This is a genomic window from Telluria sp. RB2R28, from assembly GCF_059685835.1.
This window is the reverse complement of the sequence record NZ_JCASIK010000002.1, coordinates 974,598-1,031,647: the sequence shown is the minus strand read 5'-3', so window position 1 is coordinate 1,031,647 and position 57,050 is coordinate 974,598. Positions and strand designations below refer to the sequence as shown.

At 63.2% G+C, this 57,050-nt stretch carries 54 protein-coding genes (2 of these 54 cut by a window edge); 29 read left to right on the top strand and 25 right to left on the bottom strand.

The window, feature by feature from the left end:
* Positions 1-511 carry the final stretch of a flagellar biosynthesis protein FlhA gene (flhA, locus tag AC56LV_RS12185; RefSeq protein WP_499557953.1) on the top strand. Its footprint begins 1,601 nt before the window's first position, so 511 of the gene's 2,112 nt are visible here — the last part of the coding sequence; its start codon lies beyond the left edge, outside the window; it ends in the stop codon at positions 509-511.
* 36 nt (positions 512-547) lie between these two features.
* Here flhA and AC56LV_RS12180 read toward each other — a convergent pair whose 3' ends face one another.
* The 4 genes from AC56LV_RS12180 to AC56LV_RS12165 form a co-directional block, all read right to left on the bottom strand.
* Positions 548-823: a hypothetical protein gene (locus AC56LV_RS12180; RefSeq protein ID WP_499557950.1), complete on the bottom strand. Its 276-nt coding sequence runs from the start codon at positions 821-823 to the stop codon at positions 548-550.
* Positions 824-918: 95 nt separating this feature from the next.
* Complete coding sequence (locus AC56LV_RS12175) at positions 919-1,200, bottom strand: hypothetical protein (RefSeq protein WP_499557948.1); 282 nt, start codon at positions 1,198-1,200, stop codon at positions 919-921.
* Positions 1,197-1,655, bottom strand: a complete 459-nt coding sequence (locus AC56LV_RS12170; RefSeq protein ID WP_499557947.1) for a DUF2778 domain-containing protein — start codon at positions 1,653-1,655, stop codon at positions 1,197-1,199. Before AC56LV_RS12170 ends, AC56LV_RS12175 begins: the two co-directional genes overlap by 4 nt.
* 103 nt (positions 1,656-1,758) lie before the next feature.
* On the bottom strand, positions 1,759-2,082 hold the full coding sequence (locus tag AC56LV_RS12165) for a hypothetical protein (RefSeq protein ID WP_499557945.1): 324 nt from the start codon (positions 2,080-2,082) through the stop codon (positions 1,759-1,761).
* A gap of 301 nt (positions 2,083-2,383) precedes the next feature.
* Here AC56LV_RS12165 and flhF point away from each other — a divergent pair, with 301 nt between their 5' ends.
* The 6 genes from flhF (at position 2,384) to AC56LV_RS12135 (ending at position 7,450) form a co-directional block, all read left to right on the top strand.
* On the top strand, positions 2,384-3,781 hold the full coding sequence (gene flhF, locus AC56LV_RS12160) for a flagellar biosynthesis GTPase FlhF (RefSeq protein ID WP_499557943.1): 1,398 nt from the start codon (positions 2,384-2,386) through the stop codon (positions 3,779-3,781).
* On the top strand, positions 3,774-4,592 hold the full coding sequence (locus AC56LV_RS12155) for a MinD/ParA family ATP-binding protein (RefSeq protein WP_499557941.1): 819 nt from the start codon (positions 3,774-3,776) through the stop codon (positions 4,590-4,592). The genes flhF and AC56LV_RS12155 overlap by 8 nt, the downstream gene beginning before the upstream one ends.
* A 45-nt stretch (positions 4,593-4,637) precedes the next feature.
* Complete coding sequence (locus tag AC56LV_RS12150) at positions 4,638-5,366, top strand: RNA polymerase sigma factor FliA (RefSeq protein ID WP_499557939.1); 729 nt, start codon at positions 4,638-4,640, stop codon at positions 5,364-5,366.
* A complete protein-coding gene (locus AC56LV_RS12145; protein ID WP_499455272.1) occupies positions 5,348-6,091 on the top strand; it encodes a flagellar motor protein in 744 nt (247 codons plus the stop codon). The genes AC56LV_RS12150 and AC56LV_RS12145 overlap by 19 nt, the downstream gene beginning before the upstream one ends.
* A 9-nt stretch (positions 6,092-6,100) precedes the next feature.
* Positions 6,101-6,856 carry a flagellar motor protein MotD gene (gene motD / locus AC56LV_RS12140; protein WP_499557937.1) on the top strand — a complete coding sequence of 252 codons (756 nt, stop codon included), beginning with the start codon at positions 6,101-6,103 and terminating at the stop codon, positions 6,854-6,856.
* Between the two features lie 78 nt (positions 6,857-6,934).
* Positions 6,935-7,450 (top strand): hypothetical protein, encoded by a 516-nt coding sequence (locus tag AC56LV_RS12135; protein ID WP_499557935.1) that lies wholly within the window; start codon positions 6,935-6,937, stop codon positions 7,448-7,450.
* A gap of 1 nt (position 7,451) precedes the next feature.
* Here AC56LV_RS12135 and AC56LV_RS12130 read toward each other — a convergent pair whose 3' ends face one another.
* Genes AC56LV_RS12130 through AC56LV_RS12110 form a run of 5 tightly spaced genes read right to left on the bottom strand, consistent with a single transcriptional unit; the run spans position 7,452 to position 15,714 of the window.
* The gene (locus AC56LV_RS12130) at positions 7,452-7,718 is read right to left on the bottom strand and encodes a PAAR domain-containing protein (RefSeq protein ID WP_499557933.1); all 267 of its coding nucleotides are present in this window, start codon (positions 7,716-7,718) and stop codon (positions 7,452-7,454) included.
* 26 nt (positions 7,719-7,744) lie between these two features.
* Positions 7,745-9,565 carry a type VI lipase adapter Tla3 domain-containing protein gene (locus AC56LV_RS12125; RefSeq protein WP_499557931.1) on the bottom strand — a complete coding sequence of 607 codons (1,821 nt, stop codon included), beginning with the start codon at positions 9,563-9,565 and terminating at the stop codon, positions 7,745-7,747.
* Positions 9,562-11,814, bottom strand: a complete 2,253-nt coding sequence (locus AC56LV_RS12120; protein ID WP_499557929.1) for a T6SS effector phospholipase Tle3 domain-containing protein — start codon at positions 11,812-11,814, stop codon at positions 9,562-9,564. Before AC56LV_RS12120 ends, AC56LV_RS12125 begins: the two co-directional genes overlap by 4 nt.
* Positions 11,815-11,823: 9 nt before the next feature.
* Positions 11,824-14,637, bottom strand: coding sequence for a type VI secretion system Vgr family protein (locus tag AC56LV_RS12115; RefSeq protein WP_499557927.1), 2,814 nt, complete (start codon positions 14,635-14,637; stop codon positions 11,824-11,826).
* A 6-nt stretch (positions 14,638-14,643) separates the two neighbouring features.
* Positions 14,644-15,714: a M35 family metallo-endopeptidase gene (locus tag AC56LV_RS12110; protein WP_499557925.1), complete on the bottom strand. Its 1,071-nt coding sequence runs from the start codon at positions 15,712-15,714 to the stop codon at positions 14,644-14,646.
* 245 nt (positions 15,715-15,959) lie between these two features.
* On the opposite strand from AC56LV_RS12110, the gene AC56LV_RS12105 reads away from it, so the two are divergent.
* On the top strand, positions 15,960-18,164 hold the full coding sequence (locus AC56LV_RS12105) for a putative bifunctional diguanylate cyclase/phosphodiesterase (protein ID WP_499557923.1): 2,205 nt from the start codon (positions 15,960-15,962) through the stop codon (positions 18,162-18,164).
* A gap of 362 nt (positions 18,165-18,526) precedes the next feature.
* On the opposite strand, the gene AC56LV_RS12100 is transcribed toward AC56LV_RS12105, so the two are convergent.
* On the bottom strand, positions 18,527-20,509 hold the full coding sequence (locus AC56LV_RS12100; RefSeq protein ID WP_499557921.1) for an acyltransferase family protein: 1,983 nt from the start codon (positions 20,507-20,509) through the stop codon (positions 18,527-18,529).
* Between the two features lie 505 nt (positions 20,510-21,014).
* On the opposite strand from AC56LV_RS12100, the gene AC56LV_RS12095 reads away from it, so the two are divergent.
* Positions 21,015-21,791, top strand: coding sequence for a class I SAM-dependent methyltransferase (locus AC56LV_RS12095; protein WP_499557919.1), 777 nt, complete (start codon positions 21,015-21,017; stop codon positions 21,789-21,791).
* Between the two features lie 812 nt (positions 21,792-22,603).
* On the opposite strand, the gene AC56LV_RS12090 is transcribed toward AC56LV_RS12095, so the two are convergent.
* The gene (locus tag AC56LV_RS12090) at positions 22,604-23,317 is read right to left on the bottom strand and encodes an HPP family protein (protein WP_499557917.1); all 714 of its coding nucleotides are present in this window, start codon (positions 23,315-23,317) and stop codon (positions 22,604-22,606) included.
* Positions 23,318-23,434: 117 nt separating this feature from the next.
* On the opposite strand from AC56LV_RS12090, the gene cynR reads away from it, so the two are divergent.
* Positions 23,435-24,334 carry a transcriptional regulator CynR gene (cynR, locus tag AC56LV_RS12085; protein ID WP_499557915.1) on the top strand — a complete coding sequence of 300 codons (900 nt, stop codon included), beginning with the start codon at positions 23,435-23,437 and terminating at the stop codon, positions 24,332-24,334.
* A 43-nt stretch (positions 24,335-24,377) separates the two neighbouring features.
* On the opposite strand, the gene uraH is transcribed toward cynR, so the two are convergent.
* Together uraH and AC56LV_RS12075 are read right to left on the bottom strand one after the other, a co-directional pair.
* Complete coding sequence (gene uraH, locus AC56LV_RS12080; protein ID WP_499557913.1) at positions 24,378-24,815, bottom strand: hydroxyisourate hydrolase; 438 nt, start codon at positions 24,813-24,815, stop codon at positions 24,378-24,380.
* Between the two features lie 55 nt (positions 24,816-24,870).
* Complete coding sequence (locus AC56LV_RS12075; protein ID WP_499557911.1) at positions 24,871-25,371, bottom strand: GlcG/HbpS family heme-binding protein; 501 nt, start codon at positions 25,369-25,371, stop codon at positions 24,871-24,873.
* Positions 25,372-25,502: 131 nt separating this feature from the next.
* Between AC56LV_RS12075 and AC56LV_RS12070 the strand changes: the two genes are divergently transcribed.
* The 6 genes from AC56LV_RS12070 (at position 25,503) to rfbC (ending at position 31,302) form a co-directional block, all read left to right on the top strand.
* Entirely contained in the window at positions 25,503-26,174 is a 672-nt protein-coding gene (locus AC56LV_RS12070; protein WP_499557909.1) for a heavy metal response regulator transcription factor, read from the top strand.
* Complete coding sequence (locus tag AC56LV_RS12065) at positions 26,171-27,583, top strand: heavy metal sensor histidine kinase (RefSeq protein WP_499557907.1); 1,413 nt, start codon at positions 26,171-26,173, stop codon at positions 27,581-27,583. The genes AC56LV_RS12070 and AC56LV_RS12065 overlap by 4 nt, the downstream gene beginning before the upstream one ends.
* Before the next feature lie 305 nt (positions 27,584-27,888).
* On the top strand, positions 27,889-28,965 hold the full coding sequence (rfbB, locus tag AC56LV_RS12060; protein WP_499557905.1) for a dTDP-glucose 4,6-dehydratase: 1,077 nt from the start codon (positions 27,889-27,891) through the stop codon (positions 28,963-28,965).
* Complete coding sequence (gene rfbD / locus AC56LV_RS12055) at positions 28,962-29,867, top strand: dTDP-4-dehydrorhamnose reductase (protein WP_499557903.1); 906 nt, start codon at positions 28,962-28,964, stop codon at positions 29,865-29,867. The genes rfbB and rfbD overlap by 4 nt, the downstream gene beginning before the upstream one ends.
* Positions 29,868-29,875: 8 nt before the next feature.
* Positions 29,876-30,757: a glucose-1-phosphate thymidylyltransferase RfbA gene (gene rfbA / locus AC56LV_RS12050; protein ID WP_499557901.1), complete on the top strand. Its 882-nt coding sequence runs from the start codon at positions 29,876-29,878 to the stop codon at positions 30,755-30,757.
* Positions 30,757-31,302: a dTDP-4-dehydrorhamnose 3,5-epimerase gene (gene rfbC, locus AC56LV_RS12045; protein ID WP_183555750.1), complete on the top strand. Its 546-nt coding sequence runs from the start codon at positions 30,757-30,759 to the stop codon at positions 31,300-31,302. The genes rfbA and rfbC overlap by 1 nt, the downstream gene beginning before the upstream one ends.
* Before the next feature lie 33 nt (positions 31,303-31,335).
* Here rfbC and AC56LV_RS12040 read toward each other — a convergent pair whose 3' ends face one another.
* The 4 genes from AC56LV_RS12040 to AC56LV_RS12025 form a co-directional block, all read right to left on the bottom strand.
* Positions 31,336-32,040, bottom strand: a complete 705-nt coding sequence (locus AC56LV_RS12040) for a potassium channel family protein (RefSeq protein ID WP_499557899.1) — start codon at positions 32,038-32,040, stop codon at positions 31,336-31,338.
* Positions 32,033-33,361 carry a TrkH family potassium uptake protein gene (locus AC56LV_RS12035; protein WP_499557897.1) on the bottom strand — a complete coding sequence of 443 codons (1,329 nt, stop codon included), beginning with the start codon at positions 33,359-33,361 and terminating at the stop codon, positions 32,033-32,035. The genes AC56LV_RS12040 and AC56LV_RS12035 overlap by 8 nt, the downstream gene beginning before the upstream one ends.
* On the bottom strand, positions 33,358-34,590 hold the full coding sequence (gene nhaA, locus AC56LV_RS12030; RefSeq protein ID WP_499557895.1) for a Na+/H+ antiporter NhaA: 1,233 nt from the start codon (positions 34,588-34,590) through the stop codon (positions 33,358-33,360). Before nhaA ends, AC56LV_RS12035 begins: the two co-directional genes overlap by 4 nt.
* A gap of 330 nt (positions 34,591-34,920) precedes the next feature.
* Positions 34,921-36,282, bottom strand: a complete 1,362-nt coding sequence (locus AC56LV_RS12025) for a chloride channel protein (RefSeq protein WP_499557893.1) — start codon at positions 36,280-36,282, stop codon at positions 34,921-34,923.
* A 185-nt stretch (positions 36,283-36,467) separates the two neighbouring features.
* Between AC56LV_RS12025 and AC56LV_RS12020 the strand changes: the two genes are divergently transcribed.
* Together AC56LV_RS12020 and AC56LV_RS12015 are read left to right on the top strand one after the other, a co-directional pair.
* Positions 36,468-37,838 (top strand): DUF1800 domain-containing protein, encoded by a 1,371-nt coding sequence (locus tag AC56LV_RS12020; RefSeq protein WP_499557891.1) that lies wholly within the window; start codon positions 36,468-36,470, stop codon positions 37,836-37,838.
* A gap of 3 nt (positions 37,839-37,841) precedes the next feature.
* Positions 37,842-38,987: a DUF1501 domain-containing protein gene (locus AC56LV_RS12015; RefSeq protein WP_499557889.1), complete on the top strand. Its 1,146-nt coding sequence runs from the start codon at positions 37,842-37,844 to the stop codon at positions 38,985-38,987.
* Between the two features lie 17 nt (positions 38,988-39,004).
* Here the strand turns inward: AC56LV_RS12015 and AC56LV_RS12010 are convergent, their stop codons facing one another.
* The 5 genes from AC56LV_RS12010 to flgA all read right to left on the bottom strand — a co-directional run bounded on the left by AC56LV_RS12010 (position 39,005) and on the right by flgA (position 42,434).
* Entirely contained in the window at positions 39,005-39,325 is a 321-nt protein-coding gene (locus tag AC56LV_RS12010; protein ID WP_499557887.1) for a hypothetical protein, read from the bottom strand.
* 96 nt (positions 39,326-39,421) lie between these two features.
* Entirely contained in the window at positions 39,422-40,657 is a 1,236-nt protein-coding gene (locus AC56LV_RS12005; RefSeq protein ID WP_499557885.1) for a GGDEF domain-containing protein, read from the bottom strand.
* Between the two features lie 173 nt (positions 40,658-40,830).
* Complete coding sequence (locus AC56LV_RS12000; protein WP_332532402.1) at positions 40,831-41,301, bottom strand: flagella synthesis protein FlgN; 471 nt, start codon at positions 41,299-41,301, stop codon at positions 40,831-40,833.
* Positions 41,302-41,304: 3 nt separating this feature from the next.
* A complete protein-coding gene (gene flgM / locus AC56LV_RS11995; protein ID WP_499557883.1) occupies positions 41,305-41,619 on the bottom strand; it encodes a flagellar biosynthesis anti-sigma factor FlgM in 315 nt (104 codons plus the stop codon).
* 116 nt (positions 41,620-41,735) lie between these two features.
* Positions 41,736-42,434 (bottom strand): flagellar basal body P-ring formation chaperone FlgA, encoded by a 699-nt coding sequence (gene flgA, locus AC56LV_RS11990; RefSeq protein ID WP_499557881.1) that lies wholly within the window; start codon positions 42,432-42,434, stop codon positions 41,736-41,738.
* 179 nt (positions 42,435-42,613) lie between these two features.
* Here flgA and flgB point away from each other — a divergent pair, with 179 nt between their 5' ends.
* The 11 genes from flgB (at position 42,614) to flgL (ending at position 53,548) form a co-directional block, all read left to right on the top strand.
* A complete protein-coding gene (gene flgB, locus AC56LV_RS11985; RefSeq protein ID WP_499557879.1) occupies positions 42,614-43,030 on the top strand; it encodes a flagellar basal body rod protein FlgB in 417 nt (138 codons plus the stop codon).
* Between the two features lie 11 nt (positions 43,031-43,041).
* Positions 43,042-43,443 (top strand): flagellar basal body rod protein FlgC, encoded by a 402-nt coding sequence (gene flgC, locus AC56LV_RS11980; RefSeq protein WP_183555738.1) that lies wholly within the window; start codon positions 43,042-43,044, stop codon positions 43,441-43,443.
* Between the two features lie 19 nt (positions 43,444-43,462).
* Entirely contained in the window at positions 43,463-44,179 is a 717-nt protein-coding gene (locus tag AC56LV_RS11975) for a flagellar hook assembly protein FlgD (protein ID WP_499557877.1), read from the top strand.
* Between the two features lie 40 nt (positions 44,180-44,219).
* Complete coding sequence (locus AC56LV_RS11970) at positions 44,220-45,764, top strand: flagellar hook protein FlgE (RefSeq protein WP_499557875.1); 1,545 nt, start codon at positions 44,220-44,222, stop codon at positions 45,762-45,764.
* Positions 45,765-45,833: 69 nt separating this feature from the next.
* Positions 45,834-46,574: a flagellar basal-body rod protein FlgF gene (flgF, locus tag AC56LV_RS11965; protein WP_499455239.1), complete on the top strand. Its 741-nt coding sequence runs from the start codon at positions 45,834-45,836 to the stop codon at positions 46,572-46,574.
* A 64-nt stretch (positions 46,575-46,638) separates the two neighbouring features.
* A complete protein-coding gene (flgG, locus tag AC56LV_RS11960) occupies positions 46,639-47,421 on the top strand; it encodes a flagellar basal-body rod protein FlgG (protein ID WP_499557873.1) in 783 nt (260 codons plus the stop codon).
* A gap of 14 nt (positions 47,422-47,435) precedes the next feature.
* The gene (locus AC56LV_RS11955; protein ID WP_499557871.1) at positions 47,436-48,083 is read left to right on the top strand and encodes a flagellar basal body L-ring protein FlgH; all 648 of its coding nucleotides are present in this window, start codon (positions 47,436-47,438) and stop codon (positions 48,081-48,083) included.
* Between the two features lie 12 nt (positions 48,084-48,095).
* Positions 48,096-49,208, top strand: coding sequence for a flagellar basal body P-ring protein FlgI (locus tag AC56LV_RS11950; protein WP_499557869.1), 1,113 nt, complete (start codon positions 48,096-48,098; stop codon positions 49,206-49,208).
* A 15-nt stretch (positions 49,209-49,223) separates the two neighbouring features.
* Positions 49,224-50,180, top strand: coding sequence for a flagellar assembly peptidoglycan hydrolase FlgJ (flgJ, locus tag AC56LV_RS11945; protein WP_499557867.1), 957 nt, complete (start codon positions 49,224-49,226; stop codon positions 50,178-50,180).
* Between the two features lie 132 nt (positions 50,181-50,312).
* Positions 50,313-52,292, top strand: coding sequence for a flagellar hook-associated protein FlgK (flgK, locus tag AC56LV_RS11940; protein WP_499557865.1), 1,980 nt, complete (start codon positions 50,313-50,315; stop codon positions 52,290-52,292).
* Between the two features lie 17 nt (positions 52,293-52,309).
* Positions 52,310-53,548 carry a flagellar hook-associated protein FlgL gene (gene flgL / locus AC56LV_RS11935; RefSeq protein ID WP_499557863.1) on the top strand — a complete coding sequence of 413 codons (1,239 nt, stop codon included), beginning with the start codon at positions 52,310-52,312 and terminating at the stop codon, positions 53,546-53,548.
* On the opposite strand, the gene AC56LV_RS11930 is transcribed toward flgL, so the two are convergent.
* From AC56LV_RS11930 to fliR, 3 genes are all read right to left on the bottom strand, one after another.
* Positions 53,535-55,562, bottom strand: a complete 2,028-nt coding sequence (locus tag AC56LV_RS11930) for an AsmA family protein (RefSeq protein ID WP_499557861.1) — start codon at positions 55,560-55,562, stop codon at positions 53,535-53,537. The genes flgL and AC56LV_RS11930 overlap by 14 nt on opposite strands.
* A 139-nt stretch (positions 55,563-55,701) precedes the next feature.
* Positions 55,702-56,613: an alpha/beta hydrolase gene (locus AC56LV_RS11925; RefSeq protein WP_499557859.1), complete on the bottom strand. Its 912-nt coding sequence runs from the start codon at positions 56,611-56,613 to the stop codon at positions 55,702-55,704.
* Positions 56,614-56,668: 55 nt separating this feature from the next.
* Positions 56,669-57,050 carry the end of a flagellar biosynthetic protein FliR gene (gene fliR / locus AC56LV_RS11920; RefSeq protein ID WP_499557857.1) on the bottom strand. 461 nt of this gene lie beyond the right edge of the window, so only the last 382 of its 843 coding nucleotides appear in the window; its start codon lies off the right edge, out of view; it ends in the stop codon at positions 56,669-56,671.

Genomic DNA, 57,050 nt, shown 5'->3' with positions numbered 1-57,050 from the left:
GGTGCCGAAAGTCGTCTCGCTGTCGACGCTGCAGAAAGTGCTGCAGAACCTGCTGGTCGAAGGCGTGCACATCCGCGACATGCGCTCGATCATCGAAGCGCTGTCGGAGCATGCCGGCATGACGCAGGACCCGGCCGAACTGACCGCCGTGGTGCGCGTGTCGCTTGGTCGTGCGATCGTCCAGCAATTGTTCCCGGGCGAGAACGAGCTGTCGGTGATGACGCTGGACAACCGCCTCGAGCGCCTGTTGATGCAGGCGATGGGCGCCGGCGGCGACGGCACCGGCATCGAGCCGGGCCTGGCCGACACGATTGCCCAGCAGGCTGCGCACGCCGCTAACCAGCAAGAGCAGATGGGCCTGTCGCCCGTGCTGCTGGTGCCGGCGCCACTGCGCGTGCTGCTGTCGCGCTTTTTGCGCCGCGCCGTGCCTGCGCTCAAGGTGCTGTCGCATGCTGAAGTGCCCGAGACCAAGACGATCCGTGTGACGAGTCTGGTGGGCGTGCCGATGTAACAGGGACGGGGCAGCGCACGCGCTGCCCCGTGCTCATCATGCCGGAGCAGGGCGATGGACTTGACGCCAGACCAGCCAGCCAAGCGTCGTGACCGTCAGAATCGCGCCGAAGGCCAGCCCCAGGGCGACGAGTATTTCAAGATCCGCCAGCTCTTCGCCATCCCTTGAGCCGTACAGGTTGATCAGCCAGATTGCCCACGCTTCCGGGAACGGTGGGAAAAGGTCGTGATGGATAATCAGAAAACGAGCGAGCACAACAGTGCCAGCAAGGATCCAGATGATCAGAGACAGTCGTATCAGTGCTCTCTTCATTGGACAGTTACTCGGCCATCAGCGCGTAATGAGGTGCCTGGAATGAGAACCTGTGCCGATGCAATCGCCAGGGGGGCGCTTGTGCGCTGCCCTGGCTAGCGATGCGTCAGAGGAAATCGGCGTTTTTTGCGCCAGACAAGGATGCCGGTCGATGTGACGATCAGTACGATCACCAGTGCACCGGCCAGAGCGACAAGCAACTCGACATCGGCCATTTCCTCACCGTTGGTTGCGCCGTACAGATCGCTGACCCAGATAAAGAAGGGAATTGGTACCTGCGGGAAAAGGTAGTGGTATGTCAGCCAGAAGCGGGCAAGTGCGGCGGTAGCGACCAGTACCCACATCGTCAGCAGGCTTCGCAGGATAATTTTCTTCACGTGACAGTCACCCGGCCGTAAGCTGTCAACGTGCTATTGGGGATGGTCATCCTGGTCGTCGCCTTGATGTGAGCGCGCAAAATGTTGAAATCGACTTCCCGCTCGATGGTGATGCAGCCTCTGCTGATACCGGCAGGTCCTTTCGGATGCAGACGGAAGTTGCCCCGCTTGACCCTGTCGCAAAAAAATTCGTCATCGACGTTGTCATCCGCGGCATAGAGCGCAAACCAGTCAGATCGGCCGGTGAATACGTCGCGGAGCGCTCCCAGCGTACCGCCAGACTGGCGATCAAGCAGGTAGTAGACACCGGGAGGAATCGGACCGGTGTTAGCGCTGCAAATGAACTCCCGGCGGTTTACCTGGTTGTCCAATCCTGAAAAGGCTGGAAGTTTCAGCGAGTTCATTTCAAACGTGCTCATCGGTTTGCCGTTGAGTTTGAACGTGCATTCGACCATATGACACCCCTTGAAGTCTGGTTGAGAAGCCTCTGATCATAGGTAGCTGATGCAGGCGGTCGCTGACGTGCCACAACCATCGGGCTGCCAGATGCCAGGTGTCCTAGTCCACCACGATCTGCTTCTCGATGGGGCCCAGGTCAGTAATCGTGACAAGAATATGCAGCGGACTGGCCCAGTCGACATGCAGATGAAACTCGACACCGCCGGGGCCACCTTCGGGATCGTGCGGCCCGATGTTGGTGACATACACATTGGCGTTGCCCAGATGAGGGCGGCCGGGCGGTGAATCGTACGGGTCGAGGACCGGTTTCCACTCTGCGGCCGTAATCAGCACGGCCGAGCTTTCTGTGAGACCGGGCCAGTTGAAATTGCGGCGTACACGGCCCTTTACGTTACGGTAGATCAGCCGGATCGAGCGTGCCATGGGGTTCTCCTGATGGGCGTTTGTGGCACGCCAGCCGTGCCAGTCACGATTCGACCTGGCCGGCATCCGCAAGATCGGCGCCCCAACGCCACTTTCATGCGCCAGCGCAAACCACGTCGGCGCCCGCATCGACCCTGCCAGATTCCAATAAACTGGTATCACTTTTTCTGGTTATGGGGAAATAGGCCCTTTTCCCCGTCCTTCTCGCTTGATCGTTTCCACACGGCATCGACAATAATGATTCCTATCGATGGGCATGTGCCCGTCATGCAGAACATAGATTGAAGTGCGGAGAACCACGATGAAAGTGAAGAAATTTACAGCGGCAACTTCCCGGGATGCCTTGCGCAAGGTGCGCGAAGCCCTGGGCCCGGATGCCGTCATCCTGTCCAACCGTCCCGTCGATGGCGCCGTCGAAATCCTGGCACTCGATAACGACGATGTCGCGTCGCTGTCCGCGCCTGTCGCCGATTCCGAGATGGCCCAGCCAAAGCCGCAGCTGCAGCACTTCGAGGAACTCGCACCCGCTGCACCGCGCGCTACGCCGGCACGCCGCTACCAGGATGCCGGCCCGGTCATGAACGCGCCGGTCGCACCGGCCTATGTCGCGCCCGTCGCGCCGCTGGCGCCGGCCGAGCCGGCCGCAACCTACGCCGAACGCCGCGCACCGGCGCCTGAACCGACCATCGACATGGCCGCCATGACCGCCATGATGAGCGCCGCCATCACCCAGGCCAAGGAATCGGCGACCTCTGAAGTCAGCAGCATGATGAGCGAAATCCGCGCCATGCGCGGCCTGATGGAAACCCAGCTGGCCGAACTGTCGTGGGGCTCGACCGCCCAGCGCGAGCCACACAAGGCGACCGTCCTGCGTGAAATGCTCGCTGCCGGTTTCTCGGCCACGCTGGCACGCTACATCATTGAAAAAATGCCGGCCATGAACGATGCAGCGCAAGCGATGCGTTGGGTGAAGACCGTGTTGGCACGCAACCTGGCGACCATCGGCAACGAAGACGCGATGCTGTCCGAAGGCGGCGTATTCGCGCTGGTCGGCCCGACCGGTGTGGGCAAGACCACCACCACGGCCAAGCTGGCCGCACGCTGCGTGATGCGCCACGGCCCGGACAAGCTGGCCCTGATCACCACCGACGCCTACCGTATCGGCGGTCACGAGCAGCTGCGCATCTACGGCAAGATCCTCGGCGTCATGGTGCACTCGGTGAAGGACGAGGCCGACCTGCGCATCGCGCTGAAAGAACTGCGCAACAAGCACACGGTGCTGATCGACACCATCGGCATGTCGCAGCGCGACCACATGGTGGCCGAGCAGGTCGCGATGCTGTCGGGCTCGGGCGCCGAAGTCAAGCGCCTGCTGTGCCTGAACTCGACGTCGACCAACGAGACGCTCAACGAAGTCGTCCGCGCCTACCAGGGCAGCGGCCTGCATGGCGCGATCATGACCAAGATGGACGAGGCTGCCTCGACCGGTGGCGTGCTCGACATCGTGATCCGCCAGAAGCTCAAACTGCATTACGTCTCGAACGGCCAGCGCGTGCCGGAAGACCTGCACGTGGCCGACAGCGCGATGCTGATCGACCGCGCGTTCCGCAACCGCGGCGTGGCGCCGCTTGATGCCGACCTGCCGATGCTGATGGCAGCTACCGCGCAGGCCAACCGCCGCGAGGTGTCGCATGGCTAGTTTTGACTTCGACCAGGCCGAAGGCCTGCGCCGCATGCTGCAAGGCCCGCGTCCGCGCGTGGTCACGTTTCTGTCGGCCACGCCGGAAGACGACAAGGGTGCAATGCTGGTGAACCTGGGCGCCTCGCTGGCCCAGGCCGGCAACGAAGTGCTGATCGTCGATGCCTGCAACGTCGAGTACGGCGTCGCCCGCCGCCTGGGCCTGAACCGCGGCGCGTCGCTGCTGCAGGTCGCACGCCAGGAAAGCGCGCTGAACCAGGTGATCCATCCGGCCCCGCAAGGCTTCTCGGTGGTGCCGATGGGCGCGCCAGAATCGACCGACGACGTGCGGCGCCTGGGCAAGACGTTCGACGTGCTGGCCACGCAAGCGGGCATCGTGATCGTCGACGGCGAACTGGGCCCGGACGGCGAATTCCCGGTGCCGTTGATGTCCAGTTCCGAGATCGTGATCCAGGTATCGACCAGCGCGGCCTCGATCACCAATGCCTACTCGCTCATCAAGCGCCTGACGCAGGAACTGGGCCGCCGGCCATTCGGCATCCTGGTAACCGGCGCGACTGAGGGGGAGGCCAAGGTGGTATACGATAATATGTCACTGGCAGCAACACGTTACCTGGCCGTCAAGCTCAGTTTCATGGGCGCCGTGCCGGCCGACGAATACCTGCACCGCGCCGCACGCCTGGGCCGGGCCGTGGTCGATGCCTTCCCGCTGGCCGGCGCATCGGTCGCGTTTCGCCAGCTGGCTGGCAAGTTTGCACTGCCTGCAATGCCGCAGTTCGGCCGCCAGGGCAGCGCGTCCATCGGTTCCTGACGCAGTCGCCATCGAATACGCACATAGAAAAAGATACATATCAGCATGTACACGGCCAAAGGGAAAGCGGACAAGAATTCTTTGCTGACGGAGCACATGCCGTTGGTAAAGCGTCTTGCCCACCACATGAAGGCGAAGCTGCCGCCTTCGGTGGAGGTCGATGACCTGATCCAGGCCGGCATGATTGGTTTGCTCGACGCAATCAACCGCTACGAAGACGACCACGGCGCGCAATTCGAGACCTACGCCGTGCTGCGCATCCGCGGCGCCATGCTCGACGAGCTGCGCTCGAGCGACTGGATGCCGCGCAGCACGCGCCAGAACATGCGCAAGGTCGAGGGCGCGATGCAATCGCTGCAGCAGCGCCTGGGCCGCCCGCCAAGCGAATCCGAAGTCGCCGCCTCGCTCAAGATCTCGCTCGACGAGTACCAGGACATGCTGGCCGATTCCGGCGGCCACCAGCTGCTGTACTACGAAGACTTCCATGCCGACGAAGGCAGCGACAATTTCCTCGACCGCTATGCAGTCGACGATGCCGATCCGCTGCGCAGCCTGATGGAAACCGATTTCCGCCAGGCCGTGATCGACGCGATCGACAAGCTGCCGCCGCGCGAAAAACTCCTGATGGGCTTGTACTACGAAGAAGAACTGAACCTGAAGGAAATCGGCGCCGTGATGGGCGTGAGTGAATCGCGGGTGTCGCAGCTGCACACCCAGGCCGTCGCACGTTTGCGCACCACCTTACGGGAGCAATTATGGACTGGGCCAGCGTAATCGGCCTGGTGCTGGCAATCGCCGGCATCTTTCTCGGTTACACCCTCGACGGCGGCAAATTCTCGTCGTTGATCCAGCCTGCCGCATTTGCCATCGTGGTGGTCGGCACCTTCGGCGCCGTGCTGCTGCAAAGCGAGACGCGCACCTTCTTGCGCGGCATCGCGATGCTGCGCTGGGTGTTCGTGCCACCGAAAAACGGCCGCCAGAAACTGTCGCGCGAAATCGCACTATGGAGCCTGACGGCGCGCCGCGATGGCTTGCTGTCGCTCGAACAATTCATGAGCAAGGCCGACCCGTTCATCGCCAAGGGCTTGCGCCTGGTGGTTGACGGCATCGCGCCCGAGAAAGTGCGCAGCCTGCTCGAACACGAAATCAACGGCTACGAATTCGCCCAGCGCCAGGCCGCGCGCATCTGGGAATCGGCCGCCGGCTATTCGCCGACGATCGGCATCCTGGGCGCCGTGCTGGGCCTGATCCACGTGATGGAAAACCTGTCCGACCCGGCCCGCCTGGGCTCGGGCATCGCGGTGGCGTTTGTGTCGACCGTGTATGGCGTGGGCATGGCCAACCTGTTCTTCTACCCGGTGGGCAACAAGCTCAAGGCCATCGTCAGCGACAAGGTCTCGCAGTACGAGATCCTGGCCGAGGTGTTCTCTGACCTGGCCAGCGGCGACCATGGCCGCGTCATCGACGAACGCGTCGCCAGCCTGCTCACGCACCACTAGGCCAGCGCCATGGCACGCAAGCGCTACGATGACGATGTCCCCACCGAAAACCACGAGCGCTGGCTGATTTCGTACGCCGACCTGATCACGCTGCTGTTCGCGTTTTTCGTCGTCATGTACGCCATCTCCATCGTCAACGAGGGCAAGTACCAGGTGCTGTCCGAAGCGCTCGGCGACGCGTTCGGCGGCCGTGGCGCATCCACGCAGGTCAACACCAATGTCGAACCGGTGCTGCCGCTGTCGCACATCATCAACCGCCGCCGCAACGAAGCAGCGCGGCGCGAGCAGGAAAAGATGGGCGTGATGGCGCGCGAACTGTCGGCGACCTTGCTGCCGCTGGTGAAGTCGGGGCAAGTGCGGGTGATCCAGAATGCGCGCGGCATCAGCGTCGAGATCAACGCCAGCGTGCTGTTCCCGCAGGGCGAAGCAGTGCTGGACGGCGAAGGCCAGGAAATCCTGGCGCAGGTGGCTGGCCTGCTCAAGAACGACACGCATCGCATCGAGGTTGAAGGCCACACCGACGACCTGCCGATCGCCAATCCGCTGTATCCATCGAACTGGGAACTGTCGACCGCGCGCGCGAGCAGCGTGGTGCGGCTGTTCGCCGCCAACGGCGTGCCCGAGGTGCGCCTGTCGGCGATCGGCTTTGCCGCGACGCGCCCGGTGGCGCCCAACACCGACGAAGGAGGCAAAGCGCGCAACCGGCGCGTGGCGGTGATGATCCTGGCGGCCCTGCCCGAGACCGGCGGTAACATACTTCCGTGAATGTATTGATGGAATCATGGCATAATCGACAGGCAGCGTCGCGCGGGTGACGCCTGCCGTGATCCTCGAGGAGTCGCAATGCATGTCAAACGAAGCTCGCCGGCGGCCAAGCTGGCAATGGTGCTGTCGCTGGTCGGCCTGGTTGGCGTGGTCAAGGCCGTGGAGGCCAAGGTGAACGTCCAGCATCGGCTTGAAGTGGAAACCGGGGCCGGCAAGGTCAAGGTGCGGGTACTGATCGAGAACCGGGGCGATGTACCGGTATGGATCCCGCGCGAAATCGCGCTGGGCGACGATCTGAGCGCCCCCCGCTTTGCGCTGCGTTCACTGACGGACACGGTCGCCTACACGGGCCGCATGGTCAAGCGCGGCCCGCTGAACGCTGCCGATTATCTCGAGGTCAAGCCGCAGACGACCTATCTGAACACGCTCGACATCACGCAGGCATATGCGTTCAAGCCGGGCCAGCACAGTTACGAGATCCGCTACGCCGGCCCGTGGGTGACCGATTTGCGCAAGCTCGACGCGGGCGGCATCAGGAGCAGCCCGGCGCTACCGGTCAAGTTCTCGCACACGGTCAGGATGGCCGCGCGCTGATTCAAGGCGCTTTGCAGTTGGTGGCGCTGGCGATCAGCGTCGCGCCACAACTCGTCTTGTCGCCATCGAAGGCAATCAATTTGCCGTCAATTTTGTGCTGCGCCGAGCCGCTGACGATCTTGCAGCCGTTGTGACCTTTGATGGGGCAACTGCAGGTGTCGCCCACGCACGCCACGGGAATACCGCCCACCTTCACATGCCGCGCGCTGACGCTGAGAACCTTGCCGCCATGCGAGGTGGCGTCGCCGAGCCTGATGATGTTGCGCATGATTGAGCCTTTCTTCTGATGGTGATTCAGTCGGCTGCGGTGTCGTGTTCGGGGATGGCGTCTGTGTCTGCGCCCAGTACCGACGCCACGGTCGGTGGCTTGTAGTTGTCCGGGTCGATCGACGGCTGGACAATGTGCTTGAAGATGTTCGCGCCTTGCGCCTCGCGCCGTTCCTTGCTCGGCGGGCTGATGAACACGATGCTGGCGCCTGTCGGATCGCGCAGATTGATCGCGGCCGAGGCGCCGCCGTCGATGTAGCTGCCCATCACCCCCACGGCCATCTGGACGAAGAAGGTCGCGGCCCCGGTATTACCCATGCGCTGGTCGGTATCGATGAACTGCGACGTCTTGCCGGTGTCGATGTCCGGGCCGCCCTGCGCGGCATACGCGTGCAGCGTGCCTGCCAGTGCGATCTTCTGTTCGGTGTCGTGGTTGAACGCGGCAATGATGCGCGCCGGGCCTGCGGCGCGCTGCGCTTCGGGCAGCGTTTGCAGCGCCTGCTGCCAGCCGGCTTCCAGCAGCTTTTGGCGCGCGTCGCGGCGCTTGACCGGCTTGCCTTCGTCATCCTCGAACTTGACGAACACGGGACGGTGGATGAAGCCCATCGAGGGCAGGGCGTCGAAGGCGGCAAGCTGGTTGCGGTTCCAGGGGACCGGGAACCAGGGGGTGGGCTTCCAGTCTTTCGGGGGCGGATTGGCCCAGCGTTTGTAGTCGTCGAGCAGCGTGCTTTCGGGGCGGTCGAAGACGGGGTGTTTGGCGAATTTGGCGGCGGCGGGGAGCCATTCGGCGACGGTGGGTTGTCTGGTGCCATGGGACCATTCGGTTCTCAGTTCCGAGCGCATGGGTACCGTTTGTTCAAGTCGAATGTACATGCGGCGCAGGGTTTCTTGCAGATAGTCGTTGTCCGGATCATTCCATGCATAAGGCCGCAACGGCTCGACCCGATCTCGCCGGGCCAGGACGAAGACAGCGCTGGCATCAGAGTATTTGGGAATGTAGTAGCCATCACGGACAAGGGGAGCGCTGCCGGGTAGCTGCATATAACCGCGGTCTGCTGCATCGTCGGCACTTAACAGGACGAGGTAAGGAAGATCAGGATGTGCATCGAAAAAGGCAAAGGCCTGCTCCAGTAACTGGTCTGGCCTTTCTGAGAGCTGCCATGGGCCAGTGACGAACAGGTGCCAGGCCATGCCGGTACCTTCGGCGCTGGATGCAAGGCCCGCTATCGGCATGACTGCGCTCGGCTGCTCTGCAGGGTTGTTGATCGGCCCGCCGGCATACATGGATGGCACACCCCAAAACATGGGAGATGGGTCCGCGCCATTTTCCAGCGCGTCGCAAGCACGGCTGCCTGTCTGTCCTATTTTGTCGATTCTGGACCATGGATATTTTTTGGGATCGGGTTCACGAATGCTGTTGTAGGGCCCGCCTCCCTGCAACGCTTGCCAAAGCTTGCCTTGGCGGTACTGTTCGACCGTAACGCCCAATCCAATTACTTCGAGCACGTATTCGCGCTGGGATTGTTCCGATTTTTTAACGAGCTTTTCCTGTTCCTTGAGTTGATGATTTTTTTGTTGCCATGCCCGTTGGCGTCCATGGGCAGCATTCAGGTCAAACAACCACTTTCCGCCGAATAAAATCATGACTACCATGAGGGGGATGCCGAACCACCGCACTTTGTCCATCGTCGTCTCCACATTGAAGTTGCCAAGATCCGGGCGTAATATGCTGAGATCAAATGTGATCCCTATCAGGAATAACACCGGAAAAGTGATTGCCGCTCCCACTACGTATTTCCACTTCTTGGGTAACGCGATCGGGAAGTCATCCGACAGGCTATTTTTCACAATTTCCCTTTCGAGGCGGACATTACACGCTTGCCTGAGATTGTTTCTGAGATGACGATGTCCCAAAGCCCACCCGCAAGCAGAGGCAGTCCGTGTGGGAGCACACCGCTGCTGTAATAATCGGCATTGCCTACTATTAGCTGCTTTCTCCAATCGGGCTCACTTGCGTAGAAGGCACTGAATGAATAAAGGAATTCGCTCCAGGTTAAAATACCTTCACGGGCTTTTTCGATATTGTTCGGTTTCTTCAACCGCCAATCCGCAACCGCGCGCAAATACGCACAGAAGGCGGGATCACTAACCGCTTTGCCACTTCCGATCGATAAGTCGTACGCAGTGACTCGCCGATGATTTTTGCTGCTTCCAAAAATCGCGCTGTGAAACGATTTCGGACTGACTTCCTTCTGCCAGCGAAGCCTTGCAGCGTTCGGACTTTCCTGTACTTGCGCGGAAATGACATGGTTGTACCGTGTGGCCCACAAGATGCGCGACATATCATCCGGGTTGGTGCTGCCAGGGGCCTGAGCTTTGTTGTATGCAACCTCCAGCCGTTGACGGTCTTGTTCCGAGACGTCGTCATCCCCCCCGCGCTCGATCGATGCGACAACGGACGCCGATAGCCCTACTGTCTTGACAAGCAGGCCTTTATCGCTCGTGACGGCGATGGCAGCATCAATCGGATCGACTTCCTCACACGGCCCGCGTTTTTCACGCTTGAGGTGCGCGAGCATGGAATGCTTTGGAATTTTTTCCGGACTGATTTGGTTGCCCCAAATATCGGCTTCGTAGGGTGTCTTGAGCGCTTCTCCATTGATAGTCCGGATGCCAAAACGATACACAGGATAGGCAAGGCTGAACTGTCCTGCCTGCGGTAACGATTGACGCAGCATACGTCCGCTGGATGCCACATGGGCATGGTCATCCTCTCCCGGCAGTCGCAACACAAAGTCGTGTGGTGGTTGGCCGATCAGTACTGGCGCAGGTTTCGCCAACCCGGCGGCAGCTCGCAGCTTTCCGGTAAAAACGCGTTGACGGAACGAGGGCTCCATTTCCTTGAGCGCCATGCGTTCGACCTTCAGCATTGACGGCGGCGGCCCGAACTTCGCTTCATCGCTGAGCACGTCTATCTTGTTCGAAGGGGGCGGGGCGACTAAGTACGTAAGGGCATCGGGTACCCCTTGCCAGCCAATCCCGCGCATATTGTCGAGAGCGACAGTCATGTCTTCCGGGCTGAAGTACAAATAGACTTTGCCCCGGTTGTCGCGATCAGCATCCGGAGTCCAGCGTCCATGCACCATGCCGCAGGACTCCGTCTCGCTGATCTTTCCGAACACGGGTGAGGTTGCCTTCGACTTTGCAACACCGGCGACAATATTGACCAGCGTCTGCAGGCGCGCATGGACGTTCTGTCTGCTGGCGATCAGGTTGTAAAACCCCTCCATGGCTTTGTCACCGTCACCTGTAACAAAGGTGGCGGTTCGCATTGCAACGCCCATCCCTTCGTCCAGGCTATACGGTGGATGCGTCAAAATCAGGGTATCCGCCGTACGCTCCCCCATCTCCATCAGAATGGCCTGAGCCAGCAAGCTAATCAAACAACCCTGGCTATGGGCGACGATGTTGACGGTGTCATTCGGCTCGTACTGGCGAATCATTGCGACCAGCGCAGCGAGGCGCCGCGCCGCAAGCACCATGTACATGCGGCCCGGTCCGGTCTTGACCGGGCGCAATGGATCGCCCGCTGGATCGGCGGGCGCATACACGCCTCGATTCCACATATCGGGCAGGGTGCTCGTGGCATTGCCGAACGGGCCGCCGCCTTTGGACAAGTCCTTGTCAAGGCGATTACCGTTGCGGTCCGTCTTCTGGCCATTGACAGTTTTGGAGGCATCTTTTATTTCGCGATAACCCCAATAAAACGGAATCACCGGGCTATCTGAATAAGCCTTCTTGTCGCGTTTGAAAAACACCAAATCCGGATCATCCAGCAGCTTCTTCTTGTCCTCCTCGCCAGGCATCCGGTAAGTCCCCGGTTTGAATTTGCGCAGCAGGCGATCCTGCAGTCCCGCGCACAGCCCTTCCTCGACTGCGCTATAGCTGGTGCCCACATCGTTCACGCCATGTACCACGATGATGTTGCAGGGTTGCTCACGCGGTACGTCGACAACCTTGTCGCTGATGCGACAGGGTTGCAGCAGCGCGTTATCGCGTTTGATGACATATTCACTTTTCGGATATTTGCCGGCCATTTCGCTCTCCTATTGGTCTTTGCCACCGCGCGACAGCACGATTTCAGCCATGTGCATCGCATCGCGCGCCATCAGTTCGGACTTGCCCTTGGCATCGCTGACACCCTCCAGGCTCGTGCCATCGCTGAGCGCGACGCGCATCTTCATGTCCTTCACCAGCGCGCCCAGCGGTTCGGCGCCGTCGTCGTCCGCCACGCCCCGTGGATAGCGCAGTTCCAGTCGCTGGTCCGCACCGCCGGCGCCAAAATCAGGAAACTGCGCTGCCATCGATTCAGGCCCGTCGAACGTGTAATCCGGCGCACGAAATTGCAGAGGAGCCTTGCTGCCCAGCACAGGCTGGCCGTCGCCCAGCTTGAGGAAGGAACCGTCCGCCGCCACCAGAAGGATGACCTTGCCTGTCACGGTCACCGTGCCCTCCGTCGCCGTGAGCTGCATGTTCTGCGCCGATTCGATGGCCGTGTCGTCGTGCTGGCTTTGCATCAGAAGCTTGCCGTTGTGGGCGATCGCATGCAACCCGCCGTGATGCGCGAACAGCGACAGCCCTTTGCCGGCATTGACCGAGAAGCGCTGGCCCGCGGTCAGTTGCATGTGCTGCTGCGCGGCTGTGTCGATGTTGGTCCCGGCGTAGCTGACCACGGCTTTCGAGCTGGCAAAGCCGATTCCTGCCGGCGACGTCACGGCGATCACCGGTTCGCCCGGCTGCACCGCCTCCGGCTTGGTATTGCTGCCGTCCTCCCACCCCGTAAAGCGCGCCAGCAGCGCCTCTTGCTCGGCCGTGTCGATGGCCAACGCATTGTGCTGCGCAGCGTAGTTGCCCAGCGACGTGCACAGTTCGCTGCAGTCGCGCAGCAGGCCCAGATAATCGTCACGGGCCAGCTGCGCACCCTTGTCGCCGCCACCCAGCAGCTTCCAGGCGCTGAGCAGGATGCCGCGCGCTGCGTGCAGTGCAATGGCTTCTTCGGTGCGTAATTCGGCCCCTTCGCCGCGCGCCCTGGCGCTGCCTTCCTGGCGCGGTTCGGTCAGGTAGCCCAGATTGAGTTCGCTTGCCCCATGGTCGCTCTCCAGCTGCGCGCTGATCTGTCCGGCCGTGTCATCGAGCCGCAACTGGTTGCCACGCTGGCCGTGGATTTCGCGGCTGCGCAAGCCCGACTGAAAGCGGTTGGCGGGCAGGCCGTCTTCGCGCCGGAAGCCCGGTGGCGGGGCTGCGCCGTTGTAGACCTGGGCGATGATGACCGGCTTGTCGGGATCGCCACCGGCGAACGCCACCAGTACCTCGGCACCCACGGGCGGCAGCAGGCGCGCGCCACACTGGTTGCCGGCGCCGTTACCCGCCCAGCCGGATGCGACGCGCACCCAGGCCGAGTCGCGATCCGAACCCGACGCGCCGGCGCCGGTGCCATCGGCGTGCTCCTGTGCGCGGGTCGCCGGGAAGCGGATCTTGACGCGCCCCAGGTGATCGCACCACACGGCCTCGTCCTTCGGACCGACGACGATCGCGCTTTGCAACTGCGGCTGCGGAATCACCGGCGGTGGCGGCACGATCCGTATGCCGCGCCGCACACAGCTGAAGCTGGACCGGTAGCGCAGCGCTTGGGCGGTGTCGTCAAGCCGCACGATGTCCCAGCCGCTGCGCGCAAACAGCCGTTCGACTTTGGCACTGACGTCCGCCGGCAGGTTGTTGGTGGTATCGATGCGCTGCGCGGTCACCACGAATTCGCGCTCTTCGGGGTGGTGCTTGTCGATCTCGGGATGGCCGGTCAGAGCGAACCACTGGCCAACGGCCAGGTCGCGTACCGCGCCTTCGCCATGGAAGCACTTGGCGACAAATTCGTGGTACGCCACCAGCGCATCGCTGAAGGACAGCAGGTCGGACCAGGTGTCGCCAAGGTGCGGCGCTGTCACCTGGTAGTGTTCCAGCTTGGCAGCCAGCGCATTCCCGGTCTTGCCCTGATCGAAGCGCAGCGGCGAACTGGTTGTCGAGCCGCCCTTGCCGGGGTTCAGGTAATCCCAGCTGTGCAACGACGTATGGCCGGGTACCAGCGTGCGCTCGGCGCTCCAGAGCGTGATCGCGTCACGCTCCTCGGTTGCGCCGTCGCGGTGAAAACGGATCGTGTCGGCCGCATTGCGCGCCAGCTCCCTGTCATCATCGAACAGCACCAGCGAGTGGCCGATGCCGGCGACATCGCCGCCGGCCTGACTCTGCCTGTCGGTTCTGCCAGGGCGGAAAAACCAGGCGATGCCGCGGCGCTGCATCAGGCGGCGCACGAAGCCTGCATCCGATTCGTTCAGCTGCATCGTAAGCGCGCGCTTTGGGAGATTGCGGTTGAGCAGAGCGCTGTGGATATCGAAGTCGAAGGTCGACGCGATCACGGAATTGTTCCTTTGCCACTCCTTGAGAACCAGTTCGATGATCTCGAGCTCACTCTTGTCGCGGAAAACGCGCGTGGTGCGCGTCGCGTCCATCACCGACAGCGCGTCGCGCACGGTCAGCCTGTAGCTCGCGATCCCGCCGTCGCTGTGGCCCGACGCAGCCGCCGTGACGATCCCGCACAGCCTGCGCAGGTGGCCCCGGTCGGTCACGATCTGCAGTTCGCACGGCAAGCCAATGAAACGCTTCAGTTCGAGCGTCGCGTTTTCGGACAGGCACAGAATCTGCAGCTCGAGGCCGCCGCACACCGCTTCGCTGGCGCTGGCATGGTGTGGCAGCAGGGCATTCGTATCGGCGGAGCCGGCCTGGCCCAGCACCATGCGCAGGGGCCGGTTACGCGTGTCGAGCCGGTAGTCGGCCAGGGCGGCGGCAAGGGTCGTTGGAAGCATTGTCATGGTCGATCACTCCCCGGCAGCCTGGGCCGCAGTCGCCTGCCGCGGCGTGTTCTCGCCGAAATACTCATACGAATCGGCGTTGTTGATCGCCCGCTGCGGCGCGCTGCGCGCCATGTCCGCCGCCGCGGCCTGGCCGTACACGTGGTCGTCGGTCGCCGCCACCACATCGAAGTGGCTCAGCTCGTGCAGCAGCGTGCCGCCGCGCGAATCGGTCCCGGTCGGCGCTGCGGCCCAGAACGCCTTGCACACCCAGACCGTGTACGGCCGCGCCGGATACACGTAGGCAAAATACGGCTCGTCGCAATCGCAGTCGATCTTGAGGGGCTTGTTCTCGAACGCATCCTTGATGGCCGTGACATTGGCCGTGACCTTCGCGCCGCGCGCAGCGTCCTGCGCCCCGAACCACATCGCATAGCGCGCGCCGTATGGCATGCCGGAGGTCAGGTAGGCCTGGCTGTCGGCCGCCATCGCGCGCCCGGCGTCGATCGCCGTCACCAGTTGTTCCTGCTGCGCATTGCTGCAATTGGCAAACCCCGGGGCAGGGGCGGCTGCATCCGGCAGGATCGTTGTCTTGCTGCCGCGCGGCAGGCGGCCGTCGATCCAGACTGTGACGGGGTTGGACGTCAGCTCGCCCACCACCGCGCCGGCGGTCGCGCCCGGCGCCGGCATGGCGGGACTGCGATAGCGGATCGTGTAATTGCCGGTGATGCTCATCTCGTAGAAACGCGAGAGCTCGACCGTCTGCGTGAGCACCTCGCCCGGGGCCAGTTGCAGGTAATCAGCCGGCCCCGGCGCGGTGCGCTTGATGCGGCGGCCCAGGTAGCGCACCGGCTGGCCGTCGCGCTGTACCTCGAACAGCGGCGCCTCCAGGCTCTGCTGCGGCGTGCGCCAGCGCAGCAGGTGCTGGACCGTGTCCGAGGTATTGATCAGCGTGACGCTCACCAGGACGTTGTCGCCGCGTCCAACCGCCGGCTGCGCCGGGCTCAGCGTGACGTTGACCTGGGCATGCGCCGCGCTGGTACCGCACACGATGGCGAGTGCGCCAGCGGCGCGCGACAGCAGAAAACCTGAATGCATGGTGGACTCCGGTTGGGTTGGACCGGATAACTCTCACCTTATTTTCTCTGCCCACATTGAGCCGCTGCAGCGCTGGGCATTGGTGAACTTGAATCATGTCAGCTGCTATACAGAAATCTCACACAAAATAACAACAGCGAATCGACAACGGTCGCCTGCACGGCGTTGGTTTGCTATCATGCAACAATCGTATCCAACAAAAAATAACACTCGATCACGTTGGATAGCCAGAGGCGTTTCCCATCATGATCCAGACGAACGAGACCCCCACACCACACACCGATGTGGCCCCCAGCCTGCACGCCACGGCCATCCAGGACCGCTCTGAGACCAGCGAAGCCCACGCGCTGCGGGATGCGCATGCGCTGCTTGGCCAGAACCGCAACTATCTCGAGCAAGTGATCGACGGCATGCCGGCGGGACTGCTGGTCATCGACGCCGAGCGCCGCGTGCGCTCGATGAACCGCATGATGGCCGAGCTGATCGACGCGCCGGAAGAATCGGCCAGCGCCGGCCATCCCCTGGCGCGCTGGCTGCCGGACGCCGGCCTGGCCGCGCGGGTCAGCGATGCACTTGCTACTGGCATGCCGCACGACCACATCCTCGTCTCGCTCGAAGGGGGCCCGGACGGCGTGCGCCATCTCGAATTCAATATCCGCCGCACCGAGCAGGCGGGCGGCTGCCTGCTGCTGCTGATCGGCCAGGACATCACCTTCCGCCGCAAGGCGCGCCTGCGCCTGCAGGAAAGCGAGGAATTCTTCCGCCTGACCTTCAGCCAGGCGGCGGTGGGCATCGTGCTGCTGGGCCCGGACGGGCGCCTGCTGCGCGTGAACGGCAAGATGGCGCAGATCCTGGGCTATACCGAAATCGAACTGCTGCAGCGCTTCTTCCAGCAACTGACGCACGTGGACGATTTGCCGGACGAGCTGACACTGGTCAAACGCCTGCGCGACGGCGAGATCAGCGACTACCAGCGCGAGCGGCGCCTGTTGCGGCGCGATGGCACGCCGATCTGGGTCAATGTCAGCGTCTCGACGATGCGCGACGCCTACGGCAACCAGCGTTTCATCTCGGTGGTCGAAGACATCTCGCGCCGCAAGGGCGCCGAAGAAGCGCTGCTGCGCGTGATCAACCACGACGCCCTGACCGGCCTGCCCAACCGCGTGCTGCTGCAAGACCGGCTCGAGCGCGCGATCGCGCACGCGCACCGCGCCAGCACGCAAGTCGCCGTCATGTTCATCGACCTGGACCGTTTCAAGCACGTCAACGACACGCTCGGGCACGACGCGGGCGACCAGCTGATCGTCGAGATCGCGCGTCGCTTGTCGAGTTCGCTGCGCGAGAGCGACACCGTGGCGCGCCAGGGCGGTGACGAATTCGTCGTCGTGCTGCCCGAGATGAACGGGGAAACCGACGCTGCACGCGTGGCCCGCAAGCTGCTCGACAACCTGTTCCAGCCGTTGCTGCTGTGCGGGCAAGAGGTCTTCCCGACCGGCTCGATCGGCATCGCGATGTACCCGCGCGACGGCACTGACAGCGCCACGCTGCTCAAATGCGCCGACAGCGCCATGTACGGCTCGAAAGGTGAGGGCGGCAACGGCTTCAGCTTCTACATGGCCGACATGGGCGCGCAGACCGCGCTGCACCTGCGCATGGAAAGCGAGCTGCAACGCGCGCTGCAGCGCCGCGAATTCGTGCTGCACTACCAGCCGGTGGTCGACATCGCCACTGGCCATCTGGGCGGTGTTGAAGCGCTGCTGCGCTGGCAGCCCCAGGGCAAGCCGATGGTGTCGCCGGCCGACTTCATTCCGCTGGCCGAAGAAACCGGCCTGATCGTACCGATCGGCGAGTGGGTGCTGGAAACCGCGATGGCCCAGCAGGTGGCCTGGCAGCAGGACCGCTTGCCGCCGGTGCGCATCAGCGTGAACCTGTCGGCGCGCCAGTTCCTGGGCCAGGACGTGGCCCAGCGCGTCGCTGCGCTGCTCGAGAAAACCGGGTGCGATCCACGCGCGCTGACACTGGAAATCACCGAGAGCGTGTTGATGCAGAACCCGGTGGCGGCCACTGCCACGATGGCGCGCCTGGCGGCGATGGGCGTGCAGCTGGCGATCGACGATTTCGGCACCGGCTACTCGAGCCTGGCCAGCCTGAAGCGCTTCCCGATCCACAGCCTCAAGATCGACCGCTCGTTCGTCAGCGACCTGATCGACGATGCCGATGACGCCGCCATTGTCGACGCCGTGATCGGTTTGGCCCACTCGATGAAGCTCAACGTGATTGCCGAAGGCGTCGAAACGGCCGACCAGCTCGCCTTCTTGCTGGCCCACGGGTGCGACCAGATGCAGGGCTTCTGCTACAGCCGGCCGGTGGCGCCGGACGCCATCGAAGCGCTGCTGCGCGCAGCGCCGGCTGCCCAGGGCCAACAAGGCGATCTCACGGCCGCTGCGTAGGCGCACGCACGTCGTACTATGGACGAATAATGAAGGCTGCCACGAGCTATCGATGGGACAGGCCTGTCATGACATCGTGTTCTTTTTTGGCACAACTCTCATGCGGGGTCGTTCCGTCAATACAATTTGCCCATCCGAGTTGCGTACGAGCTTGCGGATGGGGGGCGGTCGGCATCGTCGATGGGGCGTGGGCCGCCGATTCGTCCACTTGGCTGACCATTGGCACTATCTTGAACCGGGCCGGGACCAGCGACGGCCGGCAAGTGGCGCAAAACTGCGCTCGCAGCGGCCGGTTTCGAAATCGACGTGTATCAGATACTTGTCAGGCCGCCGTTGCAGGATGACCTGACATTTGAGGCGCCCTAGCGCGGCTTGGCCACCAAGTCGACGGCGAGGGAGATACCTGCCTCGGCGGCGAAAACGTTGCCGTGGTCGATTATCCACAACGGATTGATGTGATCGCGGTCCTTGTAGATCGGTAAATCAGCATGGGGGTCGTAGGCGGCGCATTTGCCTTGCGGGCACAGGACTGGCCGCAGCGACAGCAGCGAGAAATCAGGCCGCTTCTGTAATTGCAGGAACATCGCATCGAAGTCCCGGCTCTGCTTGACGATGCTTTGCAGCGTGACGGCGTAGACGCTGCGGCCAAACCAGAACAAATCCCTGGCCGCTTGCCGGGGCGAGCTGACCGGGAACCATGGCGTGCTGTCGACCACGCTTACCTTGACCCCTTTGTCGAGCAACTCCTCGATTGATGCGCGAACCTGATCAAGCGGCAGCGACGGGTTAGCCAGCGCGACGGGCGGAACGCAACCGTCGGGGCCGCGCCAGCAGATGTCAGTCGCCTCCTTGGTGAATCCTGCCCAATTCATCGAGATGATGACGCTGTCGAACTCTCCCGAGCCGGCTTTCGCAAAGGCCTTGGTGCTGAAGTCGGCGCAGCCAAGGACTGGGCCAACGCGTTCGAATCCGATGATAACGGGACAGCCCGATTTAACGTAGAAGACCGTATTTAACTTGCTGTGCGCGGCAAACCAAGCGTACAGGTGGCCGGCGTGCGAGTCACCGATGACCAGCACTTTTTTGCCTGGAATGGTTTCGTTGATCAGGCAAACTTTATCGTTGAGCCGATCCGTATTCTCGCAGCGTTCGGGATAGGTCGTGCTCTCCTCGGCGGCCTGGATGTTGAGGTACGCCTTTGCATGGTTCGATCTTTCTATCAAGCCATGCGTTCGCACCATAATCGTGGCGGTTCCCACCAATACCAATGCCGTGCAACCGAAGCCAACGGCGTTTTTTGGCAACGACCACTTTTTTAGATAGCCAGCTGGCTCGACGAACTTGAAAGAAACGTAGCCGAGCAACACCGACAGCAGCACGCCGCCAACTTTGGCCAGTTTCGGTTCGACGATGAGCAAGCCCGTGATCGTCAATCCGATCACCACCGGCATATGCCATAAATAAATCGAGTACGACCACAAACCAAGCTTTTGCACCACGGGGTTGGAAAGCACGATGTTGTACTCGTAGCGGCCGAACAGCAGCAGGCAAGCGCCGGCCACCGGCAGCAGAGCGAAGTAGCCCGGCCAGACCCCCTCCATGCCATAGTGGCTCACCACGTATAACGAGGCCAGCATGATGGCCAGGCCGGCATAGCTGCACAGCGCTCCGTAGCGGAACGGTGCCGAGCGCTGGGCGATCGCCAGATAGACCAAGCCGCCGGCAATCATTTGCCAGCTTCGCGCGGCGACAGAGAAGAAGGCGCTTTGGCTGTCCTGCGTCACGCACCAAGCCAACGAGGCGGCAAATATAGCAGTGAGTGTGGCGTAAAACAGAGTTAGATTGCGCCGATCAGGCGAGCGTAGGCTGTTGATGGCGAAGGCCAGCCAAATTAACGCGGGATACAGCATGTAAAACTGCCATTCGACCGATAACGACCAAGTATGCATCAGCCAATTGTCGTCAGCGCCACCGCTGAAGTAACCCTGCTTCCCAGCAAAATAGTTGTTGGAGTTAAAAATGGCCGCTTGCACTGTCTGCGTCGCCAAGCGGGTAAGGTCAGTCGGCGCCAATAGCAGCACCCCGCCAACCAGCATCAGCATGAGCAGGACATAAAGCGCTGGAAAAATCCGTTGTGCACGGCGCAAGATAAACGAGAAATACTCGAAATTGCCCTTTAGGAAGCCAGAGACGATAATTTTCGTCATCAAATAGCCTGAAATGACGAAAAATACGTCAACTCCGATAAACCCCCCGCTAAACAGTCTGAGATTAAAGTGATATAGAACCACTACAAGCACGCTGAGCCCGCGCAAGCCATTAATATCGGTCTGGAACCCAGACATGCTTTTTATATTCATAATCAATCAAAATGTGTTAACAATTAAATTTTATCATAATGCAACTAAATTTCAAATTTAACAATTATAAAGATGTCAATCGCGGGCGTTTCTCGATCCAAACCGATCAGTCACCTCAGAAGCTACCTTCCAACTGAAATGATTCGCATGCATAACATCTCGTTGGGTCATAGCTGATCTTGCGCATTTGAGAAAGACCCCTTCTAGCCCAACCCGGTCGTTGAACTGTTCGTATCAGGGCACCAAGGCCGAAGCGTTGCATACTGTCACGAACAGTTGGTTGCTCCCAGAGCGGGCCAGGTGAACAGCGAGGGCGTCACGAACCGTGCCCGACTAGCGAACTGCTGAGCTCGTGTGAACAACGCACATCCTTCGGTGCCAGTCGCCACGGGAAATTACATCGGACAGCTATCGCAGCTACACTGATCATTCCATTCACGGCAAGCCTGCCCACGCTATTGCAGGCACCGACTTCTTACGGAAACCGATCATGCACCGCAACCGCTTGAGCAATTGCCGCACCGGCCTCACCCGTCGTACACTGCCGATCCTGCTGGCCTGCCTGTCGGCGCTGACGCTGCTGTCATCGGCGAGTATCGATGCCGTGGCACAGGCAGCTACCGCCGACACGCGCTATGAACGTGTCGTACCCAGCCCGGATGGCATCGGCAAGCGCTACATGGGCCGCGAGATCTCCGGCGTGATGGGATGGGAGGGCGCGCAATGGCTCGAGCGCGAAAGTCGCGCACACGAGGAGCGGCCGGCATTGCTGTTGCAGGAACTGGCGCTGGCGCCCGGGATGACGGTGGCCGACATCGGCGCCGGCACCGGCTACTACACCTGGCAGCTGGCGAAAAAAGTCGGGCCCAATGGGCGTGTGTACGCCGTCGACGTGCAGCCGCAAATGATCGCCATGCTCGACAGCCAGATGGCAAAGCGCGGCGTGCGCAACGTGGTCTCGGTGCTGGGCAGCGAAACCACCGTCAAACTGCCGCCGGCCAGCGTCGACCTGGCAATCATGGTCGATGTCTATCACGAGCTTGCCTATCCCGCGGAAGTCCTCGACAGCATCGTCGGCGCCCTCAAGCCGGGTGGGCGTGTGGTCTTCGTCGAATATCGCGCTGAGGATCCGGCAATCGCGATCAAGCCGCTGCACAAGATGAGCGAGTCACAGATACGGCGTGAAGCCACGGCGCATGGCCTGAAGTGGGAACGCAGCATCAAGTCGCTGCCGATCCAGCATGCGATCGTGTTTCGCAAGCCTTGAGCGCGGTTCTGCCGGCTGCTGTCGATGCCTGGCGCACACTGCTCAAACACCGGACCAGGACGCGGGTCAACGTGCCGAGCGTAGAGCTAAGGCGATTATTTGCGCCCGACGGCTGCAGTAGTAATAGTCAGAATGAAACCAGTAAGCAAGATTGGACCAAGAGCGCTACCGTCGCCGCTGATGCCCTCCCAAAAAAGTGAGAATACTGCGCCTGCAGTTGTGACAGCGATTGGCCGCAACCAATGCTTGTTTCGGAAGCGGAAAATGAGGCATAAGGTCACAATAGCGATCAGGGCTAAGGGAGCGACCCAGTGCCAACGTATTTCAGTCATGTCGCGCGATTGAATCCAAGGCAGAGTTTAGTCAGTCGGCTCAGCGTAGTAGATTGCCAAGCTAAAAATCCGGCGACCACCGTGACCGGCAGGAATCGCACCTGAGCCGAAGTTCGAGCAGAGGTTTAATCGCGTAGATTATTGCTTATGCGTTTTCTTGGACCATACGACGGCGCAGGCGCCACAAACGACTCCCACGAATGCGGCACGCGCCCAGTCAAATTCATGCGCCGTACTCAGGAAGCCAGTGTAAATAAGTGTTCCAATGGCAGTTCCCGACCCAGTACTAAGAAAATCTTTCATATTTTGCAAGGTAATCCATGAGATGAGCATGATACGGCGGGCGGTGTTACTAGCGTTCCGTCATGCCCGAACGCGGCCGCCCGCGTCAGTTTAGCAGGTCGCCTGATTGAAAAATTACTGGCGGTCTCAACAGGCAGCAACCGGCTCGAAGCGGCCTGCATTCCACCATCTCCCGTTTCAGGACGATTTCGACATCGTCATACGCCGTCGCTGACTTTCCTGCGCTACTTCTTCCAGCACCGATTCCAGGTCATCGACATCGACATCCAGTATTTCGGTGCGCCTGCGTAATACCGCATCAAGATCCGCACGTGTGAACATCTCCGTCGCGTCATGGTTGGCCGCAGGCGTCTTGTGAATCACGCGGTGAGGATAGCGATGCCCGGTGAGCCTGTGATAAACCAGGGCGCCGGCAAGCAGGGCAACAGAATTGAGACCGATCGGGAACAGCACGAATGCATAGCCGAGTGCATGAATCTTGCTGCCTCCCAGCACCGCTGTGATCGCCACCGCACCGGACGGCGGATGCACGCAGCGAAACGAAAACATCAGCATGACCGTGACTGCCACGGCAACTGCTGCCGCCAGGAGTGGCATCGGGATCAAGTAAGCGCAGCTGACGCCTGTTACTGCGCCGATCAGATTTCCTCCGATGATCGCCCATGGCTGGGCCAGAGGGCTTGCCGGTACGCCGAACAACAGCACGGCAGACGCGCCCAAGGGCGCTGCCAGCAGTGGCAGATTGTCGATTGGCCCGCCAAAAAACCAGGCAATCACGCCCGTAAAAAATATCCCGATCAGCGCGCCCAGGCTGCTGCGCAATTGTTCACGAGGCGCTATTTGAATCGGGGCGGGAAGGAAGTCGCGACACCATTGCTGAAAGGACGACAAGATGACATCTTTCTAAAAAACTGAGTGGGAGGGCTGCGAATATAACAACCCAAAACCATAAGGTCCAAGACCGATATGCGATGATGTCGATAAGTAAAACGAATCATTGAAACTTCCATGCTGCTGCGCCATATCCGCTATTTTCTTGCCGTTGCCGAGCATCGCAACTTCACCCGCGCTGCCGCCGCGCTGCACGTGTCGCAACCGGCGCTGTCACAGCAGATCAAGCAGCTCGAAGCATTGCTGGGCGTCCAGCTGTTTGACCGAAGCGGGAAAACCGTGCGCCTGACCGATGCCGGCGAGGCATGGATGGGCCACGCGAAACTCGGCATGCAGCATCTTCACGCCGGCGCCCGCGCGATCCAGGATGTCGGCACCGCACACCGTGGCGTGCTGCGTTGCGCCGCGCCGCCGACGCTATCGCTGTATCTGATCGGTCCGCTGATCGCCCGGTTCCATGAACTGCATCCAGGGGTCACAGTCAGTTTTCTGGAAATTGCGCAGGAAGACATTGAAGCGATGTTGATCAACGACGAACTCGACATCGGCATCGCATTCAGTCCGCAGCAGCCGGGTGAACTCGACTACACACCGGTGTACGAAGAAGAACTCAGCTTCGTGACCGGCGCCAGTCATCGACTCGCCGTCCGGTCTGCCGCGTTGCCGCTGGCGGCGTTCACTGCCGAACCGCTGGTGTTGCTCAACAAGTCGTTCGCCACCCGCCAGCAAATCGATGCGTACTGCGCGTCGCACAGTATCGCGGCAAAGGTCGCCGTTGAAGTCAATGCCATCGGCGCGTTGGTCGAGATCGTTCGTCAGGGAACGCTGGGGACAGTCCTGCCCAACCCGATCTCTGCCGCCTATACCGATCTGCACGCGGTTGCGCTGCTGCCGCCGATGCCGTCGCGCCATGTCGTCTATGCCTGGCGCAAAGGGGCGTATCGCACGGCGGCAAGCAAAGCACTGGTCGGTGTATTGACCGGCCTGGTGCGGGATTTGACCTCAGGTGCCCGATGATCTGAGCCGGCGCGCCGCTGACTGTCTTTCCCGCTGCACGGATTCAATTGCCGCGGTACGTCGAATAGCCGTAAGGACTCAGCAGCAGCGGCACGTGGTAATGCGGCACACTGCCGTCTGCCATAAAGATGACAGGGATCTCGGGGAAGAACGTCGGGCTCTTGTGCTCGGCAAACCACTTGCCGGTCTTGAATGTGACCCGGTAAGTGCCGCGTACCATGGCCACGCCGGCGGGGAACAGGGCAGGGATGCGACCCTGGGCATTGGTGACGCCTTCGCCGAGCATGGTCCACCCGTCACCCACGCGCTGCTCAAGCGTCACAGCCACATCGGCTGATGGCAAACCGTCCTGCAGGTTGAGGACATGGACGCTGAGCGGGTTGATCGCGGTGGCAGGTGCGGCGGTGGGTACGGCCGCGGCACTGGCGCAGTGCGCAGCAGCGCCGAGGGTCACAACGAGCAGGGTCTGAATGAGTTTCATGCGTTCTCCATAGGGGTGGGTGTGAAGATAATCGGAAGGTCAAGACCGTCAGCGATCAGGGCGTCTTGCGCAACACGTTGTCGATTGCAGCCTGTGCGCAGGCTTCGTCTGTGGCCGGTCCGCCAGCGCCGGCAATGCCGATAGCGCCAATGAGCTCGCCGTCAGCCATCAGTGGCACGCCGCCACCCAGCAGGAGCAGCGTGTCGACGGTGTTCAGGTTGGCTGCTTCAGCGCTGGCGCGGGCATTGGCGGCCAGCAGGCGGGTCGCCGTTCTGGTTGACAGCGCCGTGTAAGCCTTGCGCTGGGCAGCGATGGTATTGTGCGGTCCGACGCCGTCGTCGCGGCGCAGGGCGACCAGGTTGCCGCCACGGTCGACCACGGCGGCGGCGAGCACTTTGCCGTCGGCATGGCAGGCGTTCATCGCCGCGTCGAGCAGGCGGCTGGCGCCCTCGAGTGAAACAGTGCGGTGGGGTATGGTCAGCGGGGCGGCGGCGCTGGCCTGGGGGCAGGCCAGCGACAACGCGATCAGCAAACCTGCAGGCAGTGGGTGGTACATGGAATCATCCCGGTGGTGTTCGAATGGCCGCATGGTACGCAGCGCCTGGCGACAACCAGATGACGGCCAGATGACAGTTTTGTCATCTGGCGCGCGGCGGGCAGTAAGATTGCGGTACAAGGAGCCAGGCAATGCGCATACTGATCGTGGAAGATGAACGCAAGGCGGCCGACTACCTGCAAAAGAGCTTGCGCGAGTCCGGCTACATCGTCGAAGTGGCAAGCAATGGCTTTGACGGCCGTTACATGATCGAAGAGTTCGACTTCGATCTGGTGATCCTCGACGTGATGCTGCCGGGCCTTGACGGCTGGGCGCTGCTGCAACTGGTGCGCGCCAAGTCGTCCACGCCGGTGATGTTCCTGACGGCGCGCGACGCCATCGAAGACCGCGTGCGCGGGCTCGAACTGGGCGCCGACGACTATCTGGTCAAGCCATTTTCGTTTGCCGAACTGCTGGCGCGCGTGCGCACCTTGCTGCGGCGCGGGCCGCCGCGCGACATGCAGGAATTTCGCGTCGCCGACCTGCAGGTCGATGTGCTGCGCCGCCGGGTCACGCGTCAGGGTGACCGCATTACCCTGACGGGCAAGGAATTCGCGCTGCTGCACCTGCTGGTCAGCCGGGTCGACGAGGTGCTCTCGCGTGCGGTCATCGCCTCGCACGTGTGGCAGATGAACTTCGACAGCGACACCAACGTCGTCGATGTGGCCATCCGCCGCCTGCGCGTGAAAATCGACGATCCCTACCCACTGAAACTGATTCATACGGTACGCGGCATGGGTTACATGCTGGGCGAGACGCCATGAAGCTTGCGTTGGCGCCCCGTTCGCTGAGCATGCGCCTGGCGCTGTGGTTTGCCCTGGCAAGCGCGCTGCTGCTGGGGGTCATCGGCGTGTTCCTGTACCGGTCCCTGGCAAGCGAGCTGGCGTGGCGCGACGACATCGCGCTGGCAGGCCGGATCGATCGCATGCGCGCGCTGGTTGCCGACAGCGACAGTATCGAGGCGTTGCGCCGGCGCCCGCAGCTGTACGCCAATATGCTGGGCAACCGCGACAACGCCTTGTGGATGCTCGACGCTACTGGCCAGCTGCTGATCGCCGTGAACCCGGGCGGCCTGGCGCTGCCGTCCCTGCCGCCCGCGTCATCGATCCGCCTCACCGATGTCACGACCGGCCAGGCAGCGCGGCTGGCGTGGGTCGATGTCTGGCAGGGCAATCGCCGGTTCACCGTGGTCGCCGCCAAGATGCTGGCCGAGCGCGAGCGCATGCTGGCCAGCTACCGCATGACCTTGGGGGCGGCGCTGGCCGGCGGGGCGCTGCTGTCGTTTTTACTGGGCTGGCTGATCAGCCAGCGCGCGCTGCGGCCTGTGCGGCTGATGGCGCAGCAGGCCGCCGCCGTCGACGTGCGGCGCCTGCAGCAGAACGTGGCGGTGAAGCTGACACCGGCGCCGCTGAAAGAAACGCAGGAACTGCAGCAACTGGGTGCAGCGCTCGACCAGATGCTGACGCGTCTGGCCGACGGCTTTGTCCAGCTGTCGCGCTTTTCCGAAGACCTTGCCCACGAGATGCGTACGCCTCTGCATAACCTGATGGGCCACACGGAACACGCGCTGCGCAAGCGCCGCAGTGCCGACGACTATGAACAGCTGCTGGCGTCAAATCTGGAAGAATACGAGCGCCTGGCGCGCATGATCGACAGCATGCTGTTTCTTGCGCGTTCGGAGCAGCCGGCCAGCGGCGTCACGCTTGAAACAATCGATCTGGCAGAGTTGTGCACCCAGCTGGTGGACTATTTCGAGGGCGTGGCCGAAGAACGCGGGATCAGCGTGGTGGTGCACGCGGCCGGCGAACTGGTTGCTGACCGCGCGCTGGTGCGGCGTGCCCTGGCTAACTTGCTGGCCAACGCGCTGCGCTACGGCGCTGCCGAAGGTACGCTAACGATCCACAGCTGCGCCGATGGCGAAACGGTCAGCATCGCCGTGCACAATACCGGCGCACCCATCCCGGCCGTCCATCTTCCGCACGTGTTCGAACGATTTTATCGTTGTGACCCGGCACGCAGCCAGGGCGGTGATTCGGGTGGCCTGGGACTGGCCATTGTCGCCTCGATCATGCATCTGCACGGTGGTGAAGCCCGGGTTGAAAGCGACGATACGGGCAATCGCTTCACCCTGTTGTTCCCGCAATCTGTGCAAGACCGATCACGTACGATCTGATCGATTCATGGAGCCACGATGACAGGCTGTAGTTGGTCGCCCCGCAGGGCGGCTATTCGCGCGGCACACTTTCCAGCCAAATGTTAGTATTACCTCAATGAAACGTACGAAGCTATCCGGCATTGACAAAATACCTACAGTGCCGGGAGAATGTGCCGACATGTCACGTTTTTGCTATCTAGTCATCATAAAATAGTAGCAACAGTGCATGGATGGCCAGCGCCGTTCGTCCACGACAATTCTCAGGTTCGCGCAGCGCCCAGGGCGCCGCGCAGCCACCGATACCTTTACCAGGAACTGCAGGCATGACTATCCTCGTGACTGGCGGAGCGGGCTTCATTGGCTCGAACTTCGTCATCGACTGGCTCGCTCACAACGACGAACCCGTCGTCAACCTCGACAAGCTGACGTACGCCGGCAATCTCCAAAATCTGACGAGCCTGGAAGGTGACAGCCGCCATCACTTCGTGCGCGGCGACATCGGCGACGGCGCCCTCGTGGCGCGCCTGCTGGCCGAGCACAAGGTGCGGGCCGTGCTGAACTTCGCGGCCGAAAGCCACGTTGACCGTTCGATCGAAGGCCCGGGCGCCTTCATCCAGACCAATATCGTCGGCACCTTCAACCTGCTCGAAGCCGTGCGCGCTTACTGGAATGGCCTGGATGAGCAAGCCAAGGCTGACTTCCGCTTCCTGCATGTGTCGACCGATGAAGTGTATGGCACGCTCGAGAGCGATGCGCCGGCCTTCACCGAGCAGCACCGCTACGAACCGAACAGCCCGTATTCGGCCACCAAGGCAGCGTCCGACCACCTGGTGCGCGCCTACCACCACACCTACGGCTTGCCGGTCCTGACCACCAACTGCTCGAACAACTACGGCCCGTACCACTTCCCGGAAAAGCTGATCCCGCTCGTGATCCACAACGCGCTGGCCGGTAAACCGTTGCCGATCTATGGCGATGGCCAGCAGATCCGCGACTGGCTCTATGTCACCGACCATTGCAGCGCGATTCGCCGCGTGCTCGAAGACGGCCGCCTGGCCGAAACGTACAACGTCGGCGGCTGGAACGAGAAAGCCAATATCGACGTCGTGCGCACGCTGTGCGCGATCCTCGACGAACTGCAGCCGCGCGCCGACGGCGCGTCGTACGCGACGCAGATGACGTTCGTGAAAGACCGCCCGGGCCACGACCGCCGCTACGCGATCGATGCCGGCAAGCTCGAGCGCGAACTGGGCTGGCACCCGGCCGAAACGTTCGACACGGGCATCCGCAAGACCGTCGAGTGGTACCTCGCCAACGGCGCCTGGGTCGAGAACGTCACCAGCGGCGCCTATATGGAATGGGTCGACCGCCAGTACACGCCAGAAAACGCTGCCGCATGAAGATCCTGCTACTGGGTAAAGATGGTCAGGTCGGCTGGGAGCTGCAACGCGCGCTCGCGCCGCTGGGCGAACTGCGCGCGCTGGGCCGCGCCGACGCCGATTTCACCGATCCCGAATCGCTGCGCACCGTCGTGCGCACGTTTGCGCCCGACGTCATCGTCAACGCCGCTGCCTACACTGCGGTCGACAAGGCCGAAGCCGACGCTGCCATGGCGCACAACGTGAATGCCGTCTCGCCGGGCGTGCTGGCCGAGGAAGCCGCCGCCGGCAATGCCTGGCTCGTGCATTACTCGACCGACTACGTCTTTGATGGCACGAAAGAGGGCGCCTGGGTCGAAACCGACGCCGTCAATCCGCTGTCGGTGTATGGCCGCACCAAGTACGATGGCGAGCAGCGCATTGCCGCCAGCGGCGCGCGCCACCTGATCCTGCGTACCAGCTGGGTGTTTGCACCGCGCGGCGGCAACTTCGCCAAGACGATGCTGCGCCTGGCCAAAGAGCGCGAGTCGCTCAACGTGGTCGCCGACCAGCATGGCGCGCCAACCGGCGCCGAACTGCTGGCTGACGTCACCGCGCTGGCGCTGCACCGCATCGCCGCGCCGGGCACGGACGCGCAGCACCTGTCGGGCGTGTACCACCTGGCCGCCGCCGGCGCCACCACCTGGCACGCCTACGCCCAGCACGTGCTGGCGCAGGCGCAAAGTCACGGCGCCGTGCTCAAGGCCGGGCCGGATGCGGTGCAGCCGATTGCGGCCAGCGCGTTCCCGACCCCGGCTGCGCGGCCTGCCAATTCGCGGCTCGACTGCAGCAAGTTCAGCGCCAATTTCGGCGTGAGCCTGCCCGACTGGCGCCACCACGTCAACCGATTGATCGCCGAACTGTCGGCCCAAGGAAACCTATGAGCAACGCTATGCAACGTAAAGGCATCATCCTCGCCGGCGGCAGCGGCACCCGCCTGCACCCGGCCACGCTGGCAATTTCAAAGCAGCTGCTGCCCGTCTTCGACAAGCCGATGATCTACTACCCGCTGAGCACCCTGATGCTCGGCGGCATCCGCGACATCCTGATCATCTCGACCCCGCAAGACACGCCGCGCTTCCAGCAACTGCTGGGTGACGGCGCGCGCTGGGGACTGAACCTGTCGTACGCGGTGCAGGAATCGCCCGATGGCCTGGCGCAAGCCTTCATCATCGGTGAAGACTTCATCGGCAATTCGCCATCGGCACTGGTGCTGGGCGATAACCTGTTTTATGGCCACGATTTCAACCAGCTGCTCGAGCGCGCCGATGCGCGCACCGACTGCGCCAGCGTCTTTGCCTACCACGTGCAGGACCCGGAGCGCTACGGCGTGGTGGAATTCAACGACGACGGCAAGGCCATCAGCCTGGAAGAAAAGCCGGTCAAGCCGCGCTCGAACTATGCGGTGACGGGCCTGTACTTTTATGACGAGAACGTCGCCAAAATGGCGCGCACGCTCAAGCCATCGCCACGCGGCGAGCTCGAGATCACCGACCTGAACCGCATGTACATGGACATCGGCAAGCTCGATGTCGAGATCATGGGCCGCGGCTACGCCTGGCTCGACACCGGCACCCACGAGTCGCTGCTCGACGCCGGCCAGTTCATCGCGACGATCGAACAGCGCCAGGGCCTCAAAGTGGCTTGCCCCGAAGAAATCGCGTTTCGCAAGGGCTGGATCAACGCCGCCCAGCTCGAAGAACTGGCAGCACCCCTGCGCAAGAACGGCTATGGCCAGTATCTGGTGCGCGTTTTGAATGAAAAGGTATTTTGATGCAGATTACTCGCTTGGCAATTCCAGACGTCCTGAAGATCGAACCGCGCGTGTTCGGCGACGACCGCGGCTTTTTCTACGAAAGCTTCCACCAGGCCCGCTTTGAAGAAGCAGTAGGCCGCAAGGTGTCGTTCGTGCAGGACAACCACTCGAAATCGACCAGCAACGTGCTGCGCGGCTTGCACTACCAGATCAAGCAGCCGCAGGGCAAGCTGGTGCGCGTGGTCGCCGGCAGCGTCTACGACGTGGCAGTCGACTTGCGCCGCGCGTCGCCGACGTTCGGTCAATGGGTCGGTGAAATCCTGTCGGCCGAGAACAAGGCGCAGCTGTGGGTGCCCGAAGGTTTCGCGCACGGCTTCGTCGTGCTGTCCGAAACGGCCGAGTTCGTCTACAAGACCACCGACTACTACGCGCCCGAGCACGAGCGCTGCATCGTCTGGAACGACCCGAGCCTGGCGATTACGTGGCCGATCAGCGCGACGCCGTCGGTGTCGGCCAAGGACGAGAAGGGCACGATGTTCGCCACCGCCGAAGTGTTCGAGTAAGCGCTCGATCAGACCCGGGGCCCTGGCACGGCCCTACCGCTTCCTGCCTTTCTTCTCGCCGCCGGCGAACAGCTCGATCTTCTTGGTCGGGCCCGACACGATCAACAGGTCGCCCGGCAGGATGCGGGTCTCGCCCAGTGCATGCTGGAAGTCTTCGTTGAGCCGTTTTACGCCCACCACCGTGACGCCAAAGCGCGCGCGCACGTGCGATTCGGCCAGCGTGAGGTTGTGCGTCTCGACCGGCGCATTGATCTTCGCGATCGCAAAACCGTCTTCGAACTCGATGAAATCCATCAGCCGCCCGGTGATCAGGTGGGCCACGCGCGCGCCCATGTCGGCCTCGGGATAGACCACGTGATGGGCGCCGATGCGCTGCGCGATCTGGCCGTGCTCGGGCGTCATCGCCTTGACCCAGATATCCTTGATGCCCAGTTCGGACAGCACCATCAGCGTCATCAGGCTGGCGGCCAGATCCGAGCCGATGGCGACGATGGCGTGCGAAAAGTCGGCCACGCCCAGCTGCAGCATCACGTTCTCGTTGGTCGAATCGGCCTGCACCGCGTGCGTGAGGCGCTCGCTCCAGAGTTGCACCAGCTCTTCCTTGCGGTCGATGCCCATGACGTCGTGCCCCAGGCGCATCAGCGATTGCGCCACCGCGCCGCCGAAGCGGCCAAGGCCGATCACGACGACGCTGTCGCCCGCCGAAAAGGCGAACTGTTCTGTGAAAATTCTACCCAACAATTGGATGGTCCTCCGGATAACGATAGGGCATGCGCCGCTTGCCCAGGACAAGCGAGGTCGCGAGGGTAATCGTGCCGACCCTGCCGATGAACATGAGCAAGGCCAGCACCAGCTGGCCGGATGCCGGCAGCTGGGCCGTGATGCCGGTGGACAGGCCGGCGCTGCCAAAGGCCGCGATGACTTCAAAGATAATCTGATCGGTCGGGAAATGCGAGATCCGCAGCAGCGCCACCGTGCCCAGCGCCACGATCACGCTGCCCAGTACCAGCACGGTCACGGCCTGGCGCTGCGCCGCCATCCCGACCCGGCGGCCGAAGGCCTCGGTGTCGGACTGGCCGCGCGCCTCGGCTACGACGAGCAGGACCAGGATCATGACAGTGGCCACCTTGACGCCGCCCGCCGTGCCCGCGCTGCCGCCGCCGATGAACATCAGCAGATAGTGCAGCGCCCAGGTCTCGGGCGTCAGCGCGCTGTAGTCGACGGTGTTGAAGCCTGCCGTGCGCGACGCCACCGAGATGAACATGCTGTTCATCAGCTTGTCGGGTGTCGACAGGGCGCCCAGCGTTGCGGCGTTGTTCCACTCAAACAGCAGCACCGTGACGAAACCGCCCACGAGCAAAAACAGCGTGCCGGTGAGGGTGAGCTTGGTGTGCAGCGACCAGTGGCGCGGATCGCGCAAGCGGTGGCGCAGGTCGTGCAATACCGGAAAACCAATCCCGCCGACCACGATGGCGATCATGATCGGCACCAGCACCAGCGCATCGCTTGCATAACGGGTCAGGCTGTCGGCATGCAGCGAAAAGCCGGCGTTGTTGAATGCCGAGACAGCGTGGAAGAGGGCGCTCCACGCCGCGTCGCCCCACGCCAGATCGTGCCCCGCGCGCAGCCGCACGAACAGGATGCCGGCGATCACGAGCTGCAACAGCACCGACACGGTCAGCACGACCCGGGCCACGCTGGCGATGTCGCCCATGCCCAGCGAGCGCGTTTCGGTCTGCGCGATCAGGCGCGTGCGCAGGCGCGACGAGCGATTCACCATCAGGCCCAGCAGCGTGGCGGCCGTCATCATGCCGAAGCCGCCCAGCTGGAACAACACCATGATCGACGCCTGGCCGAACCCCGACCAGTAGGTGCCCGTATCGACCACGGCCAGGCCGCCGACGCACACGGCCGATACCGCCGTGAAGAACGCCACCATGAGCGGCGCGCCCTGGCCGCTGGCACTGGCCAGCGGCAGCATCAACAGCAGTGTGCCGGCCAGGATCGCGCCTGCAAACAGCAGGACGACGACCCTGGCCGGGTGCAGGATAGCGGTCATGCAGCCCGGGCTGGCCCGGTGTCCGTGGTGCCGTCGTCGAAATCCATGGTGTCCGGATCGGTATCGCCTTCGGCCGGCGCGCCAAACAGCTTGAGCCAGACGAAGCCCAGGATGCCCGCCGCCAGCGACGCCGTCAGGATCGCCATCTTCGACGCGTTGATGATCCCGGCCTCACCGACGAAGGCCAGGTTGGTGATGAAGATCGACATCGTGAAGCCGATCCCGCCCAAGAGGCCCGCGCCGATCACGTGGCGCCATGCCAGATCGAGCGGCAGGCGGCACACACCGAGCATCACGGCGGCAAAGGTGAACAGGAAGATGCCGACCGGCTTGCCGGCGACCAGGCCGGCGATGATGCCCAGGCTGTTCGACGACATCAGCTCGCCGGCCCAGCAAGCGCCGATCACGATGCCGGTATTGGCCAGCGCGAAGATCGGCAGGATCAGGAACGCGACCGGTGTGTGCAGCACGTGCTCCATGCGGTGCGCGGGTGACGCAGGATCGTCCTGGGTGTGCGAATACGGAATGGTGAAGGCCAGCAGCACGCCGGCAATCGTCGCGTGCACGCCCGACATCAGCATCAGGAACCACATCACCGCGCCGCCCAGCAGGTAAGGCCACAGCGCCAGCACCTTCAGGCGGCGGTTCATCAGGAACAATGCGACGAACATGCCCAGCGCCCCAACCAGGTAGCCGACCTTCAGCTCTGCCGTATAGAACACGGCGATGACGATGATGGCGGCCAGGTCGTCCATGACGGCCAGCGCGGTCAGGAAAATCTTGAGTGACGCCGGCACCCGGCTGCCCAGCAGGGCCAGTACGCCCAGCGCGAACGCGATGTCGGTGGCCATCGGAATGCCCATGCCCGGCTGGGTGTGGGTGCCGCCATTGAGCGTGAAGTGAATCAGCGCCGGCACCGCCACGCCGCCCGCTGCGGCAATGATCGGCAGCAGCGCATTGCGCAGATCGGACAGTTCGCCGTTATTCAGTTCGCGCTGCAGTTCCAGGCCAATCAACAGGAAGAAGATGGCCATCAGCGCATCGTTGATCCACAGCTCGACGCTCAGGCCGGCCAGGTTGATTTGCCAGAACGCCAGGTACGGCGCACCCCACGGGGAATTGGCGACCATCAGCGACAGGATGGTGCACAGGATCAGGATCGTGCCGCCTGCCTTGCCGGACGCTGCGAATTCCTTGAACGTGTTCGATAGACGCTTTTCAATGCGCATTGTGGTTCTCCAAAAGTGCTTGGGCGTCATCTGGCAACCCCCGTGTGTAATGAGGCGGCGCAGCTGCTGCCGGGGCGCTCGTGAAAGTAGGGTAGGGCGTGAGGTGTGACGAGAGGTATGGCAAGACTCGGCCATGGCGGCCGATCGGGTCGTGGACAGCGGATATTGGCCCGTAAGCCTGGTAAGAATGCAGGTGCATGGTGGTCGCGCAGTAGCCCGCGTGGCGGCCCGACCAGCGCAAATCCTGTCATGCCTGGCGGCATGAACACCCTGGTCGGATTATAACGTAATTAATTGACATGCCGCCCACGCCACGGGGCGGGCTGCTCGTCATGTTGCACGCTCTAGCGGTTCGCCCGGGCCCGCCGGGTGAACGGGGCGCGGCGGCAACTGGATCGTTGCCAGCGCGCTGTACAGCGGCGGCGTGAGCACGCGCGAGACGGTACTGGCAACGACCGCGCAAGCCATCAGGCTGAGCACCATGCTGTGGCCATCGACCATTTCCATGACGATGATGAAGGCTGTCAGCGGCGCCTGCGTGGCGGCCGCCAGAAAGCCCACCATGCCCAGCGCAATGAGCGCCGCGCTGTACGGGTAACCGGTGAGCGAGGCGATGTTCTGGCCCATGGCCGCGCCGATGGACAGCGACGGCGCGAAAATACCGGCCGGCACGCCCGACCAGGCGGTGAGCCAGGTCGCAACGAACTTGAAGAGCGCAAACGCCGCCGGCACGTTGGCTTCGTTTTCCAGCAGGCTGCGCGTGGCTTCGTTGCCGCTGCCGTAGGTCGCTCCACCGCTGAGCACGCCGATGACGGCGATCAGGAAACCGCAGCCCAGTGCGAAGCGCACCGGATAGCGGGCGCGCCAGCGCGTGGGCAGGTCGGGCGAGACGCCCCGCAGGCTGGCGATCAGGACGCGCGCGAACAGGCCGCCGGCAAAGCCGCACACGACGGCCGCCAGCAAGCCCGGCCACAGCAGCGACAGCCCGATCGGTCCCGGATGAATGACGCCGAAGTGCGGGCCATTCCCATGGACTGACACGGCGATCAGGCCGGCCAGCACGATCGCCGCGACGATCAGGCCGCTGTTGCGCTGCTCGGGTGCACGCGACAATTCTTCGATCGCGAACATGATCCCCGCCAGCGGCGTGTTGAACGCGGCCGCAATCCCCGCCGCGCCGCCCGCCACCAGCAGCGAATGGGCGCTGATGCCGCTGCCGCGCGGCAGCCAGCGGCGCGCGGCGAGCATCACGCCGGCAGCGATCTGGACCGACGGGCCTTCACGCCCGAGCGACAGGCCGCCCAACAGGCCAGCCGAGGTCAGGCCGATCTTGGCAAAACTGATTTTCAGGGACACGAGCAGGGGCCGCCGGCCGCCGGAAATAGCCGGGTCAAGGGCCGCCATCACTTGCGGAATGCCGGAGCCGCCCGCGCCGCGCACGAAGCGCCGGGTGACCCAGACGATGGCGGCGCACAGGAGCGGCGTCCAGATCAGGGGCACCCACCAGGCGAAGTCGGCGATCTTGTTGAACTGCCCAAATGCCAGCTCGGCCAGCCAGGTAAATGCCACCACCACAAGGCCGGCGATGGAGGCCGTGCCGACGACGACGATGCGGGTGCGCCAGAGATTGGCAGAAATGAGTTCGCGTTTGAAGGCGGATCGTACGTCGTGCGGAGAAGGGTCGTGGGACATGGTGGGCTCGAGGGGACGAGGCCATATTATATAGATTTGTGCGAATGTATTTGCGCCCACACTGTTGTAATGACACAAATATAAAAGAATTTCTGCACGCACTGCCGCACCAGCCGTTACGGACAGTTACAGACCAACCATGCCGGTATGACCTGCCAGGACAGTTCCGGTTCTATACTCGGTGCATGATCAACGATTCCATTGCGCGCAACCGCCTGGGCCTCGGTGCGCGACCGGACGACCAGCCCGTTGCCGATCCACGGCGCTGGTTGCTGGCGCAGCTCGATGAGTACGAGCCGTTACCGCCGCCATGGCGCGCCATCGAGCGCACCTCGATGCGCGTGGCGCAGTGGACCGAGCAGCAAGCCGCCATCCGCAGCGCACCCGAGGCGCAGCGTGCCAGCGTTCGTGAAGCGTACCAGCGCGCGGGCAGGGCAGCCTATCTGGCCGGCGTGGAGGCGCGCACGAACAGCGCCTTGCAGAGCAGCACGCCGTTCGTCGAGCGCTTGACCCACTTCTGGGCCAACCATTTTGCAATCTCGGTCGACAAAGTACCGGTGCTGGGCTTTGCCGCCAGCTTCGAGGCCGATGCCATCCGGCCCCATGTACTGGGGCGGTTCGAGGATTTGCTGCTCGCCACGGCGCGCCATCCCGCGATGCTGCTGTATCTCGACCAGTCCGTGTCGACGGGGCCGGACAGCGTCGCCGCGCGCCGGGCCAGCGCGAAAGCCCCGGATCGCCCGGCCCGTGGCCTGAACGAGAACCTGGCGCGCGAAATTCTCGAACTGCATACGCTGGGTGTACGAAGCGGCTATACCCAGGCCGACGTGGTGGAGTTTGCCCGCGCCCTGACCGGCTGGACGCTGCCTGGCCAGCAGTCGCCTGAGGACGCCGCGCAAACCTTCCGGTTCCAGGCGAACCAGCATGAGCCCGGCGTGCGGACGGTGCTTGGCCGCAGCTATGCCGACGATGGCGAGCAGCAGGCAACGGCCATCCTGCGCGATCTGGTCAGGGCGCCCGCCACAGCCAGCCACATCGCCACCAAGCTGACGCGGCATTTCATCACCGACGACCCACCACCGGCATTGGTCAAGCGGCTGGCGGACCGGTTCCTGCAGACCGGCGGCGACCTGCCGGCGCTGTACCGGGAGCTAGTGAGCGCAGCAGGTGATTTGCCGCCAGTGGCCGCCAAGTTCAAGTCGCCATGGGACTGGACGCTGTCGGGACTGCGCGCCATGGGTGTGCAGACCGTGCCGGCGGCGCGCATCCAGTTTTTGATGGGCCGGCTGGGCCAGCCTGTCTGGCGGCCTGGCTCGCCGGCCGGTTATGGCGACGTGACTGCCACCTGGGCGGCCCCGGATGCGCTGCTGCGCCGGGTCGAAATCGCGCAGCGTCTGGTCACGGAGTTTGGCAGCAGGATCGATGCGCGCGCATTGGCGCCGCGCGTGCTGCCGGGGACCTTGAGCGGCGCGACCGCAACAGCGATTGCACAGGCAGAAAGCCCGGCCAATGCGCTGGCCTTGCTATTGGCATCGCCTGAATTCCTGAGAAGGTAAAACATGCTCAATCGACGAGGTTTTATTTCCAGCGCAGCCGCATTGCTTGCCGCGCCCCGCATCGCCTTTGCCGGCGCCGAGACCGAGCGCCGCTTCGTGTTCATCATCCAGCGTGGCGCTGCCGATGGCCTGCACACGCTGATCCCTTACGCCGATCCGGCCTATGCCAGGCTGCGCGGTGCGCTCGCCATCGATCCCACCGAAGCATTGAAGCTGGACGGCACATTTGCGCTGCACCCGTCGCTGACCGGCATCGCCGATCTGTACAAGGCGGGGCAGGCCAGCCTGTTCCATGCGGTGGCGTCGCCCTACCGCGACCGCTCGCATTTCGATGCGCAAAATGTCCTTGAGACGGGTGGCAAGGCGCCGTTCGACGTCAAGGATGGCTGGATGAACCGGCTGGCCGGCATGCTGCCACGGCGCAGCAATCAGGCCATCGCGTTTGCGCCCACATTGCCGCTGGCGCTGCGCGGCGCGATCGATGTCGCGTCGTACGCGCCATCCGGCCTGCCGCATGCCAACGACGATCTGCTGCTGCGCGTGCAGAAGCTGTATGAAGGCGATGCCCAGCTGAGCGGACTCTGGTCGACGGCGCTCAAGGCGCAGGGCATGGCTGGTGCGGCTGCCGGCGGCAAGGGCCAGCAGTCTCCGGTCGAACTGGGCAAGACCGCTGCCGGCTTCCTGGCGCGCGCGGACGGTCCCCGGATCGCCATGATCGAAACCAATGGCTGGGATACGCACAGTGCGCAAAAAGGGCGCATGGCCACGCAGCTGAACAACCTCGACGACTTGATCAGCGGACTGCAGCAAGGGCTTGGCGATGCATGGCGCCAGACGACGATTCTCGTTGCCACCGAGTTCGGGCGTACAGTGGCGGCCAATGGCACGGGCGGGACCGACCATGGAACGGCGTCGGCCGCCATGCTGATTGGCGGCGCGGTCAAGGGAGGCAGGATCGTTGCCGACTGGCCCGGGCTGGCGCCTGGGGATCTGCTCGAGCATCGCGATCTCAGGCCGACACTCGGCCTGGATGCGCTGGTAGCACACGCATGCGCCGAGGCGTTTCAACTGGATCCGGAACGCATGGCGCGCGTATTGTTTCCCGGTTCGACGCCGGGAACGTCATCGGCGCGCCTGTTGCGCGGCTGATGCTGTATGAACGGCAATCAGTCCTGGCGCGTCGGCGTATCCGTCCCGCCATCGGCTGCTTCGCCATCCGGCTCGCCCGGCGCCTTGGGGCGCGAGCCACCCGGTACGTCACCGGTTGCCTGCCCGTGGCTGGCCTGCGGTGCGCCCGCTGGGCCGACATTGCTCTCTGGCGACGCTTTCGAAAAATTGCTGTTGATGCCCGACTGGCTGGTGCCCTTGGCAGGATGGCCGATGCTCGAATCACCGTCGGCATCGTTCGCCACGAAGCCCGCATACGAATCAGGTCCGCCGTCGCGCACGCCGGCATCTTTCGGGTTGTTGGTATTGTCGTTGTTCATGCTGCTCTCCTGGATGCGTTGGTATGCAATGCAGTTGGGTGCATGGCGCACACTTCCCAATAGGAGCAGGGAGCGTCCCGACGTAGGACTGGTCGCTCAGCGGCTGGCACTGACCTTCGACGCCGGCCGCACGGCGTGCAGCGGCGGGGCGAGCGCAATCACCTGATCGCGGCCGGCCGACTTGGCGGCGTATAGCGCAGAGTCGGCGCGCGCCAGCGTCGTCTTGAACGGTTCCCCGTCCAGTGTGACGGTCACGCCGATACTCAGCGTCAGCTGGCGTTGCGCGGCCGGCATCGTGCTGGTGACCGCGCGCAGTGCTTCTGCCAGCGCCTTGCCCACCGCGCTCGCGCGCGCCAGGTCGGCGCCCGGCAGCAGCACCGCGAATTCGTCACCACCCAGGCGGGCGATGCAGTCGATGGCGCGCAGCGTCTCGCGCGCGCTGGTAGCCACCAGTTGCAGGGCGATGTCGCCCGCTTCGTGGCCGGCGCTGTCGTTGATGGTTTTAAAATGGTCGAGGTCGATCAGCATCAGGGCCAGTGGCTGGCGCCGGTGCCTGGCGCGCGTCGTCTCGCGCTCGGCGATCTCGAAGAACGCCTTGCGCGACCAGGCGCCGGTCAGGTGGTCGTGGTTCGCAATGTATTCGGCCTGGTGCACGATGTGGCGGTGCAGTGTCAAGAGGCCGCCGAGGGTCAGTGCCGGCAATGCCAGCGCGGCGACGGTCAGGATCGCCAGGCTGGCCGTGCTTGGCTGCAGCAGCGAGGTCGGTGGATTGGTTGCGACCAGCAGCCAGAGCATGCGCACCCCGTGGCCGCCCGCCACCAGCACGCACATGAGCAGCACGAAGCGCTGCACGTGCTGCTGTCCGGGGCCTTGCAGATGCACCTGGCCACGCGAGCGGCGCTGCTGCTCGCCGCGCCCGGCAAGCACGCTGTGCGCGATGTCCACGCAGACGCCGGCCTGGAACAGCGAGACGACGGCGCTGCGCAGTGTGAACGAATCGAACCAGTCATGAAATACCACGGTCAGGATGCCGACTGCACCGACCAGCAGCGCCAGCGTCTTGACAGGCGCCTGGCAGCCGGACAGCTGGCGATAACCGGCGGCAAGGGCCGCGCCGGCGCCGGAATATGCCATGTTCGCGATCTCGTAACCCAGCAGGGTCGGCAATTCACGGCCAAAGGCATAGAGCAGGTTGCCAAGCAGTCCCAGCAGTGCCGCAGCGCGCATTGCGCGCATGCCGCGCAGCGATTGCGAGCCAGCCGACACCAACGCAAGATAGACAAGAAAACAAAGCAGGGACGCGATCAGGAAGATCTGCTGAGTGGCGAGCATGGCAAACGGGCCTGGCGCAATGGGATGCGCAGTGATGGACAAAGAGGGGGCAAACCGAACTGAGCCGGTATTATGCCGTCGATGTATCCAGGCCGGGCGCTTATTTGGCGCCGTTGTTCAATTACTTTGTTTTAACGTGGCAAGCCGCAGAAGGGGCTTGCCCGCGACGGCCTTCAGCCAATGACGTAGCGTTTGGACACGCCCACACCCATGGTCTGGCCGCTGGCGCCGTAGATGGTGCCGGTCGGTGCGTTGGTGGGGGTGCGCAAGGCGTTGAGCACGCCCTGGTTGTGCGCCAGCTGCTTGTTGATCAGCATGCCATTGACGCGGTTGAGTTCTTTTGCTTCGCGCGCAGCGTCGAGCATGCGCTCCCATTGTTGCCGTACGTCGCCGTCATCATTGACGGCCAGCCAGGGTTCCATGCCCGCTTCCGATGCATCGCAGCCCGCCGCGGCCAGTGCCGCGTGGCGCTGTTGCGACAACGAGGCCAGGTCGGCCAGCATCGCATTCTTGCGCGTGGTCAGCTCGGCCAGGGTGTCGGCATCGAGCGACACCAGGGATTGCTGCTCTTGCTTCATCAACGCCAGGAGGGCGGTGAGGTGATGGTGTTCGGCGGCGAGGGTCTGGAACGGGCTGGTGGTCATGGTTTAGCGTTGTCTCGAATGGAGCAAGTCGCGTACGGTGTCTAGCAAGCCGTCAGCCACTTTCTCGGAGTTGACTTGGAACTGGCCATCGGCGATGGCCATCTTGATACGTTCTACTTTCTTGGCGTCGAATACGGCGGCGCCGCCACCGACGCTGCTTGCCATGGCCTGGCTTTGCGGGGACAGGCGCACGCTGTCGGTTTGCGCACCGCTCAAGGGCGCGGTGGTTGCAGCCTTGTCGGCGCCACGCGCATTGTTCGTTTGCGTGGTGGCGGGTTGAAGGCCTGGGTTGCTCTTGAGTGTATCGTTGATTTTCACGGCGTCATCCTTCTCGGTGCGCGGAGCACAAGCTCCGGGATCTGCTTATTGTAACGGCCACGCCTTTACAAACTTTAGCAATCAGCACCGATTCAGCGAAGAGAAGATCGCAATTGCTATAAAACGATTTCCACGGTCCCGCCATCGCGCGCGGTGCCGCTGATGATCCGGCCGGCCGTCGTGCGTACCTGGACGATCTGGCCATCGCTGGCATTGTTGATCGCCTTGGCTTCGCTGCTCACCGAAAAGTTCGAGCCGCGCGATACCAAGCGCACCGCCTGGCCCTGCTTGATGACGGCCTGGCTGCGCAGCGCGTCCACCCGCAGCGCGGTGCCGGCCGGCAGCGACACGGTGGGCGCACGGCCCAGCGCCTGCGCCATGTCGGTGATGATCCCGTTCGGCATGGCGGCGATATCGCCTTTTACCATCACGAGCTGACCCGGCAACAGCGGCTGGCCCTGGGCCAGCGGCACGCCGGCGGCGACATACTCGGCCACCACGCTGACCTGAGCCTGCACATACAGCGTCCACGCCGGCGCCGTGCAGCGCACGCCCACCGTCGTCTTGCCCCAGGGGCGGGCACCCGGTTGCTGGAAGGCTTCCGGCGCCGGGCAGGCGGGCAGGCTCAGGCGCTGATCGATCGCGCCGACCTTCACGCTCACCTGGCCCGGCAGGCCGGCGCTCTGGGTGGCCAGAAACTGTTCCACCACGGCGCGCACGGCCTCGGGCTGCTGGCGGCTGTTTGCCCCCTGCTGGGCCTGCGCACCACTGTATACAAGTGCCAGCAGCGAAAAAGCGACAAGTTGGGATGTCATGGTCTGGTGTTCGGGCTGAGATTTGGGCTGAAATTCGGGAATGCTGCTATCTTAGGTCGAATGATTCCGTAGTGAAACTTTGAATAGCGGGGGAAATGTCCACTCTTCTCCGTCGATTGGTGTTGCGAACCGAACCGTATGATCGCTTCTGTCCCAACAAAGAACAGCCCGGAGGCGGCATGATCGGCAAACTCGACGACTACATGCGTTTTAATGAAACGGCATTGTCCCTGCGCTCGCAGCGCCAGGAACTGCTGGCGTCCAATATCGCCAATGCCGATACCCCGAACTACAAGGCGCGCGACATCGATTTCGCGGCAGCGTTGCAGGGCGCGATGGCAGGCGGCAAGCCGGGCGGTGCGATGAACACCACCAATAGCAACCACATGGCGCACGGCGCTGCCACCGGCGACACGCTGGCCAATGGCACGCCGGTGCTGTACCGCGGCGTGGTGCAGGGCAGCGTCGACGGCAACACGGTCGACATGGACGTCGAGCGCAACCAGTTCGCCGACAACGCACTGCGCTACGAGGCCGGGATCAATATGATCAACAGCCAGATCAAGGGCCTCCTGAGCGCGATCCAGGGCCAATAAGGAAACTCGCCATGTCGCTGTTTAATATCTTTAATGTGTCCGGTTCGGCCATGAGCGCCCAGGCGCAGCGCCTGAATACGGTGGCCAGCAACCTGGCCAATGCCGACAGCGCCACGTCGCCGTCGGGCGAAGCCTACCGCGCCAAGTCGGTCGTGTTCGAGTCGGTACCCACCGCCTCGGGCGCGACCGGCGTGCGCGTGCGCGAAGTGGTCGAAGACCCGTCGCCGCTCAAGCAGGTGTACGACCCCAAGCATCCGATGGCCGACGACAAGGGCTATGTATCGATGCCGAACGTGAACGTGGTCGACGAGATGGTCAATATGCTGTCCGCCTCGCGCTCGTACCAGACCAACGTCGAAACCATGAATGCAGCCAAGACCATGCTGCTCAAGACCCTGACCATCGGCCAGTAAGCGCCCCTAGATCGATACCATGACCAGCCCAATTACCAGCTCGACCGCAACGTCCGATATTTCCAGCCTGCAGGCGACCATGAACGCCAAGGCGAAGACCGCCGAAGACGGCGTCCAGGCCGACACCGACAAGTTCATGACGCTGCTCGTGACCCAGTTGAAGAACCAGGATCCAATGAACCCGATGGACAACGCGCAGATGACGAGCCAGCTGGCCCAGCTGCAGACCGTCACCGGCGTGAACAAGCTCAACACCACCCTGGAGTCGCTCAAGGCCAGTTACCAGTCGAGCGAATCGCTGTCGGCAACGAACCTGATCGGGCACGGCGTGCTGGTCGAGGGCGACGGCATCCTTCTGTCGAAGGGTCAGGCGATCATGGGCGTCGAGCTGGAAACGCCGGCTGACAAGCTGCAGGTCGTTATCGTCGACAAGGCCACGGGCAAGGACGTGGCGGCGGTCGACCTGGGCGAGCAGAAAGCCGGCATCGTGCCGGTCGCCTGGGATGGCATTGCCGACCCGAACAACCTGGGCGCCGACGGCAAGCCGGTCGTGCTGCCCGATGGGAGCTATACCTTCCGCGTGGTCGCGTCGCGCGGTGGCGAGGAGCTCAAGGACGCCAAAACCCTGTCATTCGACAGCGTGGCCAGCGTCACGACAAATGGCAAGGATGGCGTCAAGCTGAACCTGCCGGGCAAGGGCGCTGTCGCCCTGGCCGATATCAAACAAGTGCTGTAAGCCGAGCCGCTTACTCTCTCACCTTTACTGGAGCATCACCATGTCTTTCCAACAAGGCTTGAGCGGCTTGAACGCTGCTGCCAAATCGCTGGACGTTATCGGTAACAATATTGCCAACGCCAACACGGTCGGCTTCAAGGGCTCGACCACCCAGTTCGCCGACGTCTACGCCAGCGCGCTCAACGGCGCCGGCGGCATCACGGCCGGCATCGGCGTGAAAACAGCTGCCATTGCCCAGCAGTTTACGCAAGGTAACGTCGAAGCCTCCAGCAATCCGCTCGACATCGCCATCAACGGCGGTGGCTTTTTCCGTATCGAGCAAGCCGGCATGACGCAATATTCGCGCAACGGTCAGTTCTCGCTCGACAAGGATGGCTTCATCGTCAATGCCCAGGGCGCGAAACTGACCGGCAACGGCATCGGTGCCAATGGCCAGTTGGCCGTTGGTGCGGCCGTGCCCCTGCGGATCGACCCGGCAGACCAGCCGCCGAAAGTCACCTCGGCCATCCAGATCCAGCTGCAGCTCGACTCGCGTGTGGCGGCACCGACAAAAGGGCCGTTCGACCCGGCCGATCCGGACACCTACAACAAGCAGGTGCCGATGACCGTGTATGACACGCTGGGCAATTCGCACACCTTGTCGACGTACTACGTGCGCTCGCCCGACGACGCGAGCGTATGGAACGTCTACGCGGCCAAGGATGGTACTGAATTCGGCCCACTCAAGGCGCTGGGGAAGACGCAGTCCGATCCTGCCTCCGTTGCTGCGCGCGCCGCTTTCGAGACGGCCAGCGCCGCGGTGCCACCAGTGCCTGGCGACATCACCGCCGCCGCCAAAGCCTATGCCCTCGCCGCCGGCGCAGCCGTGAGCACGGAGGCAAGCAAGATTGTTCCACCTGCACTTGTGGCCCCTGCAGACGCGAAAAACCTGGCTGATGTCCAGGCTGCTGCAGACGCCGCCGCCGCGTTAGAGGGCGCCACGCCGGAACAGATCGATGCCGAGATCGCCAAGGCGCTGCAGATGACGCCGGCCCTCGTCGGACAACTCAAGTTCGATACCAACGGCGCATTGGGCAGCAGTATCGACAAACGCGTGTTGTCGACCAACATCCCGATCGTGCCCGACACCGGTGCCAAGGAAAGCATTGCGGTGACGCTCGACTTTACCGGCACCACGCAGCACGGCGCGTCCATGGCCGAGAAATTCCTGGCCCAGGACGGCTACAAGCCGGGTTCGCTGCAGCGCTTTACCACCGGGACCGATGGCACCATCGTGGGCCAGTACAGCAATGGCCAGACCAAGGCGTTGGGCCAGGTCGTGCTGGCGAAATTCACCAATCCGAACGGGCTCGAGCCACTGGGTAACAATGCCTGGGCCGAATCGACCAGCTCCGGCATTGCGCTGATGGGTACGCCGGGAACCGGTGGCATGGGCGTGCTGCAATCGTCGGCCACGGAAGCGTCGAGCGTCGATCTGACGGCCGAGCTGGTCAACATGATTACCGCCCAGCGTTATTACCAGGCCAATGCGCAGACCATCAAGACGCAGGATTCAGTGTTACAGACGCTGGTGAACCTGCGTTAATCGCTCGCCTGATCGACACCGCTTCCTGCTTCGAGGGAAGCGGCGTGGCAACACATCAAGGAAACCACAATGGACCGCCTGATCTACACCGCCGCCTCCGGCGCCAAACACATCCTCGAACAGCAAGCCACGACGTCCAACAACCTGGCCAACGTGAGCACGACGGGCTTTCGCGCCCAGATCGACATGTTCCGCGCGGCGCCAGTGCAGGGGCCGGGCATGCCGACCCGCGCGTTCGTGGTCGACTCGACCGCCGGCAACGACTTCGCGGCCGGCCCGCTGCAGGCAACGGGGCGCGATCTGGATGTGGCGGTAAAAGGGCAGGGCTGGCTGGCGTTGCAGATGCCGGATGGCACCGAGGCCTACACCCGCAACGGTGCGCTCCAGATGAGTCCGAATGGCGTGCTGCAAACGCCGGGCGGCCAGACGATTGCGGGCGAAGGCGGTCCGATTACGGTCCCGCCCGACGCCACGGTGACGATCGGCAGTGACGGCACCATCTCGACCATCTCGAACGTCGACACGCCAGCCGCGCCGGCGGTGATCGGCCGCCTGAAGCTGGTCAATCCGCCCCAGGGCGACATGGTGCGCGGCGACGACGGGCTGTTTCGCGTCAAGAACGGCGCGCCGGTCCAGGCCGACCCGACCGTGCAAGTGGCAGGCGGCGCGCTCGAGGGCAGCAACGTCAATCCGGTCGATTGCATGGTCGACATGATTGCTCTGGCACGTTCTTTTGACACGCAAATGAGCTTGCTGAAGAACGCCGAGAACAACGCGGCGAAAGCCACCCAACTCCTCGCTTTGAATTAAGTGTTGCCGCTGCATAATTCTATTGTCCGTGGAGGCATTCGCCTGCCACCAATAGGAGAATGCAATGATCCGTTCGCTCTACATCGCCAAGACCGGTCTCGAAGCCCAGCAGACCAATCTCGACGTCATCTCGAACAACCTCGCCAACGTCAGCACCAACGGCTTCAAGAAGTCGCGCGCCGTGTTCGAGGACTTGCTGTACCAGAACGTGCGCCAGCCAGGTGCGCAATCGTCCCAGCAGACGAATCTGCCGTCGGGCCTGCAGATCGGCACCGGTGTGCGCACCGTCGCCACCGAGCGCATCCACACCCAGGGTAATCCCCAGCTGACCGGCAACGACAAGGACGTGATGGTCAACGGTCCTGGCTACTTCCCTGTGTTGATGCCGGACGGCACCCAGGCCTATACCCGCGACGGCTCGTTCCAGAAAGACCAGAACGGTCAACTGGTGACCTCGAGCGGCTTCGTCGTGCAGCCACCGATTACCGTGCCGATCAATGCCGAGTCCATTACCGTCGGGCGCGATGGCACCGTGTCGGTCAAGGTCGCCGGCGAAACCGGCACCACCCAGATCGGCGCCTTGCAACTGGCCACCTTCATCAACCCGGCCGGCCTCGAGTCGCGCGGCGAGAACCTGTACACCGAAACCACCGCATCCGGTAACCCGAACCTGAACGTGCCGGGCACCAATGGCGCCGGCAACCTGATGCAAGGTTATGTGGAATCGTCGAACGTCAACGTGGTCGAGGAAATGGTCGCGATGATCCAGACCCAGCGCGCCTACGAGATCAACAGTAAGGCGATCACGACATCCGACCAGATGCTGCAAAAACTGTCGCAGCTTTAATTTCTTCAGCCATCATGAAAATCCTGACTTCGTTCGCTGCGCTGGTATTGCTCGCCGGTTGCGCCGCCACCCCCACCACCATCGTGCAGGGCCCGACCAGCGCACGTCCGATGCTGGTCGACGGCGCCCCGGCCACCGATGGCGCGATCTTCAACGTCAACAGCTACCGGCCGATGTTCGAAGACCGCCGCGCCCGTCATATCGGCGACCTCCTGACCGTCAATATCAGCGAGCGCACGTCCGCGACCAAGGCCGGCGCGAGTTCGGGCAACAAGACCGGCAGCGCAAGCTTCACCAGCCCGGGCCTGCTGGCCGGCGTGATCGGCGCCGGCGTGGCACTGGAATCGGGCACCAAGTTTGCCGATGGCGACAACCAGAGCGCGTCGAACAACTTCACCGGCACGATCGGCGTGACCGTCACCGAAGTGCTGCCGAACGGGAACCTGATCGTGGCCGGCGAAAAGCAGGTCGCCATGAACAAGGGCACCGAATTCATCCGCTTCTCGGGCATGGTCAGCCCCGACACGATCCAGGCCGGCAATATGGTCTCGTCCAACGTGATCGCCGATGCGCGCGTCGAATACCGCACCAACAGCCGACTCGATCGCGCCGAAGTGACGTCGATGCTGTCGCGTTTCTTCCTGTCGATGCTGCCGTTCTAAAAGGCCCTACCCATGCGTAAATTTGCTTCCGTTGTCCTGCTGGCTGCCGCTTTTGGCGGCATCGCCCCCCTGGCCCAGGCCGAGCGCCTGAAGGACCTGGCCACCATCGCCGGCGTGCGTCAGAACCAGTTGTCCGGCTACGGCATCGTCGTGGGCCTGGACGGCACCGGCGACCAGACCAGCCAGACGCCGTTCACCGTGCAGTCGATCCGCGCGATGCTGCAGCAGAAGGGCGTCAACCTGCCAGCCGGCACCCAGCTGCAACTGAAGAACGTGGCGGCCGTCATGGTCACCACCTCGCTGCCGGCATTTGCCCAGCCGGGCCAGACGCTCGACATCACCGTGTCGTCGATCGGTAACGCCAAGAGCCTGCGCGGTGGCACGCTGTTGATGGCGCCGCTGCATGGCGCCGATGGCCAGGTCTACGCCATGGCCCAGGGCAACCTGGTGGTCGGCGGCGTGGGCGTGCAGGCGCAGGGCGGCGGCGCGCAAGTCCAGGTCAATCACCTGGCCGTCGGCCGCATCTCGGCTGGCGCGACGGTCGAGCGCGCCGTCGCATCGAACCTGGGCGAGAACAACCAGATTCGCCTGGAACTGAAAGAGACCGATTTCGCCACTGCCGCGCGCGTCGTCGACGCCGTCAACGACCAGTTCGGACCCGGCATCGCCACGGCCCTGGACGGCCGCGTGGTGCGCGTGCGCACGCCGTCGTCGAGCGACCAGCGCGTTGCTTTCCTGGGCATGCTGGAACAGATCGACGTCAATCAGCCACTAGCCTCGGCCAAGGTCATCATGAACGCCCGCACCGGGTCGGTCGTGATGAACCGCGCCGTGATGCTCGACAACTGCGCGATCTCGCACGGCAACCTGTCGATCACCATTGGCTCCGATACGCAGGTGAGCCAGCCGAATGCACTGGCCGGTGGCCAGACCGTCGTCACGCAGAACCAGTCGGTCGAGATCAAGAAAGAGCCCGGCCAGATGATCAACGTGAAGGGCGGGGCATCCCTTAGCGAAGTGGTCAAGGCGATGAACTCGATCGGCACCACCCCGCAAGACTTGCTGGCCATCCTGCAAGCGCTCAAGGCCGCCGGTTCGCTGCGCGCCGAGCTCGAAATCATCTAAATCGAGAGACACGCCATGATTGCATCGCCCAACCTTGACCAGACCAGCAAGCTCGCGCTTGACACCAACAGCCTCAATGGGCTGAAGAACAGCGCGAAAGCTGGCACGCCGGCCGCCATGAAAGAAGCGGCGACCCAGTTCGAGGCGATGTTCATCAACATGATGATGAAGAGCATGCGCGACGCCACGCCGCAGGAAGGCATGACAGACAACCAGCAGACCAAGACCTTCACGACGATGCTCGACCAGCAGACCAGCCAGAACCTGGCCAAGCGCGGTGTCGGCCTGGCCGATGTGCTGGTGCGCCAGCTGAGTGCGAACCAGATGGGGCAGCAGGCGCTGGCCATTGGCGCCGATGGCATGGGTGGTGACGCCGCCGCTGGCGCCGGCCGCCTGACGCCGTCGCTGAACAACGCCGCGGCCATGTATGGCAATGGCGCGGCGCTCGGTTCTGGCGCGGCCGCCGCCAGCAAGGCGCCGCCGCTGCCGGCGACGACCGAGACGGGCCGGGTCCAGGCGCCGCACGTGCGCGCGTTCCAGGAAAAACTGCACGAGCACGCCCATGCGGCCGAGCAGACCACCGGCGTGCCGGCCAAGTTCATGCTGGGCCAGGCCGCGCTCGAGACCGGCTGGGGCAAACGCATGATCAGGAACGCCGATGGCAGCAACAGCAACAACCTGTTCGGCATCAAGGCCGGGGCCAGCTGGAAAGGCAAGGTCGCCACCGCCGTCACCACCGAATACGTGAACGGCAAGCCCCAGACGAGGGTCGAGAAATTCCGCGCCTACGACAGCCCGGCCGATTCGTTCCGCGATTACGCCAACATGATCGCGAAGAACCCGCGTTACGAAAAAGTCATCGGCAGCAGCGACGCGGCGACCTTTGCCCAGGGCCTGCAGCGCGCCGGCTATGCGACCGATCCGAACTACGCGGCCAAGCTGACCCGCCTGATCAAGAATTCGCTGGCGTGACGCGCATGCACCTGTTGAACGCGTGGACGGGGAACCCGGCCACCCTACACGCTACACACTAATGTTATCCAGAGACTGTCAAGTTTTCTGAAAAACTGCCGTTGACTGTACTGTCACAGAGAGAAAAAAATTATGTCCGGTAATCTCCTCGCCATCGGTAAGACAGGTCTGTATGCAGCACAGGCGGCCCTCGCCACGACCGGCCACAATATCGCCAACGCGAACGTGGCGGGTTTCTCGCGTCAGACCGTGGTCCAGGCCACATCGGCCGCGCTCGATACGGGTGTCGGCTTCCTGGGGACCGGCACCGAGATCGCGCAGATCAAGCGCTACAGCGACAGTTTCCTGAACACGCAGGTACGCTCCGCCCAGGCCAGCACCAGCGGCCTGGAGTCGTACTATTCGCAGATCAAGCAGATCGACAACCTGCTGGCCGACCCCACGTCGGGCCTGTCGCCGGCGATGCAGGGCTTCTTCAAGGGCGTGCAGGACATGGCGGCCAACCGCGCGTCGGTGCCGTCGCGCCAGGCGATGTTGTCCAGCGCCGAAACGCTGGCCACGCGCCTGCAGGATCTCGACGGGCGCCTGGATGAAATTCGCACCGGCGTCAATTCCGAGATCGAGACGAGCATTACCGAGATCAACACCTACGGCGCGCAGATCGCCAAGCTCAACGAGCAGATCGCCAACTATGCGTCGACGCCGCAGCGCCCGCCGAATGACATGCTCGACGAGCGCGACCAGCTGGTGCTCGAGCTGAACAAGTATGTGAAAACGACCGTCACGCCGGGCGACAACAACAGCCTGACGGTGTCGATCGGCAATGGCCAGCCGCTGGTGGTGGGCCAGGATTCGTTCAAGCTCGCCGCGATTGCCTCGCCGACCGACCTGACGCGCCTTGAAGTGGGCTACCAGACCGGCGCGAAGGTGTCGGTGCTGTCCGATGGCGCCCTGAGCGGCGGCAAGCTGGGCGGCGTGCTCGAGTTTCGCACCACGACGCTCGATACGGCGCAAAGTGCCTTGGGCAAGATTGCGATCGGCATGGCCGTCGAATTCAATAACCAGCACAAGCTGGGGCTGGACCAGAATGCCAACGCGGGCAAGGATTTCTTCAAGGTCGCCCCTGCCTTTGTGGGCGCGAGTATCAATAACGCCAAGGGCACCGACGTCAAGGTGGCCGCCTTGGTGACCGATCCGGGCAAGCTCAAGGACAGTGATTATGAAGTCACGTTCAATGGAGGAGCGTACAACGTTGTGCGGCTGTCGGACAATGAGAAAGTCGGCACCGTGATACCGGCTACCGACGGTACCGCCAAAGCCGACATCGATGGCATCGAGTTCAATTTCTCGGGCAGTGCGCGCAGCAAGGATACCTTCCTGGTGCGCCCGACCATCAACGGCGCCTCCGACTTCAAGGTACTGGCTAACGACGTATCGCAGATCGCTGCGGCGGCACCGATTCTTACAAGCATGGAGCTGAGCAACACCGGCACGGCCAAGATCAGCGAAGGAAAGGTCACAAAGGAATACCTGACTGCGCCGCCGCCGCTGCCGGTCACGCTCGAATTCAAGGCCAGCACGCTGGCCGGCGTCCCGAGCACGCTTGCCGGCTTCCCTGCAGGCAGCACAGTAACCATGACGGACAGCGCCGGTAAGCCCATCAAGATCGACGATCCCGCCAATATCAAATTTGTGGACGGCGCGACCTACAGCTTTGGCGGCGTCAGCGTCACTATCGCGGGCAAGCCCGGCAATGGCGACCAGTTCAAGATCGAATTCAACGGCAGCGGCGTGGGCGACACCCGCAATATCGCCGCGCTGGGCGAACTGCAGACCAAGAACATCTTCAACAACGGCACTGCGACCCTGACCTCGTCGTATGCGCAGATGGTCAGCCAGGTCGGCAACAAGACACGCGAAGTACAGGTCAATGCGCAGGCCGGCAATGCCTTGCTGGCGCAGGCCACCGGCGCCCAGGCCGATGTGTCGGGCGTGAACCTGGACGAAGAAGCGGCCAATCTCATCAAGTACCAGCAGGCCTACCAGGCCTCGGGCAAGGTGATGCAGATCGCCAGCACCATCTTCGACACGCTGCTGTCGATCAGCCGCTAACGTAGCGAAAGAACATCATGCGAATCAGTACCGCGAACCTGTATGCCACCTCGACCAACCAGCTCAACACGCTGCAAGGCGCGCTCGCGCGCACGCAGATGCAGCTCTCGACCGACCGGCGTCTCCTGACCGCTGCCGACGATCCGGTCGCCTCGGCGCGCGCGCTCGAAGTGGGCCAGTCGCAGGAAATCAACGCCCAGTTCGCCACCAACCGCAACAGTGCGAAGTCGTCGCTGTCGCAGGTCGAGTCGACGTTGCAGAATACCGGCGACCTGCTGCAGGATATGCAGACGCTGGCCGTTTCGGGCGGTAACGCCACGATGCTGCAGAGCGATCGCGAAAAGCTGGCCACCGAACTCGAAGGCAAGCTGGCCGACCTGCTGGGCCTGGCCAATACCGCCGACGGGTCGGGCGGCTATCTGTTCTCGGGCTACAAGACCACGACGCAGCCTTTTACCAGCAGCCCGGGCGGCGCTGTTTACCAGGGTGACCAGGGCGTGCGCCAGTTGCAGGTAAGCGACTCGCGCAAGATCCCGCTGTCGGCGTCCGGCAGCGCCATTTTCGAGGCGATCCCGACTGGCAACGGCACGTTCCAGACGCAGGCCGGCGATGTCAAGAACAACGTTGTTAACAAGGGTAATGCCCTGATCTCCTCCGGCTCGGTCGTGGACCGCAATGCACTGAAGAGCAATAAGTATGCAATCGAGTTCGCCATCAGTGCGGCCACGCCGCCGGTGACGACCTATTCCGTCTACAACACGACTTCCGGTACGAAATCGCTTGTCAGCAATGGCAACACATATGAAGACGGCAAGCAGATCAAGCTCGATGGCATGGCCTTCGACATCAAGGGTGCGCCAGCGCCGGGCGATACCTTCACCATCGAGCCGAGCCAGAAGCAGTCGGTGTTCAAAACCGTGACCGACCTGATCGCTACGCTGCGTGCGCCTGCCGATGGCTCAACCGGCAAGGCAGCGCTGACCAATGGCCTGAACACGGCCCTCGACAACCTCAAGAACGCGCACGACAATGTGCTCACGGTGCAGGCCTCGGTCGGCGCCCACATGAAAGAACTCGATTACCTCGACAGCACCGGCGACGACCTCGACATCCAGTACGCGTCCACGCTCGACGACCTGGTGGGCCTCGACACCGTCAAGGCCATCTCGGACTTCTCACAGCAGCAAATGACGCTGCAGGCGGCGCAGATGTCGTTCAAGACGATGTCGGGCCTGTCGCTGTTCAACTACCTTTGATCTTCGGCGCGACCTTACCGTTCACCTTGGGTGGTTCTTTCGCGGCGCTGATCTCGGCGCCGCAGTTCGTATCGGGCGCCTTGTCGACGTTGATCAACGGGAGCAGGGCGGCCAGCGGATTGATCGCGGCCAGCGCCACGGCCGCGCCGGCCTTGAGTGCCAGCGGCCCGGCATGCGGCCCCACCTTCGGATCCTTGAACGTGCCGCGCGCATACAGCGGCGTGCGCAGCGACAGAATGCGCGCACCTTTCGTTTTCGGCCGCACGTCCACGTCCAGCTGTTCGGTCGCCAGGTCCACGTAGCCGGTCGCATTCACCACCGCATCTTCACTATCGAGCACGAAGCGATCGATATTCGCACGGCCATTGCGCACCGTGGTGGTCGCCGCCATGCAATTGAGCATGGTTTGCTTGTCGCCGAAAATTTTCACGTAGACGGCGTTGGCCACGTTCAGGCCGGCCAGTTCGAGGACGAACTGGCTGACCGTGCCTTCGGTAACGACGGCGTTGATTTCACCCTGTGACGTGCCCAGCATGGCGGCCACGGTGTTGCCCTTGCCGACCAGCGCGCCATCGCCATTGATTTCACCAAAGGTTGCCTGCATCGATTGCAGCTTGGGGAACAGCTCGCGGATCTTCACACCGCGCGCTGCCAGCCGCGCCGAGGCATCCAGCACCTTCTCGCGCCCGTCGAGGCGGATGTTCGACGTGATGCGTCCGCCCGCAAGCGCAAAGCTCAGGGGGGTGAGCGTCAGGACCTTGTCCTTCATGCGGATCGTGGTCTCGATGTCGCGCAGCGGAATGTCGGCCGTGCGCAGGATCTGCTTGCCGGTGAACTTGACCTCGGCGTCGAGCGCCCCCCACTTGGCCGTGTTGAACTGGTCGACCGGCAGGGCCTTGCCCGGCGCCGGCGCCGTGACCTTGCCCGCAGCCTTGGTGCCTTCGCCCGTATCGGCGCCCACGGTCGGGCCCAGGTCGGCCAGGCGCAGTTGCTTCGATGTCAGCGCGCCTGTCAGCAGCGGGCGTGGCTTGCGCTGGGCGTAGGCGAGCGTGCCAGCGATATCGCTGGCGCCGACCTTGCCGGTGAAGTCTTTATAGGTGAAGGTCCAGAAGTCGCCGTCCTTCTTGCCCAGCAAGGTGCCCTTGGTGGCATACGGCGGCGTTTCCGGCAGCAGCACGCCGGTCAGACCGTACAGGTCGGCCATGCTGGCGCCGGCCAGTTGCATCTGCAGTGCAAAGCCTGACAGCGAACGCGGATCGCGGATGATGCCGCGCAGGCCAAGCTTGTTTTCGCCGGCCGTGGCTTGCGCTTCGATCGGGAAGCTGGTGTCGTCGCCAGTGAGCGAGAGCACGGCGCCGGCCTTGCCGCCACCGGTGATCTTTGCCTTGTTGTAGGTGCCGGCCAGTGTGAACGTCAAGCCATACGGCGGCACGCCTGCGGCCGTGGAGGCGGTTTCGCCGCCCTTGATCGAGTCGGCGGTGGCGCGCAGGTCCAGGCCTACAGGCTCGTCAACGTAGTGCACCTTCGCGCTGTCGAAGGCCAGGCGCTGCAGGTCGACCTTCCATTCGGAGGGGCCGTTGTCCTTGAACGTCCACGAATTGCTGCCATCGGCACGGCGCTGGACAGCGATGTCCGGATTGGCCAGGCGCAGGTCGGTGATCACGACATCTTTAGTGAGCAGCGGCAGGATGCGCACGCCAGCCTCGATGCGCTGGGCGGCAGCCATCTGCTTGCCGACCGTGCTCCAGGCAGGATTGCTCATGTAGACATTGTCAGCCGTGATATGTGGCTGCGGCACGAAGCGCCGCCAGCCCGTTTCGCCGTTGCGATCACGCTGGAACTTGACGTCCAGGTCACCGCGAATGGCGAATTCACGCCCGGTCGTCTCCGACACCTTGCGGTTGATGTACGGACGCAGCATGTTCCAGTCGAACAGCATGAGGAACAGGATCACTGCCACGGTGATGGCCAGCAAGATCCAGCCGGTAATTTTGAGAGGTCTGGAAAGAGTCATTGTCGATCGTGCCCATGAGTGGGTCGGCGGCTGGCGCAGCGAGGCACCGGGATCGTCAGGCTAGCAGGGTCTGGGCAATATTGTTGGTTGGCTAAGTCGCACTACTGCACAATTAATTGGTATTTTTTTACGCTTTACGTCAGGTGAGGAAAAACTCGAGGCCACGCGCCATGGCCGGGAAAGTTGCCGAACCGTGGCCCTCCTGCGCCAGCAGGTGGAACTGCACACGCGCCAGGGTATTGGTCTTTTGCAGCCGCTCGCGAAGCTCGCGCGCGTTGTCCACCATGCGGCGCGCGGCGGCAATGGCTTCACGGCCCTGCAGCGAGCCGTTTGCGGCAGACGGTTGTTCCAGCTCGCCCACCGCCAGCATCAGGGACGGCTTCGTCGGCAGGGCGGCAACGCGCCGCTTGAAGCCGTCGATGCCATCCAGTACCACACGCTCGCGGTACCAGATCGATGGGCTGGCGGCCAGCCAGGTCTGGAACAGCGCCGGGCGGGTGAACAGCGCGTGCAATGTGCACAGGCCGCCATAGGAATGACCATACAGCGCCTGGCGCGCCGGATCGAGCGGCGCGAGCGTCCCGATCAGCGGCTTCAGTTCGCGTTCGATAAAGTCGAGGAACAGGTCGGCGCCGCCTTCTTTCGCGGGGCCATCCGCGCCCGAGGGCGGCGTGTAATCGCGACCGCGCCCCATCCCGTAATCGAACTCGCCCGGATAGCCGATGCCGACGACGACGGGCAGCGCAGCTCCCCGCCGCAGGATCGTGCGCGCCATCACCGCCAGCGTCGGGAAGGTCGCATTGCCATCGAGCGCGTAGATGACCGGGTAGCCAGCAGGTGGCGGCGGGGTGGTCGGGATGCTGACGAAGATACGGTAGGTCTGGCCGGTGATGGGGGAGGTGATGTCGAGTTGCCGGGCCTGGTGAAGCGTGGCGGGTTGCCACTGGGCCGCGGCGCGGGCCAGCGGGCTGGCCAGGACGGCGAGTGAGGCAGCGGCACCGAGGACGCGGCGACGCGGGAAGGAGGTCAGAACGGCAGCAGGAGTGGCCATGCGCTTGATGAAGGGTGAGAATGATTCTCATTGTAGCGCAGTGCGATGGCCGCTGTTACCCCGGCGCCGGCACCACCGGCGTGGCCGCCGGCTGCGCACCAGCTGTCCCTGGCTGCGGATTGGCGGCGCGCGGCAATGATCTGCTCACTTCAATGCCCTGGTTGAACAGGTTGACGATCGGCGCGCCCAGGTACGGCAGCACCAGGCTCAGCGTCAAGAAGCCCACGCCCAGCGTGATCGGAAAGCCGATACCGAAGATGTTCAGCTGCGGCGCGGCGCGGGTCAGGATGCCGAGGGCCACCTGCGTGATCAAGAGCGCGGCGATGATCGGCAAGGCGATCTGCAGGCCGGCCGAGAAGATGCGTCCGCCCCAGCGCACCAGTTCGAGTGCGGTATTCGATGAAAACGGGGTGTCGGTAATCGGCATCGTGATGAAG

Bases quoted from the DNA above. Each gene is read 5' to 3' on its own strand.
- uraH (WP_499557913.1), bottom strand. From the start codon at position 24,815: ATGAAACTCATTCAGACCCTGCTCGTTGTGACCCTCGGCGCTGCTGCG.
- flgA (WP_499557881.1), bottom strand. From the start codon at position 42,434: ATGACATCCCAACTTGTCGCTTTTTCGCTGCTGGCACTTGTATACAGT.
- AC56LV_RS12005 (WP_499557885.1), bottom strand. From the start codon at position 40,657: ATGCTCGCCACTCAGCAGATCTTCCTGATCGCGTCCCTGCTTTGTTTT.
- AC56LV_RS11955 (WP_499557871.1), top strand. From the start codon at position 47,436: ATGAAAATCCTGACTTCGTTCGCTGCGCTGGTATTGCTCGCCGGTTGC.
- AC56LV_RS12155 (WP_499557941.1), top strand. From the start codon at position 3,774: ATGGCTAGTTTTGACTTCGACCAGGCCGAAGGCCTGCGCCGCATGCTG.
- rfbC (WP_183555750.1), top strand. From the start codon at position 30,757: ATGCAGATTACTCGCTTGGCAATTCCAGACGTCCTGAAGATCGAACCG.
- AC56LV_RS12135 (WP_499557935.1), top strand. From the start codon at position 6,935: ATGCATGTCAAACGAAGCTCGCCGGCGGCCAAGCTGGCAATGGTGCTG.
- AC56LV_RS12065 (WP_499557907.1), top strand. From the start codon at position 26,171: ATGAAGCTTGCGTTGGCGCCCCGTTCGCTGAGCATGCGCCTGGCGCTG.
- flhF (WP_499557943.1), top strand. From the start codon at position 2,384: ATGAAAGTGAAGAAATTTACAGCGGCAACTTCCCGGGATGCCTTGCGC.
- rfbB (WP_499557905.1), top strand. From the start codon at position 27,889: ATGACTATCCTCGTGACTGGCGGAGCGGGCTTCATTGGCTCGAACTTC.
- flgJ (WP_499557867.1), top strand. From the start codon at position 49,224: ATGATTGCATCGCCCAACCTTGACCAGACCAGCAAGCTCGCGCTTGAC.
- AC56LV_RS11975 (WP_499557877.1), top strand. From the start codon at position 43,463: ATGACCAGCCCAATTACCAGCTCGACCGCAACGTCCGATATTTCCAGC.
- AC56LV_RS12075 (WP_499557911.1), bottom strand. From the start codon at position 25,371: ATGTACCACCCACTGCCTGCAGGTTTGCTGATCGCGTTGTCGCTGGCC.
- AC56LV_RS12150 (WP_499557939.1), top strand. From the start codon at position 4,638: ATGTACACGGCCAAAGGGAAAGCGGACAAGAATTCTTTGCTGACGGAG.
- flgG (WP_499557873.1), top strand. From the start codon at position 46,639: ATGATCCGTTCGCTCTACATCGCCAAGACCGGTCTCGAAGCCCAGCAG.
- cynR (WP_499557915.1), top strand. From the start codon at position 23,435: ATGCTGCTGCGCCATATCCGCTATTTTCTTGCCGTTGCCGAGCATCGC.
- nhaA (WP_499557895.1), bottom strand. From the start codon at position 34,590: ATGCGCATTGAAAAGCGTCTATCGAACACGTTCAAGGAATTCGCAGCG.
- AC56LV_RS12020 (WP_499557891.1), top strand. From the start codon at position 36,468: ATGATCAACGATTCCATTGCGCGCAACCGCCTGGGCCTCGGTGCGCGA.
- AC56LV_RS12165 (WP_499557945.1), bottom strand. From the start codon at position 2,082: ATGGCACGCTCGATCCGGCTGATCTACCGTAACGTAAAGGGCCGTGTA.
- rfbD (WP_499557903.1), top strand. From the start codon at position 28,962: ATGAAGATCCTGCTACTGGGTAAAGATGGTCAGGTCGGCTGGGAGCTG.
- AC56LV_RS12110 (WP_499557925.1), bottom strand. From the start codon at position 15,714: ATGCATTCAGGTTTTCTGCTGTCGCGCGCCGCTGGCGCACTCGCCATC.
- AC56LV_RS12105 (WP_499557923.1), top strand. From the start codon at position 15,960: ATGATCCAGACGAACGAGACCCCCACACCACACACCGATGTGGCCCCC.
- flgL (WP_499557863.1), top strand. From the start codon at position 52,310: ATGCGAATCAGTACCGCGAACCTGTATGCCACCTCGACCAACCAGCTC.
- AC56LV_RS12120 (WP_499557929.1), bottom strand. From the start codon at position 11,814: ATGGCCGGCAAATATCCGAAAAGTGAATATGTCATCAAACGCGATAAC.
- flgK (WP_499557865.1), top strand. From the start codon at position 50,313: ATGTCCGGTAATCTCCTCGCCATCGGTAAGACAGGTCTGTATGCAGCA.
- AC56LV_RS12000 (WP_332532402.1), bottom strand. From the start codon at position 41,301: ATGACCACCAGCCCGTTCCAGACCCTCGCCGCCGAACACCATCACCTC.
- flgB (WP_499557879.1), top strand. From the start codon at position 42,614: ATGATCGGCAAACTCGACGACTACATGCGTTTTAATGAAACGGCATTG.
- motD (WP_499557937.1), top strand. From the start codon at position 6,101: ATGGCACGCAAGCGCTACGATGACGATGTCCCCACCGAAAACCACGAG.
- AC56LV_RS12145 (WP_499455272.1), top strand. From the start codon at position 5,348: ATGGACTGGGCCAGCGTAATCGGCCTGGTGCTGGCAATCGCCGGCATC.
- AC56LV_RS12170 (WP_499557947.1), bottom strand. From the start codon at position 1,655: ATGGTCGAATGCACGTTCAAACTCAACGGCAAACCGATGAGCACGTTT.
- AC56LV_RS12070 (WP_499557909.1), top strand. From the start codon at position 25,503: ATGCGCATACTGATCGTGGAAGATGAACGCAAGGCGGCCGACTACCTG.
- AC56LV_RS12095 (WP_499557919.1), top strand. From the start codon at position 21,015: ATGCACCGCAACCGCTTGAGCAATTGCCGCACCGGCCTCACCCGTCGT.
- AC56LV_RS12100 (WP_499557921.1), bottom strand. From the start codon at position 20,509: ATGTCTGGGTTCCAGACCGATATTAATGGCTTGCGCGGGCTCAGCGTG.
- AC56LV_RS12015 (WP_499557889.1), top strand. From the start codon at position 37,842: ATGCTCAATCGACGAGGTTTTATTTCCAGCGCAGCCGCATTGCTTGCC.
- flgF (WP_499455239.1), top strand. From the start codon at position 45,834: ATGGACCGCCTGATCTACACCGCCGCCTCCGGCGCCAAACACATCCTC.
- AC56LV_RS12010 (WP_499557887.1), bottom strand. From the start codon at position 39,325: ATGAACAACGACAATACCAACAACCCGAAAGATGCCGGCGTGCGCGAC.
- flgC (WP_183555738.1), top strand. From the start codon at position 43,042: ATGTCGCTGTTTAATATCTTTAATGTGTCCGGTTCGGCCATGAGCGCC.
- AC56LV_RS11930 (WP_499557861.1), bottom strand. From the start codon at position 55,562: ATGACTCTTTCCAGACCTCTCAAAATTACCGGCTGGATCTTGCTGGCC.
- AC56LV_RS12180 (WP_499557950.1), bottom strand. From the start codon at position 823: ATGAAGAGAGCACTGATACGACTGTCTCTGATCATCTGGATCCTTGCT.
- AC56LV_RS12035 (WP_499557897.1), bottom strand. From the start codon at position 33,361: ATGACCGCTATCCTGCACCCGGCCAGGGTCGTCGTCCTGCTGTTTGCA.
- AC56LV_RS11970 (WP_499557875.1), top strand. From the start codon at position 44,220: ATGTCTTTCCAACAAGGCTTGAGCGGCTTGAACGCTGCTGCCAAATCG.
- AC56LV_RS12130 (WP_499557933.1), bottom strand. From the start codon at position 7,718: ATGCGCAACATCATCAGGCTCGGCGACGCCACCTCGCATGGCGGCAAG.
- AC56LV_RS12115 (WP_499557927.1), bottom strand. From the start codon at position 14,637: ATGACAATGCTTCCAACGACCCTTGCCGCCGCCCTGGCCGACTACCGG.
- AC56LV_RS12025 (WP_499557893.1), bottom strand. From the start codon at position 36,282: ATGTCCCACGACCCTTCTCCGCACGACGTACGATCCGCCTTCAAACGC.
- AC56LV_RS11925 (WP_499557859.1), bottom strand. From the start codon at position 56,613: ATGGCCACTCCTGCTGCCGTTCTGACCTCCTTCCCGCGTCGCCGCGTC.
- AC56LV_RS11950 (WP_499557869.1), top strand. From the start codon at position 48,096: ATGCGTAAATTTGCTTCCGTTGTCCTGCTGGCTGCCGCTTTTGGCGGC.
- rfbA (WP_499557901.1), top strand. From the start codon at position 29,876: ATGCAACGTAAAGGCATCATCCTCGCCGGCGGCAGCGGCACCCGCCTG.